This is a genomic window from Steroidobacter sp., from assembly GCF_036406195.1.
Classification (GTDB): Bacteria; Pseudomonadota; Gammaproteobacteria; order Steroidobacterales; family Steroidobacteraceae; genus Steroidobacter.
Window position 1 is genome coordinate 56,257 of record NZ_DASWVW010000060.1, and the last position, 41,922, is coordinate 98,178.

General features: G+C 62.9%; 35 protein-coding genes and 1 pseudogene (1 of these 36 only partly in view). 9 read left to right on the forward strand and 27 right to left on the reverse strand.

From position 1 onward, the window contains the following. From VGE08_RS23530 to rpsB, 10 genes and pseudogenes are all read right to left on the reverse strand, one after another. Nucleotides 1–522 carry the 5' portion of an OmpH family outer membrane protein gene (locus VGE08_RS23530; RefSeq protein WP_331070373.1) on the reverse strand. It extends 57 nt beyond the left edge of the window, so 522 of the gene's 579 nt are visible here — the first part of the coding sequence; it begins with the start codon at nucleotides 520–522; the stop codon falls past the left edge of the window. 102 nt (nucleotides 523–624) lie between these two features. After that, nucleotides 625–3,105: an outer membrane protein assembly factor BamA gene (bamA, locus tag VGE08_RS23535; RefSeq protein ID WP_331070374.1), complete on the reverse strand. Its 2,481-nt coding sequence runs from the start codon at nucleotides 3,103–3,105 to the stop codon at nucleotides 625–627. Nucleotides 3,106–3,208: 103 nt separating this feature from the next. Beyond that, nucleotides 3,209–4,609 carry an RIP metalloprotease RseP gene (rseP, locus tag VGE08_RS23540; protein WP_331070375.1) on the reverse strand — a complete coding sequence of 467 codons (1,401 nt, stop codon included), beginning with the start codon at nucleotides 4,607–4,609 and terminating at the stop codon, nucleotides 3,209–3,211. Further along, complete coding sequence (gene ispC / locus VGE08_RS23545) at nucleotides 4,606–5,817, reverse strand: 1-deoxy-D-xylulose-5-phosphate reductoisomerase (RefSeq protein ID WP_331070376.1); 1,212 nt, start codon at nucleotides 5,815–5,817, stop codon at nucleotides 4,606–4,608. Before ispC ends, rseP begins: the two co-directional genes overlap by 4 nt. Then, nucleotides 5,814–6,617: a phosphatidate cytidylyltransferase gene (locus VGE08_RS23550; protein ID WP_331070377.1), complete on the reverse strand. Its 804-nt coding sequence runs from the start codon at nucleotides 6,615–6,617 to the stop codon at nucleotides 5,814–5,816. Before VGE08_RS23550 ends, ispC begins: the two co-directional genes overlap by 4 nt. Next, complete coding sequence (uppS, locus tag VGE08_RS23555; protein ID WP_331070378.1) at nucleotides 6,617–7,354, reverse strand: polyprenyl diphosphate synthase; 738 nt, start codon at nucleotides 7,352–7,354, stop codon at nucleotides 6,617–6,619. Before uppS ends, VGE08_RS23550 begins: the two co-directional genes overlap by 1 nt. A gap of 124 nt (nucleotides 7,355–7,478) precedes the next feature. Beyond that, the gene (gene frr, locus VGE08_RS23560) at nucleotides 7,479–8,036 is read right to left on the reverse strand and encodes a ribosome recycling factor (RefSeq protein ID WP_331070379.1); all 558 of its coding nucleotides are present in this window, start codon (nucleotides 8,034–8,036) and stop codon (nucleotides 7,479–7,481) included. A gap of 118 nt (nucleotides 8,037–8,154) precedes the next feature. Next, nucleotides 8,155–8,892 (reverse strand): UMP kinase, encoded by a 738-nt coding sequence (gene pyrH / locus VGE08_RS23565; protein ID WP_331070380.1) that lies wholly within the window; start codon nucleotides 8,890–8,892, stop codon nucleotides 8,155–8,157. Nucleotides 8,893–9,092: 200 nt separating this feature from the next. Beyond that, nucleotides 9,093–9,992 (reverse strand): translation elongation factor Ts, encoded by a 900-nt coding sequence (gene tsf, locus VGE08_RS23570; RefSeq protein ID WP_331070381.1) that lies wholly within the window; start codon nucleotides 9,990–9,992, stop codon nucleotides 9,093–9,095. Nucleotides 9,993–10,269: 277 nt separating this feature from the next. After that, nucleotides 10,270–11,004: pseudogene (rpsB, locus tag VGE08_RS23575) on the reverse strand (30S ribosomal protein S2); the annotation flags it as partial. Between the two features lie 344 nt (nucleotides 11,005–11,348). Here rpsB and map point away from each other — a divergent pair. From map to dapD, 4 genes are all read left to right on the forward strand, one after another. Further along, entirely contained in the window at nucleotides 11,349–12,116 is a 768-nt protein-coding gene (gene map / locus VGE08_RS23580) for a type I methionyl aminopeptidase (RefSeq protein ID WP_349258791.1), read from the forward strand. Nucleotides 12,117–12,273: 157 nt separating this feature from the next. Next, a complete protein-coding gene (gene glnD / locus VGE08_RS23585) occupies nucleotides 12,274–14,970 on the forward strand; it encodes a [protein-PII] uridylyltransferase (RefSeq protein WP_331070383.1) in 2,697 nt (898 codons plus the stop codon). Continuing rightward, nucleotides 14,967–16,166 (forward strand): succinyldiaminopimelate transaminase, encoded by a 1,200-nt coding sequence (gene dapC, locus VGE08_RS23590; RefSeq protein ID WP_331070384.1) that lies wholly within the window; start codon nucleotides 14,967–14,969, stop codon nucleotides 16,164–16,166. Before glnD ends, dapC begins: the two co-directional genes overlap by 4 nt. A gap of 83 nt (nucleotides 16,167–16,249) precedes the next feature. Then, the gene (gene dapD / locus VGE08_RS23595; protein WP_331070385.1) at nucleotides 16,250–17,068 is read left to right on the forward strand and encodes a 2,3,4,5-tetrahydropyridine-2,6-dicarboxylate N-succinyltransferase; all 819 of its coding nucleotides are present in this window, start codon (nucleotides 16,250–16,252) and stop codon (nucleotides 17,066–17,068) included. 91 nt (nucleotides 17,069–17,159) lie between these two features. On the opposite strand, the gene phoU (VGE08_RS23600) is transcribed toward dapD, so the two are convergent. From phoU (VGE08_RS23600) to VGE08_RS23620, 5 genes are all read right to left on the reverse strand, one after another. Then, on the reverse strand, nucleotides 17,160–17,894 hold the full coding sequence (phoU, locus tag VGE08_RS23600) for a phosphate signaling complex protein PhoU (protein ID WP_331070386.1): 735 nt from the start codon (nucleotides 17,892–17,894) through the stop codon (nucleotides 17,160–17,162). 18 nt (nucleotides 17,895–17,912) lie between these two features. After that, nucleotides 17,913–18,710 carry a phosphate ABC transporter ATP-binding protein PstB gene (gene pstB, locus VGE08_RS23605; RefSeq protein WP_414717531.1) on the reverse strand — a complete coding sequence of 266 codons (798 nt, stop codon included), beginning with the start codon at nucleotides 18,708–18,710 and terminating at the stop codon, nucleotides 17,913–17,915. A 158-nt stretch (nucleotides 18,711–18,868) separates the two neighbouring features. Then, nucleotides 18,869–19,819 carry a phosphate ABC transporter permease PstA gene (gene pstA / locus VGE08_RS23610; RefSeq protein WP_331070388.1) on the reverse strand — a complete coding sequence of 317 codons (951 nt, stop codon included), beginning with the start codon at nucleotides 19,817–19,819 and terminating at the stop codon, nucleotides 18,869–18,871. A gap of 123 nt (nucleotides 19,820–19,942) precedes the next feature. Further along, nucleotides 19,943–20,875, reverse strand: coding sequence for a phosphate ABC transporter permease subunit PstC (pstC, locus tag VGE08_RS23615; protein ID WP_331070389.1), 933 nt, complete (start codon nucleotides 20,873–20,875; stop codon nucleotides 19,943–19,945). Between the two features lie 116 nt (nucleotides 20,876–20,991). Next, a complete protein-coding gene (locus tag VGE08_RS23620) occupies nucleotides 20,992–21,996 on the reverse strand; it encodes a PstS family phosphate ABC transporter substrate-binding protein (protein WP_331070390.1) in 1,005 nt (334 codons plus the stop codon). Nucleotides 21,997–22,253: 257 nt separating this feature from the next. Here VGE08_RS23620 and dapE point away from each other — a divergent pair, with 257 nt between their 5' ends. Further along, on the forward strand, nucleotides 22,254–23,399 hold the full coding sequence (gene dapE / locus VGE08_RS23625) for a succinyl-diaminopimelate desuccinylase (RefSeq protein WP_331070391.1): 1,146 nt from the start codon (nucleotides 22,254–22,256) through the stop codon (nucleotides 23,397–23,399). 99 nt (nucleotides 23,400–23,498) lie between these two features. On the opposite strand, the gene VGE08_RS23630 is transcribed toward dapE, so the two are convergent. The 8 genes from VGE08_RS23630 to VGE08_RS23665 form a co-directional block, all read right to left on the reverse strand. Beyond that, a complete protein-coding gene (locus VGE08_RS23630; RefSeq protein ID WP_331070392.1) occupies nucleotides 23,499–24,005 on the reverse strand; it encodes a disulfide bond formation protein B in 507 nt (168 codons plus the stop codon). Between the two features lie 3 nt (nucleotides 24,006–24,008). Beyond that, nucleotides 24,009–24,758: a phosphate signaling complex protein PhoU gene (gene phoU, locus VGE08_RS23635; protein ID WP_331070393.1), complete on the reverse strand. Its 750-nt coding sequence runs from the start codon at nucleotides 24,756–24,758 to the stop codon at nucleotides 24,009–24,011. 100 nt (nucleotides 24,759–24,858) lie between these two features. Beyond that, nucleotides 24,859–26,220, reverse strand: a complete 1,362-nt coding sequence (locus tag VGE08_RS23640) for a putative porin (RefSeq protein ID WP_331070394.1) — start codon at nucleotides 26,218–26,220, stop codon at nucleotides 24,859–24,861. Between the two features lie 162 nt (nucleotides 26,221–26,382). Then, complete coding sequence (phoR, locus tag VGE08_RS23645) at nucleotides 26,383–27,717, reverse strand: phosphate regulon sensor histidine kinase PhoR (RefSeq protein ID WP_331070395.1); 1,335 nt, start codon at nucleotides 27,715–27,717, stop codon at nucleotides 26,383–26,385. 3 nt (nucleotides 27,718–27,720) lie between these two features. Beyond that, nucleotides 27,721–28,410, reverse strand: a complete 690-nt coding sequence (phoB, locus tag VGE08_RS23650; RefSeq protein WP_331070396.1) for a phosphate regulon transcriptional regulator PhoB — start codon at nucleotides 28,408–28,410, stop codon at nucleotides 27,721–27,723. Nucleotides 28,411–28,876: 466 nt separating this feature from the next. After that, nucleotides 28,877–29,548: a tRNA (adenosine(37)-N6)-threonylcarbamoyltransferase complex dimerization subunit type 1 TsaB gene (gene tsaB / locus VGE08_RS23655; protein WP_331070397.1), complete on the reverse strand. Its 672-nt coding sequence runs from the start codon at nucleotides 29,546–29,548 to the stop codon at nucleotides 28,877–28,879. Between the two features lie 59 nt (nucleotides 29,549–29,607). Then, nucleotides 29,608–31,602 carry an ATP-dependent DNA helicase gene (locus VGE08_RS23660; protein WP_331070398.1) on the reverse strand — a complete coding sequence of 665 codons (1,995 nt, stop codon included), beginning with the start codon at nucleotides 31,600–31,602 and terminating at the stop codon, nucleotides 29,608–29,610. Further along, entirely contained in the window at nucleotides 31,602–32,042 is a 441-nt protein-coding gene (locus tag VGE08_RS23665) for a hypothetical protein (RefSeq protein WP_331070399.1), read from the reverse strand. Before VGE08_RS23665 ends, VGE08_RS23660 begins: the two co-directional genes overlap by 1 nt. A gap of 173 nt (nucleotides 32,043–32,215) precedes the next feature. On the opposite strand from VGE08_RS23665, the gene VGE08_RS23670 reads away from it, so the two are divergent. Both VGE08_RS23670 and VGE08_RS23675 read left to right on the forward strand, forming a co-directional pair. Beyond that, a complete protein-coding gene (locus VGE08_RS23670; RefSeq protein ID WP_331070400.1) occupies nucleotides 32,216–33,979 on the forward strand; it encodes a phosphoenolpyruvate carboxykinase (GTP) in 1,764 nt (587 codons plus the stop codon). Between the two features lie 139 nt (nucleotides 33,980–34,118). Further along, nucleotides 34,119–34,664: a hypothetical protein gene (locus VGE08_RS23675; protein ID WP_331070401.1), complete on the forward strand. Its 546-nt coding sequence runs from the start codon at nucleotides 34,119–34,121 to the stop codon at nucleotides 34,662–34,664. A 163-nt stretch (nucleotides 34,665–34,827) separates the two neighbouring features. Here VGE08_RS23675 and VGE08_RS23680 read toward each other — a convergent pair whose 3' ends face one another. Further along, nucleotides 34,828–35,742, reverse strand: coding sequence for an adenylate/guanylate cyclase domain-containing protein (locus VGE08_RS23680; RefSeq protein WP_331070402.1), 915 nt, complete (start codon nucleotides 35,740–35,742; stop codon nucleotides 34,828–34,830). A 265-nt stretch (nucleotides 35,743–36,007) separates the two neighbouring features. Here VGE08_RS23680 and VGE08_RS23685 point away from each other — a divergent pair, with 265 nt between their 5' ends. Next, nucleotides 36,008–37,414 carry a M20/M25/M40 family metallo-hydrolase gene (locus VGE08_RS23685; protein ID WP_331070403.1) on the forward strand — a complete coding sequence of 469 codons (1,407 nt, stop codon included), beginning with the start codon at nucleotides 36,008–36,010 and terminating at the stop codon, nucleotides 37,412–37,414. A 36-nt stretch (nucleotides 37,415–37,450) separates the two neighbouring features. Here VGE08_RS23685 and dusA read toward each other — a convergent pair whose 3' ends face one another. Next, the gene (dusA, locus tag VGE08_RS23690; RefSeq protein WP_414717530.1) at nucleotides 37,451–38,509 is read right to left on the reverse strand and encodes a tRNA dihydrouridine(20/20a) synthase DusA; all 1,059 of its coding nucleotides are present in this window, start codon (nucleotides 38,507–38,509) and stop codon (nucleotides 37,451–37,453) included. A gap of 72 nt (nucleotides 38,510–38,581) precedes the next feature. On the opposite strand from dusA, the gene VGE08_RS23695 reads away from it, so the two are divergent. Beyond that, complete coding sequence (locus tag VGE08_RS23695; protein WP_331070405.1) at nucleotides 38,582–39,793, forward strand: tyrosine-type recombinase/integrase; 1,212 nt, start codon at nucleotides 38,582–38,584, stop codon at nucleotides 39,791–39,793. Nucleotides 39,794–39,806: 13 nt separating this feature from the next. Here VGE08_RS23695 and VGE08_RS23700 read toward each other — a convergent pair whose 3' ends face one another. Next, complete coding sequence (locus tag VGE08_RS23700) at nucleotides 39,807–40,040, reverse strand: pyocin activator PrtN family protein (RefSeq protein ID WP_331070406.1); 234 nt, start codon at nucleotides 40,038–40,040, stop codon at nucleotides 39,807–39,809. A gap of 978 nt (nucleotides 40,041–41,018) precedes the next feature. After that, the gene (locus VGE08_RS23705) at nucleotides 41,019–41,564 is read right to left on the reverse strand and encodes a hypothetical protein (RefSeq protein WP_331070407.1); all 546 of its coding nucleotides are present in this window, start codon (nucleotides 41,562–41,564) and stop codon (nucleotides 41,019–41,021) included. Nucleotides 41,565–41,922 lie beyond the last annotated feature (358 nt).

A 41,922-nucleotide genomic window follows, 5' to 3' on the forward strand; every position in this document is an offset into this window, starting at 1 on the left:
CAATGCGCTCAGCACCTGCGGCGTAATGTCGAGTTGCTCGTTCACGAACAGCACGCCGTCGCCGACCACCAGGTCATAACCGGACGAGCGCGCATACGCCTGCACTTCCTGCAGCAAGGAACGTTGCAGCTTGCCCAGCTCCTCGTTACGGCGCACGTTCAGATCTTCGACGTACTCGTTCTGTTTGCGCGCCAGGTCGCGCTGACCCTCGCGCAGCTCCTTCTCGGCGTTGCGACGCTCGTTCTCGGCCATCACCGCGCCGTCACGCTGCAGCTTCTCTTCCTTGGCCTTCAGGTCTTTCTGCTGGGCGGCCATCTCGCGCTGCCGGGGCGAGAACTCGTCCTGGAGCGCCTGCATCGCCGTCTTGGCCTGCGGGGCCTCTTCCAGCAAGCGAGGCACGTTGACGACGGCGATCTTCAATTGCGACTGGGCGCTCGCGAGCGGCGCAGCCAGCATGCCGCCCAGAGCCACCGACATCGCCAGCGGAGCCAGCAGGTAAGCAGGAATACTCAAACGTGCCATGTATCCAACCTCGGAATAGGTCCCATTATCGTAGGATCGAATCTCGCCGCAGCAGGCTTTCGCGAAACCGGCGTACCGTTCGCGACGCCCGTCAAACACCCGTCAAAACGCTTGTCCGATCGAGAACTGGAAGCCCTCGGTCTCATCCCCGTAGCGATCGGGCGTGTCGCCACTGAATTTCTTGAGCGGCACCGCGTAGCTGAACCGGAACACGCCCAGCGGCGCCAGCCACTGCACGGCAATGCCGGCGGACTGCCGAAGCTCATCATAACTGAACCCGTAGTCGACTTCCCGCGGCGCCTGGTTCTCGGCGAGCTGCGGGCCGAAGAACTTGATGTTCTGGTCCGAGAATACGTTGCCGATGTCGTAGAACAGGCTGAAACGGGCGCTGTTGCGCCACTTTTCCGGCATGGGCAGCAGCAGCTCGGTCTGCGCAATGGTCTTGATATTGCCGCCGTAGGGCCGGCCGAAGTTGTCCTTGGGACCGAGCCGGCTCTCGCGGAAGCCGCGCACCGAGTCCGGGCCGCCGCCGAAATATTGGCGGTACGGCGGCAGCGCCGTGGTGTCGCCCAGGGCTTCGCCGTAGGCCAGCTCGAGGTTGAACATCAGCGTAAAGCTGCGCCAGATGGGCACGAACTGCAGGTAATCGTACGACGCGGTCCAGAACTCCACGTCGCTGCCCGGGATCGTGTAACCGACGTTGAAACGATGGCGCGCACCGCGATCCGCGAAGATGGCGCGATTGCGCGAATCGTAGCGCCAGCCCAGATTCAATTCGAGCGTATCGAAGTCGCTGCTGTACAGGAAGTAATCGCCGTAGCTGAGGCCGGGGGCGCAGATACCGTCACTGAGCAGGTCCACGCAGCGGGTCCGGGAATCGCCGTTCGAGCGCACCCAGTCGGTGGCCTGCTGGGCGCTGCCGGTCTGACTGGTCACCAGCTCGGCGCGCTGCGCCGAGAGACCGACGCCCAGATACTGGTACTCGGTGATCGGCCAGTCGTAGTTGATGCCGAGCGTGATGGTCGTGGTATCGAAATCCGAGGTCGCCGAGGTGAACTGCGTGACATCGCGATAGCCGGCCGAGATGGTTCGCTGCACTTCGTCGATGGTGGTGTACCGGTCGGTGTGCGAGAAGCTGAACGCCTTGGCGTAACGGCCGGAGTTGATCTCCATGGCGATGCGGTTGCCGGTGCCCATGAAGTTCGAGTGCACGAAGCTGCCGTTCAAGATGATGGACTGCGACTCGGAGTAGCCGATGCCGCCGCCGAACTGGCCGGGCAGGCCCTCCTCGATCTCGAAATCCACGTCCACCAGGTCGGCCGCGCCCGGCACCTGGTTGGTCTCGACCGCCACCTTCTGGATGAACGGCAGGCGCTGGATGCGCTGCTTGGAACGCTCCACCGCCGAGTTCGACAGATACGCGCCTTCGAACTGGCGCATTTCGCGGCGGAACACCTCGTCGTTCACGCCCGAGGTGCCGTTGAAGTTCACCCGGCGCACGTACACGCGGTTCTTCGGATCGACCACGAACGTCAGCGAGATTTCCTTGGTCTCGTTGTTCGGCGTCGGCACCGGATCGACGGTCGCGAACGCGTAGCCGTCCACGCCCAGGCGCAGCTTCATCGCCTCCTGCGTGGCGGTGATCTTGCGCAGCGAATAAGTCTCGCCGGGCTTGAAGAAGATCAGCCGGCGCAGCTCCGACTCCGGCACCACCATGTTGCCGGCCATCTTGATCTCGGAGATCTTGTACACGTCGCCTTCATCGACGTTCACCGTGACGAAAATGTCGTCCTTCTCGGGCGCGATCGCCACTTGCGTCGACGTCACGTGGAAGTTCGCATAGCCGCGGTCCATGTAGTACGAGCGCAGCTTTTCCAGGTCGCCCGACAGCGACTCGCGCGAATAGCGGTCGTCCTGCTTGTACCAGGACAGCCAGTTGGGCGTGTTGAGCTCGAACTCCTCGCGCAGTTCCTCGTCGGTGAACGCAGTGTTGCCGGCGATGTTGATCTGGCGAATGCGCGCGCGCTTGCCTTCGTTCACGTCGATGGTCAGCTTGACCTTGTTGCCCGGCACTTCCTCGACCTTGGTCTCGACGCGCACCGCGTACTTGCCGCGCGAGAAATACTGGTCGGTGAGATATTGCTTGACCTCGTCCAGCACCGACTGATCGAAGGTCTTGCCGGTGGCGAGGCCGACGTTGCGCAGCGACTTCTGCAGGTCCTCGGTCTTGATGTCCTTGTTGCCCTTGATCTCGAAGCTCTCGATCGAAGGACGTTCCAGCACCGCCACCACCAGCGTGCCGCCGTCGCGGCGAATCTCGACATCGCGGAAGAAGCCGGTGTTGTACATCGCGCGCAGGGCTTCCTGGACGCGGCGCTGGTCGATCCGGTCGCCGATGTTCACCGGCAGGTAGTTGTACACCGTGCCTTCGGAGATGCGCTGCAGGCCCTCGATACGAATATCGCCGACCGTGAAACTCTCGTCCGCCGCCTGGCCGACCTGGGCCGCGGCCTCGCCCTGCCAGACACCCGGCAACGCGCCCGCCGCTGCGACCGCGAGCGTCGCGTGGATGATGGACTTCAACCGCATCAGCCCTGTGCCCCTATTTTATCGTTCGCCATATTTGTCTTGTGCGGGTTCATCTCGAGCGGGCCGCTGCCCGCCGCCTGTCTGTTCAGCATCAGGGTCAATTCAAATGCCGCGCGATGTCGTTGTAGAAGGCCAGTGTCATCATCAGGATCAACATCGCGATACCGATCTGCTGCCCGAGCAGCTGTGCACGTTCTGAGACCGGCCGGCCCTTCACCAGTTCCGCCAGCTGATAAACGATCTGGCCGCCATCCAGGATGGGAATGGGCATCAGGTTGAGCACGCCCAGGCTGATGCTGATCAGCGCCAGGGTGCTCAGGAAGATGCGCCAGCCCTGTCGCGCGGCGAAACCCGTGGTCTCGGCGATACTGATGGGACCGGAAATCGCCTTCAATGACACATTGCCGGTGACGATCCGGCCGACGATGCGCAAGGTGAACAGCGAGGTGTCCCAGGTCTTGGCCGCCGCCTGGCTGATCGAGCCGAGCACGCCGTACTTCTGCAGCGTAAACAGGTCCTGCGGGGTGCGGCCGGTCTCGATGGGCTGGTTCACCGGCGTCACGCCGATCAGGCCGACGGTGCGTCCGCCCGAAGTGGTCTCGCCAATGGTGATGGGCACGCTCATCGCCTGGCCATCGCGCTCGATTTCGAGCGTGACGCTGCGGCCGGGGTTGGGCTTCACCTGGCGCACCAGTTGATTGAAATCCGCGACCGGCTGCTGGTCGACCGCGAGAATCTTGTCGCCGGGCTGCAGGCCGGCTTTGGCCGCCGCGCTGTCCGGCATCACGGTCGCGACCACGGCCGGCACCTTCGGTTGCCAGATATCGAAGCCCAGTCCCGGCAACAGCGCTTCGGGCTGTGTCAGCTCGCGGCTGCGATCGCCAGCGATCAGCGCCAGATCGCGCTCGCTGCCATCGACGCCGCGCACCCGCATTTCAATCGTGCCGTCGTCGGTGAGGTCTTCGATGATGCCGAGCGTGGCAGCTTCCAGCGTTTCGGTGGGCTTGCCGGCGACCGCGATGATCTGATCCTCGTAACGCAGGCCAGCGCGTGCGGCGATGGAATCCGGAGTCACCTCGCCGATGATCGGGCGCAGCGCGGGCACGCCGGCCGTGAACAGGATCCAATACAGAAACACCGCGAAAATCAGGTTGAACATCGGCCCGGCAAGCAGCACGGCGATGCGTTTCCACACCGGCTGGCGAGTGAACGCCCGCGGCAGCTCCGCGTCGGGTACGTTGCCTTCGCGCTCATCGAGCAATTTCACATAGCCGCCGAGCGGAATGGCCGCGATCACATATTCGACCCGATCCGGGTCCTTGCCGGTGCGTCGCCACAGCGGCTTGCCGAAGCCGATGGAGAAACGCAGCACCTTGATGCCGAGCCGGCGCGCGACCCAGTAGTGCCCGAACTCATGCACCGCGACCAGCACGCCGATGGCGACGATGAACGCGGCGATGGCGATCAACACTTCCAAGGGACTGTTGGTGGAAATCATGCACACACTCCCGCGGCTGCCCGAAGCGCCGCATGCGCCTCGCGGCGCGCCCAATCATCCGCGCTCAACACGTCGTCGAGCGAATCGGCCGCTGTCGCCGGGTGACGCGCCAGCACGCGCTCGATCACTTCCGGAATCTCCAGGAATGACAACCGGCCCTGCAAAAATGCTTCGACAGCGACTTCGTTGGCTGCGTTCAACACCGCGGGCGCCGTTCCGCCCGCCTCCGCCGCCGCGCGCGCCAGCCCCAGGCACGGGAACCGGGTCGCGTCGGGCGCTTCGAAATCCAGCCGCGCGGCCCGCAGGATATCCAGCGATTCTACACCGGAGGCAATCCGCTCCGGCCAGCCGAGCGCATGGGCGATCGGTGTGCGCATGTCTGGATTGCCCAGTTGCGCCAGCATCGAGCCGTCGATGTATTCGACCAGCGAGTGCACGATGCTCTGCGGATGGACCACCACCTCCACCTGCGCCGGCGGCAAAGCGAACAGCAGGCAGGCTTCGATCTGTTCCAGCCCCTTGTTCATCAGCGTGGCCGAATCCACCGAGATCTTGCGACCCATCACCCAACGCGGGTGGGCGCAGGCTTGTTCGGGCGTGACGGCGCGCAGCGCGCTGGCCGGTGTGCGCAGGAAAGGTCCGCCGGAGGCGGTCAGCAGCACGCGGCGCACATCGGTGCGGGTGATGCCGGCTCGAGTCGAGCCTGGCCCGCTCATGCATTGGAACACCGCGTTGTGCTCGCTGTCGACGGGCAGCAGCGTGGCGCCGCCCTCGCGCACTGCCTGCATGAACAAGGGCCCTGACATGACCAGCGCTTCCTTGTTTGCAAGCATGATCCGTTTGCCCGCCCGGGCGGCTGCCAGGCTGGAGCGCAGTCCGGCCGCCCCGACGATGGCGGCCATGACGGCATCGGCCTGATCATGCGCGGCGACTTCAGCGAGCGCCGCTTCGCCAGCCAGCACCTTTGTTTTGGAGCCTGCGGACTGCAGTTCGGCAGCGAGTCTGGCCGCGGCCGCGGCGTCGACCACAACGGCAAATTGCGGACGATGTGCAAGACATTGCTCACGTAAGCGAGCGACGTTCTGGTGCGCACTGAGCGCGAAGACCTCGAAGCGCTCGGGGTGGCGAGCCAGCACGTCCAGCGTGCTCAAGCCGATGCTGCCGGTGGACCCGAGCACCGCGACGCGCATGCGGGCCTGGCCCGTCATCGCAGCAACCCCAGGCACTCCAGGCCGATCACGAAGACCGGCGCGGCGGCGGTGAGGCTGTCGACTCTATCGAGCACGCCGCCATGCCCCGGCAGCAGGCTGCCACTGTCCTTGAGGCCCGCGTGACGCTTGAAAAGACTCTCGGTCAGGTCGCCCACCACCGACGCGATGGCGACCACGATGCACAACGCCATGAACGGCACGGTATCCATGCTGAACCACCATACGCCCACCGCGGCCATCAGCGCCGCCGCCAGCAGGCCTCCGCCCACCCCTTCCCAGGTCTTGCCCGGGCTGACCCGCGGGGCGAGCTTGTGTCTACCGAATGCCCGGCCGGAGAAATATGCGCCAATGTCGGCGGCCACCACCAGCAGCAAAAGAAACAACATCAGCTGCGGTCCCCGGGCGGACTCGCCGTGCAGGCGCACCAGGGCCACCCAGACCGGCACGAGTGCGAACAGGCCGGCGATGGCCGCGGTGGCGCGATTCACATTGGCCGGAGCGATGGCGATCCACAGCAGCGCCAGCACCCACCAGAGGAGCGCCGCATACAGCAGCAGGTTCGACTCGCGACCGTCGACACCGGCATACCAGAGCGCCGCCACGCAAGCGGCGATGAAGACCACGTAGGCCAACCGGGCCGAAGCGTGCGTGAAGCCGGGAAAGGCCGACCATTCCCAGGCGCCCGCCGCCGCCAGCACCGCCAGCACCGCGGCAGTGACTGGATGGGGAACCCAGAGAATGACCAGCAGAACGAAGGGAGCCAGCACCAGCGCCGTGATCACCCGCTGGCGGAGCATCAGCGTGCCCCCGCCTGGCCCGGTGTCAGGCCGAAGCGCCGTTGCCGGCGCGAGAAGAACTCGATGGCCAGGTCCAGGTCTTTCACGCCGAAGTCCGGCCACAGCGTGTCGCAGAAGTAGAGCTCGGTATAGGCGAGATTCCACAACAGGAAGTTGCTGATGCGCTGTTCGCCGCCGGTGCGAATGAGCAGATCGGGATCGGGCAGTTGCGCCAGCTGCAGATGCGCGGCCACCGCCGATTCGTCGATTGCATCGCTGCGTATCTCACCGGCGGCCGCGCGCCGGGCCAGCTCGCGCGCGGCCGTAGCGATGTCCCAGCGTCCGCCATACGCGACCGCGATCACCAGCGTCATGCCCGTGTTATCGGCGGTCAATCGCATGGCTGCTTCCATGCGCTCGCGCAACGCCGCCGACAGCTGCGACAGGTTGCCGATGAAGCGTATCTTCAGGCCGTTGCGATGCAGGCCTTCGACTTCTTCGTCGAGCGCTTCGAGGAAACGATTCATGAGCATGGACACTTCTTCGCGCGGCCGCTGCCAGTTCTCGCTGGAGAACGCGAACAAGGTGAGCGCTTCGATGCCGCGCTGGGCGCAGCTCTCGACGATCTGCTTCACCGAGCGCACGCCCATCCCGTGGCCCGCGGTGCGCGGCAACGCGCGAGCCGCGGCCCAACGGCCGTTGCCATCCATGATCACCGCGATGTGCCGCGGGATGCCGCCGGAGCTTGGATTCTTCACTCTTCAATCCCAGGCACAGGGATGTGCCCGCCGCCACAGGTGGCGAGCGCTGGGGAAAGGTCACGCCTTTTCTCCAGCGCAACAGCGCGAGTGGCAGGATGCCCGAGTCGCTGTTCCATGATGATCAGATCTGCATCAGCTCTTTTTCTTTTTCCTGCAGCACCTGCTCGATCTCGGCAACGTGCTTGTCGGTGAGCTTCTGGATTTCGTCCTGCGCGCGCCGCTCGTCGTCCTGCGACAGCAGCTTCTCCTTGAGCATGTCCTTGATCTCGTTGTTCACGTCGCGACGCACGTTGCGAACCGCGACGCGCGCGTTCTCCGCTTCGTGGCGCACGACCTTGGTGAGATCCTTGCGGCGCTCTTCGGTGAGCGGCGGCATCGGCACTCGGATCACCGTGCCGGCGGTGTTGGGATTCAGGCCCAGGTCGGATTTCATGATGGCCTTTTCGATCGCCTGCACCATGGTCTTCTCCCACGGCGTCACGGTGATGGTGCGCGCATCTTCCAGCGCGATGTTGGCTACCTGGTTCAGCGGCACTTCGTTGCCGTAGTACTCGACGCGAATGTGCTCGAGCAGGCTCGGATGCGCCCGTCCGGTGCGCAGCCGCTTCAACTCGTTACGGAATGCGACGACGCATTTCTGCATGCGCTCGACGGCATCTTTCTTTACGTCTTCCAGCATGGTCGTTCTCCTAACCAGCGGTTGGTGGTTAGCGGTTGGTGGTTAGTTCAGAAGACCATCCCGGTAACCCGGCTCTGTATATCTGACTAACCACCAACCGCCAACCGCTAACCGCCTCTTAGCCGTTGGTTACCAGCGTGCCCACGTCTTCGCCGCGCACGATGCGCAGCAGCTCGCCGGGGGTGTTCAAGTCGAATACGCGCAGCGGCAGATTATTGTCGCGGCACATGACGATGGCAGTCGCGTCCATCACGTTGAGGCGGTCCGTCAGCACCTTCTCGAAGGTCAGGCGCGAGTAGCGCGTGGCGTGTGGATTCTTCATCGGATCGTCCGAGTAGATGCCGTTCACCTTGGTGGCCTTGAGCAGCAGGTCGGCCTCGATTTCGATGGCGCGCAACGAAGCGGCCGTGTCGGTGGTGAAGAACGGATTGCCGGTGCCCGCCGCCAGGATGCAGACCCGCCCTTTTTCCAAGTGCCGGACCGCGCGGCGGCGAATGTACTCCTCGCAGACTTCGTTGATCCGGATCGCCGACATCACGCGTGCGTACATGCCCAGCGCTTCGACCGCATCCTGCATGGCCAGAGAGTTCATCACCGTCGCCAGCATGCCCATGTGATCGCCGGTGACGCGGTCCATGCCGGCTCGTGCCAGGCCCGCGCCACGGAAGATGTTGCCGCCACCGATCACCACCGCCACCTGCATGCCGAGGCTCATCACCTCGCGGATCTCCATGGCCACGCGCTTGAGCATCTTCGGATCGATGCCGTAGTCCTCCTCGCCCATCAGCGCTTCGCCCGAGAGCTTGAGCAGGATGCGGCGCAGGCCATTGCCGGGCGGGGAACTGGTAGCTGCCATAAAACCCTTCGTTCAGATAAAGCTGCCGGCCATTATAAAGAACCCCGCACAAGGCGGGGTTCTAACTCGGGATCGGGCATCCTGCCACGACTTTCGTGCGAGTTGGCAAAAGCCGTGACTCTTGCCGCCTCGCCGCCGCCTGCGGCGGCGGGGTACATCCATGTACCCGGGATGGCTCGATATGCCACCAGGGTCAGAGTTCAGGCCTTCTTGGAGCTCTCGACCTGCTTGCGCACTTCCTCGGCGAAATCTTCCTGCTTCTTCTCGATGCCGGCGCCGACCTCGTAACGCACGATGGACAGCACTTCGCCGCCCGCCTTTTTCAGGTACTGCTCCACCGTCTGCTTGTCGTCCTTGACGAACGGCTGGCCCAGCAGCGTGATCTCGTTCAGCCACTTGCGGACCTTGCCCTCGACGATCTTTTCCAGCAGCTCGCGCGGCTTGCCGGCGTTCTTCGGGTCCTGCGCGGCCTGCTCGATGAACACGCTCCTTTCCTTGGCGACTTCATCGGCCGGCACTTCGGCGGCCGAGACGCGGGCCGGATTGATCGCGGCGACATGCATCGCGAGGTCCTTGGCCACGGCATCGTCGCCGGACTTCATCGCAACCACGGCACCGATGCGGGTGCCGTGCAGGTAGGTGCCGACCACGGCCGGGGCCTCGATCACCTGGAAACGACGCACGGTGATGTTCTCGCCGATCTTGGCGATCAGCTCGCGGCGAGTGTCTTCGATGGACTTGCCGCCGTCGATCGGCAGCGAGCCCAGCGCATCCACGTTGGCCGGATTCTTTTCCAGCACCGCCAGCGCGACCGCGTTGGCGAAGTTCTGGAAATCCTTCTCACGCGCGACGAAGTCCGTCTCGCAGTTCACTTCGGCGATGGCGGCACGCTTGCCGTCGGCCGAGCGCTCCAGAACGATCACGCCCTCGGCGGCAATGCGCGAAGCCTTCTTGTCGGCCTTGGCCAGGCCGGCCTTGCGCATCGCTTCGGCGGCGGCGTCCAGGTCGCCATTGGCTTCGACCAGCGCCTTCTTGCACTCCATCATGCCCGCGCCGGTTCTCTCGCGCAGGGTCTTTACTGCTTCAGCTGTAACGGCCATGAATCAATTACTCCGTCGGCGTGTCGCTGGCAGCCGGGGTCGCGGCAGCACCGGTCGGCTTACGCTTGGCGAGCGCGGCCTGACGGCGCGCCATGAACTCTTCGGGAGACACGTCGCCTTCGACGTCGTCGACCTCGGCAGCCACCACTTCCTCGACCTGCCCTTCAGGCAGCTTCTCCGGCGCGCGCCGGCGGGTCGGGGTCTTCTTCTTGACCGACGCGGAAGGCCGGCGATCGCGACGCGCGGCAGGCGCGCCCGCAGCCTTCGGCTTCGGCTTGCCTTCCTCGTCCAGCTCGACGAACTCGTCTTCGCCAGCCGGCACTTCGGGCTGCGCCGAACGGCCTTCCAGCACCGCGTCCGCGATGCCTTCGGCGTACAGCTGGATGGCGCGCATGGCATCGTCATTACCCGGCACGACGTAATCGACGTCGTCCGGCGTGCAATTGGTATCGACGATGGCGACCACCGGGATGCCCAGCTTCTTCGCCTCGTGAATGGCGATCTTTTCGTGACCCACGTCGATCACGAACAGCACGTCCGGCAGCGACTCCATCTCCTTGATGCCGCCGAGGCTGCGCTCGAGCTTCTCGCGCTCGCGGCGCAGGCCCTGGGCCTCGCGCTTGCTGTGCTGCTCGAGCTGGCCGTTGGTGGCCATCTCATCGAGCGTCATCAGCCGCTTGATGGAACCGCGCACGGTCTTGAAATTGGTGAGCATGCCACCCAACCAACGGTGGCTGACATAAGGCATGCCGGCGCGCAGCGCGGCCTGCTTCACAGCCTCGCGGGCGGAACGCTTGGTGCCGACGAACAGCACCCGGCCGCCGTCCGCCACGACCTGGCGGATGAAAGCCGCCGCTTCCTGATACAGGGGCAGCGTCTTTTCGAGATTGATGATGTGGATTCGGTTACGTTCGCCGAAGATGTAGGGAGCCATCTTCGGGTTCCAGAAGCGGGTTTGGTGTCCGAAATGAACGCCCGCTTCCAGCATCTGTCGCATGGACACGCTGGTCATCGCAAAACTCCTAAGGGGTTGAGCCTCCACCTGCCCCATGTGACGACCCGTACATTTTGAGTACAGGCACCCCGTCGCATGTGTCGGTCAGGTGTGAGAAATCAGGTTGAAAACAGTTAAAACCAGAGAGATTCGTTGCCAAAAAAACGCGCGCTTTATACCATAAACTCCATGATCATTCACAAATTTTTCCGTGGCCCCGGTTCGCGCCCCTGCCGGGCTGAGCTGACCGGCACGCGCGCTGGCGCAACCCCATGATGCGCGGGCTGTTGCAATCGCTGAACCGGCGCGTCTCGGGTACCGAGGAAAGCGCGGCCGCCTCCCTGCCTTCCGCCCCACACTCCATGCAGGTGACGATCAAATCCCCTTCCGAGCAGGAGGCCATGCGTGTCGCCGGCCGCCTGGCGGCGGACGTGCTGGACATGATCGGGCCGTTCGTGGTTCCTGGGGTCACCACCGAGGAGCTCAATGCCCGCTGCCACGACTACATCGTCAATGTGCAGAAGGCGATCCCGGCACCCTTGAATTATCGAGGCTTCCCGAAGTCGGTCTGCACCTCGGTGAACCATGTCGTCTGCCACGGCATCCCGAGCACGGACAAGCGTCTCAAGCAGGGCGACATCATCAATATCGACGTGACCGTCATCAAGGACGGCTGGCACGGCGACACCAGCCGGATGTACACGGTCGGCAAGATCGCGCCGTCCGCGCAGCGGCTCATCGACATTACCCATGAGGCCATGTGGACCGGCATCCGGATGATCCGTCCTGGTGCACGCCTGGGCGACCTGGGCGCCGCCATCCAGGCGTTCGTCGAGCCGCAACACCTGTCGATCGTGCGCGAGTATTGCGGACACGGCATCGGCCGAATCTTCCACGAAGATCCTCAAGTGCTGCATTATGGCGAGCGAGGCCGCGGCATCGAGCTGGTCCCGGGCATGACCTTCACGGTCGAGCCCATGGTGAATGCCGGCAAGCGTCACGTGCGGCTGCTGCCCGACGGCTGGACCGTCATCACCAAGGATCATTCCTTGTCCGCGCAATGGGAACACACAGTCCTCGTGACTGACACCGGCTACGAAGTGCTCACGCTCGGCGCGGCCCAGCGCTGAGTACAATAGTGAGGATTACAGCGGTACTTACCGGGCGCTGCCCGGGTACAGGGAAGTATCCCGCCGCCGCAGGCGGCGAGCAGCAAAAAGTCACGCCTTTTTGCTCGCTCGCACGAGGGTCGTGGCAGGATGCCCGATCCCGAGTATTTAATGGGTTATGCCGGTAATTACTCCCGATGACTTGGACGATCTCGCCGCCACGCAGGCGAGCGATCCCTCCTGGGACTATCTCTCCTCGTTGCAGTCGACGCTCGCGGCGCATCCGCGCGAGGTCAACACTTTTCGCAATGCCCTGACCGAAGGCGACAACCGCCTCAAGCAACGTTTCCTGGATGACGAGCCGGTCGAGCGCCTGGTGCGCGACCGCGCCCGCCTGGTCGACGCATTGTTGAAAACCGCGTGGTCGATGCACGTCGGCGAGCATGTGCGCGACGTGGCGTTGATCGCCGTCGGCGGTTACGGCCGCGGCGAGCTCAACCTGTGCTCCGACATAGACATCATGATCCTGCTGCCCAAGAGCGAAGCCGCTCCGTGGCAGGGCTCGCTGGAAAAGTTTCTCACCTTCATGTGGGACATCGGTCTGGAAGTGGGCCACAGCGTGCGCACCATCGACGACTGCCAGCGCGAGAGCGCGGCCGACGTGAGTGTCGCGACCACGATGATCGAAGCACGCCTGCTGCAAGGCCCGGAGCAGCTCTTCGAAGCCATGCGCCGCGCGCTCGCGCCCGAGCGCGTCTGGCCGACTCGCGATTTCTTCGAAGCCAAGGTCAACGAACAGACCGCGCGCCATCACCGCTATTACGACACCGCCTACAACCTCGAACCCAATGTGAAGTCGAGCCCCGGCGGCCTGCGCGACATCCAGACCATCGGCTGGGTCGCCAAGCGGCATTTCGGCGCCGAATCGCTGGACGAGCTGGTCGAGCACGGCTTCCTCACCCGCAGCGAGCTGCGCAAGCTGAAAACGGCGCAGGCCTTCCTATGGAAGATCCGCTTCGCGCTGCACGTGCTGACCGCGCGCCGCGAGGATCGTTTGCTGTTCGATCATCAGATCCGGCTCGCCAAGATGTTCGGCTACGAGGACGCGACCTACACGCTCGCGGTCGAACAGTTCATGCAACGGTATTACCGCACGGCCATGGACGTGAGCCTGCTGAACGAAATGCTGCTGCAGCTGTTTCGCGAAGCCATCACCGATTCGAACGAACCGCCGGTGCCGGTGAACGCGCGCTTCCAGATCAGGAACGATTTCCTCGAAGTCACCAGCGAGGACGTGTTCGACCGCTATCCCTCCGCCATGCTGGAGCTGTTCGTCATCATCGAGCAGAACTCGGAGAAGATCCGCGGCGTGCGCGCCTCGACCATCCGGCAGCTGACGCGGCACCTGTGGTTGATCGACGAAGAGTTTCGTCAGCACCCGCGCAATCATCGCTTGTTCTTCGAGATCCTGAGCGCGCCCGTGGGAGTGACCCACGAGTTGCGCCGCATGAACCTGTACGGCGTGCTCGGCCGCTATATTCCCGCGTTCGGCCGCATCGTCGGCCGCATGCAATACGATTTGTTTCATGCGTACACCGTCGACGCGCACACGCTGTTCGTAGTCAGCAACCTGCGTCGGCTGGCGATGCCGAAGTACGATCACGAGTTCCCGGCGTTGTCGCGCATCATGCAGTCGCTGCCCAAGCCGGAGCTGGCTTACCTGGCGGCCATCTTCCACGACATCGCCAAGGGCCGTGGCGGCGATCACTCCGAGCTGGGCTCGGTGGACGCCGAAGCGTTCTGTCTCGAACAAGGCTTATCGCGTTACGACGCGCGCCTGGTCGCATGGCTGGTGCGCAATCACCTGGTGTTCTCGGTTACCGCGCAGAAAAAAGACATCTCGGATCCAAAGGTCATCAACGAGTTCGCCAAGCACGTCGGCGACCAGACGCACTTGGATTACTTGTATGTGCTGACGGTGGCGGATGTTCGTGGCACCAATCCAAAGCTCTGGAACAACTGGAAGGCATCGCTGTTCGCAGAGTTCTATGAGCGCACGCGGCAAGCCCTGCGCCGCGGCCTCGAAAGCCCGCTCGACAAGGACGAGCTGATCGCCGAAACGCAGGCGCGCGCGAAAGATCTGACCGCCCTCGCCGGCGTCGGCGACCTCCTGCGCCAATCGGTCTGGCAGCGTTTCACGGTCGATTATTTCCTCCGGCACACGCCGGAAGAAATCGCCTGGCATACGCAGATGCTTTCGGAACGTGACAGCAATGATCAGGTGTCACTCGTGTCCGTGCAGCAGCTCTCGGGGCGCGGCGGCACGGGTATCTCGACGTACACGCCGCAGACCCAACACAGCTTCGCGCGCACCACTGCCGTGCTCGACCAACTCGGCCTGAACATTGTCGATGCGCGCATCACGCCGACCGCCGATGGCTTCAGCCTAGACGTGTATCACGTGCTGGAAGACACCGGCGCCGAAATCACCGATCCCGCGCGCATTCGCGATATCGAGCAGCAGCTCTCGCATGCACTGGCAAAGCCGGATAACGTCGCGGTGACAGTCACCCGGCGCGCGCCACGCCAGGTGCGCATGTTCACGACCGCAACCCAGGTCACGTTCAGTGAAGACCCGGTGAATGGTCGTACCATCGTCGAAATCATTGCCGGCGACCGTCCGGGTCTGCTCTCGCAAGTGGCCCAGGTGTTCATGAACGAGCACGTGAGGATCTATACCTCCAAGATCATGACGGTCGGCGAGCGCGCCGAAGACGTGTTCTATGTCACCGACGACGCCGGCGGGCCGCTGAACGAGCAGGCCAAGCAACAGCTGGCGCAAAAAATCACCGAAACACTCGACCGCCGCGTATGAATCCCGCTCTGAACAAGCTGCAGCCGTATCCCTTCGAACGGCTGCGAGCGCTGCTGGCTGGTGCACAGCCGCCCGCCGGCCTGTCACACATCGCCATGTATATCGGCGAGCCGCGTCACCCTGCTCCACCGCTGGTGGTCGAGGCCCTGACCGCGAACATGACGGGCCTTGGCAGCTATCCGGCCACTGCAGGCATTCCGCAGTTGCGTGAGGCGATCGCGAACTGGCTGACTCGTCGGTTCAAGTTGCCGAACGGCTCGCTCTCGGCCGAGAGCATGGTGTTGCCGGTCAACGGCACTCGCGAAGCGTTGTTCGCCTTCGTGCAAGCGGTCACCGATCCCGGCCGGCGCCCGCTGATGGTCATGCCGAATCCGTTCTATCAGATCTATGAAGGCGCGGCGTTGCTGGCCGGGGCCGAACCGTACTTCATGCGCAACGACGCGCAGCACGAGGCATTGCCGGATCTGGACAGCGTGCCCGCCGAGGTCTGGGATCGTTGCCAGATCCTGTTCCTATGCTCGCCCAGCAATCCGACCGGCGCGGTGGCCAGCATCGAGTATCTGCAACACGCGCTGCGGCTCGCCGAGCGTCACGACTTCGTCATTGCCTCCGACGAGTGCTACAGCGAGATCTACTTCGACGAAGCAAAGCCGCCGGCAGGACTGCTGCAAGCAGCTGCGGCCGCGGGCCACACCTCGTATGAACGTTGCGTCGTATTCCACAGCTTGTCGAAGCGCTCCAGCGTGCCCGGATTGCGCTCGGGATTCGTGGCCGGCGACGCGAAAGTACTCAAGTCGTTTCTGCTCTATCGCACCTATCACGGGTCGGCCATGCCGCCGCCGGCGCAGTTCGCGAGCATCGCTGCTTGGAACGACGAGGCTCACGTCCTCGAGAACCGCAACTTGTATCGACAGAAGTTTGCAGCGGTGCTGCCCATCCTGCGCGAAGTCATGCCGGTCGAGATGCCCGAGGCATCGTTCTACCTGTGGCCGCAAGTCGACAACGACGAGCGCTTCACACGCGCATTATTTGAACAGCAGCACATCACGCTGTTGCCGGGTAGCTACATCGCGAGACCGACACCGGAAGGCAGCAATCCGGGCCGCGGACGCGTGCGCATTTCGCTGGTCGCAACGGTGCCCGAATGCGTCGAGGCGGCCTCACGCATTCGCGAGTTCGTGAAGAACGGCCGCTGACCGCGAGTCGACGAGCAAAACGATCACAAACCGACCACTGACTTTAGTCATAGTCGGCCGCCCATTTAAGCTACAATGTATACATGACCGAGCTAGCCAAGATCATTGACGCCGCCTTCGAGCGTCGCGCCGAATTCAATCCCAAGAACGCGCCCACCGAAATCCGCGGAGCCGTGGAGCAGGCCCTGACCATGCTGGACACGGGCAAAGCCCGCGTTGCCGAAAAGCGCGACGGCCAATGGCATGTGAATCAGTGGCTGAAGAAGGCCGTGCTGCTGTCGTTCCGGCTCTACGACAACCGGCCCATGGAAGCGGGCTTCACGCAGTTCTTCGACAAGGTGCCGTTGAAGTACTCGGATTACGACGAGGCACGCTTCCGTGCCGAAGGCGTGCGCGTCGTACCGCATGCCGTCGTTCGCCGCGGCGCCTTCGTGTCGCCGAATTCCGTCCTGATGCCCTCCTACGTCAACGTCGGCGCTTTCGTCGGCGAAGGCACGATGGTGGACACCTGGGCCACGGTCGGCTCGTGCGCCCAGGTCGGCAAGAACGTCCACCTCTCCGGCGGCGCCGGCATCGGCGGCGTGCTCGAGCCGTTGCAGGCCAATCCGACCATCATCGAAGACAACTGCTTCATCGGCGCGCGCTCTGAAATCGTCGAGGGCGTGATCGTCGAGGAAGGCGCGGTGATTTCGATGGGCGTGTTCATCGGCGCCAGCACCAAGATCTACGATCGCGAGCGCGATGAAGTGACTTACGGCCGCGTGCCCGCCGGCGCTGTGGTCGTCGCCGGCTCGCTACCTTCCGCCAACGGCAAGTGCGCGCTCTATTGCGCTGTCATCGTAAAGCGAGTCGATGCGCAGACCCGTGCCAAAGTCAGCCTGAACGAGCTGCTGCGCGACTGAAGGAAAGTGGTTGGCGGTTAGTGGCTAGTGGTTAGTCAGAAGCTGCGATAGCAACCGTTATTCTGTCTAGCTACTAACCGCTAGCCACTGATCACTTCTCTGGCGTGCCGGCCTCGGCATGCTTCTTCTGGTGCCGGACATCCTCGCCACTGGACACGAACACGACCTGCTCGGCAATGTTCTTGGCGTGATCGCCAATGCGTTCCAGCCCCTTGAGGGCGAAGACCGTGTCAATGGTCGCGCCGAGAAAGCGCGCGTCCTGCATGACCAGGGACATGATCTGCCGCAGGGCCGCCGCGAATTCATCATCGAGCTCTGAATCGCGGGCGCTGACCTGGCGCGCCATGTCCGCGTTGTTTTCATCCAGAGAGCGCACGGCATCGCGAAGCATGCCCGTCGTGAGCTCCGCCATGTGGCGAAGGAAGCGCGCCACCGCGAGTACCGGGCCTTGCGGCTCGCCGGTTGCGACCCGGGCGGCAAACTTTGCGATCTTCTTCGCTTCATCCCCGGCCCGCTCCAATTCCACCGTGATGCGTGAGACCGCCTTGGCCATGCGCAGGTCGCCGGCCATGGGCTGATGTAGCGCGATCAGACGAAATGCTTCGCGGTCGACGAAACGCTCCAGCTCGTTGACCTTCTCTTCGCGGGACAGCACCAGCTCCGCGAGCGACGCATCGCCATCGAGCAGCGCGCGCACCGCCGAGGACACCTGATCGATCACCAGCCCGCCCATCCCCACGATCTGCAGCCGCAGATCGGACAGCGCCGCATCGAAGGCTCTGGCCGTGTGACCTTCGACGGGATCGGGCAGCTCCGTGGGAGTCATGGCCGCACCCCCGGATCTCTAGCCGTAACGGCCGGTAATGTAATCTTCGGTCGCCTTCTTGCGGGGATTGGTGAAGATCTTGGCGGCCTCGTCGAACTCGATGAGCTCGCCGAGATACATGAAGGCGGTGTAGTCGGACACGCGCGCTGCCTGCTGCATGTTGTGAGTCACGATCAGCACCGTGACCTGGTCGCGCAACGTGGAAATCAATTCCTCGATCTTGGCCGTGGCGATCGGATCGAGTGCCGAGGTCGGCTCGTCGAACAACAGGATCTCCGGCGTGGTCGCCAGCGCGCGAGCGATACACAAACGCTGCATCTGACCGCCGGACAGCGCCAGCGCCGAATCCTGCATGCGATCCTTCACTTCATCCCACAAGGCCGCGCCGCGCAGCGCCTTCTCCACTTCTTCGGCGAGCATCGCGCGATTGCGCACGCCACGCAGACGCAGACCATACGCGACGTTCTCGAAAATGGTCTTGGGAAACGGATTGGGCTTCTGGAACACCATGCCGATGCGCATGCGCACTTCGATGGGATCGATGCCCGAGCCGACCAGATTGATGTTGTCGGGGTGCAGAGTGATGCTGCCCTCGTAGCGCGTGTCCGGCTGCAGATCGTGCATGCGGTTGAAGCAACGCAGGAACGTGCTCTTGCCGCAGCCCGACGGACCGATCAGCGCCGTGACCTGTTTGTCCGCGATGGGAATGGAAAGGTTCTTCAGCGCGCGATTCTGGCCGTAATAGAAGTTCAGGTTCTCGACCTGCGCCTTGACGCTGGTGATGGCGCGCGCCTGGCGAGTGTCGTTCACCGCGATCGCCACCCGAGGCGGCGCCGCCCCCACCGCTGGTTGGCTGGAGCGGGCGGGTTCTTCGTTACGCAAGACAGTCTCCTGGCCGTTGGCGCCTTGCTGGCCCGCGGCTGATTTTACAACGCGCGGCGCCGGGCCCGGTTGGGTAGTGGTTTCCATGGGGCTCACCAGTTGATCTTTTTACGGAAGCGGTAGCGGATCCAGATGGCTACCGCATTCATGATCAGGGTCATGCCGAGCAGGATGGCGCCGGCCGCCGCGGCGTTGGCCTGGAACGCCTGGTCCGGGCGCGACACCCAGTTGAACATCTGGATGGGCATCGCGGTGAACGGATCCTTCAACCATTGAAACGAAATGAACGGGAATTCGCTGGTAATGGGCGAAGACGGCAGGAAGGCGATGAAGCTCAGCGCACCAATGGTGATGATGGGCGCCGTTTCGCCGATGGCGCGCGACAGGCCGAGGATCATGCCGGTGAGAATGCCGCCCGTGGAATACGGCAGCACGTGATCCTTGGTCACTTCCCAGCGCGTCGCGCCCAATCCATAGGCCGCCTCGCGAATCGACTTCGGCACGGCACGGATCGATTCACGCGTGGCGACGATGACGATGGGCAGAATCAACAGCGCTAGCGTAAGGCCCGCGGCGGCGATGCTCTGCCCCAGCCCGAACTGATACACGAACAAGCCCAGCGCCAGCAGGCCGTAAACGATCGACGGCACACCGGCGAGATTGGTGACGTTGATCTCGATGATGGCGGTGAACCAGTTCTTTGGCGCGTACTCTTCGAGATAGATCGCCGCGGCCACGCCCACGGGCACCGCGCAAAACGCCGTGACCAGCATGATCAGCGATGTGCCGACCCAGGCTCCGAGAATGCCCGCCCGCTCGGCACGGCGTGACGGGAAATTGGTAAAGAAGTCCCAGCCGAAGCGTGAGGCGCCGTCGCTCACCAGGTCCAGGAACAGCACGGCGAGAATACCGAGACAGGCCAGCATCAGGATCAGGCCGACCAGCACGAACACCTGATCGAGCAGCTTGCGCCGCGACAGCCCGGTGCGAATCGAATCCGGGTTCAGGTACGCGGGCAACTGCGAATTGGGAACGGTAGCCATATTAGTTAACCCCAGGCACAGGGATGTGCCCGCCGCCGCAGGCGGCGAGCGCAGCGGAAAAAGTCGCGCCTTTTTCCGTCTGCGCAACAGCGCCAGTGGCAGGATGCCCGAGTCGCTGTTCCATCAATACGCCTCGCGGAACTTGCGGGTCAGCGAGAAGCCGATCACGTTGAAGAACAGCGTGATCAGCATCAGCACCAGGCCGGCGGCAAAGATGCTTTGATAACCGATGCTGCCATGGGGCAGATCGCCGAGGCTGACCTGCACGATGTAAGCCGTGATGGTCGCGGCCTGCTCGCGCGGATCGAAAGTGAAGTTCGGCTGCATGCCGGCGGCGATGGCGACCACCATGGTCTCGCCCACCGCTCTCGAAATGCCGAGAATGAAAGCCGCCGCGAGACCGGAGAACGCGCCCGGCACGACCACGCGCAATGCCGTTTGCAAACGAGTGGCCCCCATCGCGTAGGAACCTTCACGCATGTAGCGCGGCACGGCCCGCATCGCGTCCTCGCTCACCGACGCGACGTAAGGAACGATCATCAGGCCGATCACCAGGCCGGCGCTCAACATGTTGAAGCCGGGCAGCTCGGGGAAGATCTTCTGCAACAACGGCGTGACCATCAGCAGGGCGAAGTAGCCGTACACGACCGTCGGCACCGCGCCCAGCAATTCCAGAATCGGTTTGACCGTTTCGCGCAGCCGGTACGATGCGAATTCGCTCAAATAGATCGCGATGATGGTGCCGACCGGAACGGCCACGAGCAGCGCCACGATGGTAGTGGTGAGCGTGCCGGCGACCAGCGGCAGGATGCCGTAGTGCGCGTCGGCGAACAGCGGCGTCCACATCGTGTCGGTGAGGAATTCCTTGAGTGAGACGTGCTCGAAGAACGCCGCCGATTCGATCAACAGAATGGCGACGATGGCCAGCGTGGTGAACACCGCCACCAGGCCAGCCGCGAGCAGCAGGGTTTCGATGATGCGGTCGCGGATCTTGCGGTAGCGCAAGCCGCTACGCGAGATCAGCTGTTCGGATTTTGTCGCCGCAGTGGAAGCCATAAATACCCGGCCCGCGAAAAGGGCGCATTGTAGTGGCATGGCGCCCCCGATCCCAGAGTTTGACCCACTCCCGCAGCCGTACCCGGTCCCGTCGTGGGCCCCTACCCGCTTGATTTTCAGAGCTTGCCCTCGCGAGCCAGCAGGCTCTCGATGGTGACGCCCACCTCCGGCACGCCGCCGAACACCGTGCCCAGCTTGCCGTCGGCGAAGTGCTTCAACGCCACTCTGTAAGCCTCGGCCGGCAGCGGGACATAACCCACTTCCTTGGCCAGCTCGGCACCTTCGGTGAGGTAGCACTGGATGAACTCCTTTACATCGGCACGCGCGGCGGCGCTCTCGCGCACATAGATGAAGAGCGGGCGCGACAGCGGCTCGTACAAGCCGTCGTTCACGGCCTGGATGCTCGGCAGCACTTCCTTGCCATTGGCATTGACGATGGGTACCGCGCGCATCTTGTCCTTGTGCGCGATGTAGTACGCGTAACCGAAATAGCCGATGGCGTTCTTGTTGCTCTCCACGCCCTGCACCAGCACGTTGTCGTCCTCGCTGGCGGTGTAGTCGCCGCGGCTGGCTTTCGCCTTGCCGTTCACGGCCTCGGTGAAGTAATCGAATGTGCCTGAGTCGGCGCCCGGACCGAACAGCACCAGCGGCTGCGCGGGCCACTCGGGCCGCACCTGGTTCCACTTGGTGATGCGGCCCTGCGCCGAGGGCTCCCACATCTTCTTCAGGTCAGCGGCGGTCAGCGACTTCACCCAGTTGTTCTGAGGATTGACCACGACGGTCAGCGCGTCGAACGCCACAGGCAGTTCAATGTACTTGATGCCCGCGGCCGCGCACGCCTGCATTTCTTCCTTCAGGATGGGGCGCGAAGCGTTGGAGATGTCGGTTTCGCCGCGGCAGAAGCGCTTGAAGCCGCCACCCGTGCCGGCGATGCCGACGGTGACGCGCACCTTGCCCTTCTTGGAAATCTGGAATTCTTCCGCGACTGCCTCGGCGATCGGGAACACAGTGCTGGAGCCATCGATCTTGATGACGTTCTGCGCATGTGCGAACTGCGGCGCGCCGAGCGCCACGAAGCTGGTCAGGACCACCGACACGCCCAACTGGTGCCACAACTTCATTGCTTCGAACCTCGTTCATCCAAGAGGAACCGTTTGCCTACGGGGCGGCAGTGTGACGAGCTTCGATGACAGTGGTGTTACAGCCGGCAACGTTGCCGCGCCGAGTCGTTTTGAAGGCGTAACGCGAGTTGGCGAGGCCGCGCGAAATCGCTGGCGGTGTAACCACTTACAGAACACACTTGCGAGCAGGGGCCTGGGTGGCTATAAGACCGCGCCGATTCCCATCCCTCCCGCGTCGCATTCCTGGAGCTCCTGCCTTGCCGACTCACGCCGACGACCCGACTCTGCTCCTGACCCAGGACCTCATTCGTCGTCCCTCGGTCAGCCCCGAGGATCAGGGTTGCCTGCAGCTGATCGGGCAGCGCCTGGAAGCGGCTGGCTTCCGGCTGGAGCGCATGCCGTTCGGCCCAGTGGAAAATCTCTGGGCCTTGCACGGCACCGAGCGTCCACTGCTCTGCTTCGCCGGTCACACCGACGTGGTGCCCACCGGGCCGCGCGAGGAATGGGTGACCGATCCGTTCGAGCCGGTAATCAAGGACGGCATCCTGTACGGCCGCGGCGCCGCGGATATGAAGAGCGGCCTGGCCGCCATGGTCACCGCGACCGAGCGCTTCGTCGCGAAGTATCCCGATCACAAGGGCACCCTCGCCTTCCTGCTGACCAGTGACGAAGAAGGCCCGTCCGTCGACGGCACTCGCCGCGTCATGGAGGTGCTCGAGGCGCGCAACGAGAAGATCGATTACTGCGTGGTCGGCGAGCCCAGCAGCACCAACGTGCTCGGCGACGTGATCAAGATCGGCCGCCGCGGCTCGCTGTCCGGCAAGCTGACGGTTCACGGCGTCCAAGGGCACGTTGCCTATCCGCACCTGGCGGACAATCCGGTGCACGCCTTTGCCCCGGCGCTTGCGGAGCTGGCGTCTCGCACCTGGGACAAAGGCAACGAGTTCTTTCAGCCCACGACCTTCCAGATCTCGAACATCAGCGCCGGCACCGGCGCGCCCAACGTGATTCCCGGCGAGCTGAAGGCGCGCTTCAACATCCGCTTCTCCACCGAGCAGACCGTCGAAAAGCTGCAGTCAACCATCACCGAGATCCTGAACCGGCACAAGGTGAACTACACGCTGGAGTGGTTCGTGTCGGGCTTGCCGTTCTTCACGGCACCAGGCGCGCTGTCGCAGGCCGTGGTGCAGGCGATTCAGGAACAGGTGAATCGCACGCCGGAGCTGTCCACCACCGGCGGCACGTCAGACGGCCGCTTCATCGCGCCCACCGGCGCGCAAGTCGTCGAGCTCGGCGTGATCAATGCGACCATTCACAAAGTGAACGAGAATGCGCGCGTCGAAGACATCGTGAAACTGTCGGCAATGTACGAGCGCATCATGGAGCTGATGCTGACAAGATGAGGCACGAGAAGTGACTAATGACTGGTGACTAGTGAATGGTCAGAAAGCCGGAGGGTGCACCTTCCGATCTCTGACTATTCATTAGTCATTGGTCACCGTTCACTTCCAGGGCTTGGCTCGGGCCACTACGTTCACCAGCACGGCCCACACGCCTAGTACCACCAAGGAGATCAGCACCCACCACGGCATGGACAAGCCGAGCAAGGTCCAGTCGACCTTGCCGCATTCGCCCGAACCGGTGAGCACTTTGTTGATGACTTCGGTGACCGGCAGGATTTCCAGCAGATAATTCAGGTCCGCGCCGCAGGCGGCGACGCTGCCCGGCGGTTGCGCCTGGATCCAAATGTGCCGCGCCGAAATGCCTATGCCAACCAGCGCGGCCAGATCGATGAGCGCACCGTAAGCAATCGCGCCCTTCCGCGACGGGTTGTGAAGCGCGGCGATCAGAAACAGCACGCCCACCACGATCACGGCGACGCGCTGAAAGATACATAGCGGGCACGGCGCCAGTCCGAGCACGTGCTCCGCGTACAGCGCGTACGCCATCAGCGCCACACAGGCGAGAAAGCCCAGCGCGTTACCCGCGCGACGGTTGATTGTCAGCATGGATTAGTGCGCGGGAGGTTCGCCCTGTTCACGCTGCGAACGCGATTGCAAATGCCTTTCGACGTCCTCCATCGACAGATGGCGGATGTCCTTGCCGTGAACCATGTAGACCACGTACTCGCAAACGTTCTTGGCGTGATCGCCGATGCGTTCGAGCGCGCGCGCCACCCACAACACGTCCAGGGCACGGCGGATGGTGCGGGGATCTTCCATCATGAACGTGATGCATTGACGCTGGATGGCCTCGTATTCCTCGTCCACCAGCCGATCCTTCTTCGCGATGGCTACCGCCCCCTCGGGGTCCAGGCGCGCAAATGCGTCAAGCGCCTCGTGCAGCATGTCGCCGACGAGCCGGCCGAGGTGCTTGATCTCGCGATAGCGATCCGCCGGTCGTTCCACCGCCGCGAGACGCGAGCCGATGTAGCCGATTTTTTCGGCCTCGTCGCCGATGCGCTCCAGGTCGGTGATGGTCTTGATGACCGCCACGATCAAGCGCAGGTCCGACGCCGCCGGGCTACGCGTTGCCAGGATGCGGCTGCAGTCGTCGTCGATGGCCACCTCCATGGCGTTCACCTTCTGATCGCCGCGCGCCACCTGCTCGCCCAGCCGGCTGTCGCCCTGAACCAGGGCCGCGACCGCCTGCTTGAGCTGCTCCTCCACGAACCCGCCCATCTGCAGGACGTTGGAACGCACGCGCTCCAGGTCGTCGTTGTAGCGACTCAGGATGTGGTGCGACAGATCGGACTTTTCCATAAAAATTCACCTGTTAGAGGCTCAGGCTGTATACCCGTCACAGCCATCGGCCGCAAGATGCGTCCTGCCTTGGACCGCACCCGGCGCCGAAAATTGCACCTTAGAATTTCACATTGAAGTCGACCTGCAGACGATCGTAGTCGACCCCGGTCTGGCCGGCGCCGTTCGGCACGTCGACATTGCGCTTGCTGAGAATGTAAGTCGCATTGAGCGCCCAATTGCGAACCGGCGCATAGCCGGCGCGCAGCATCCAGCCCTCGGTATCGGTCACGCCGCCGCCAAGATCCGAATCGATCAGCTGGCCGAACAGCGAGTCCTTCTCGATGAGGTGGTAGGAGGCCCCGAATTCCCAGGTGCGATAGTTGGATGCCTTGCCGAACAGCACGCCCGCGGCCCAGGCGGTGTCCAGATCGTTCGGGTCCTGGTTCTGCGCCACGTCCGCCCACAGCTGCAACGGCAGCTCACCGAGCAGAGCGTTGAATTCGGCGCTGAGATTGATCACCTGGAAATCGTAACGAAGCACCGAGGTGCTGGTGGTGCCGCTGACGAGAGTGTCCGTCGAATTGCCGTTCGAGTTGCCGTTGTAGAACGGCGCACGCCCCTGGCCCGCGCTCAGATCATAGTAATGCGCGGCCAGCATCAGAGTGTTGGCACCGATCGGCAACCGCGTGCCGATCTGCAAGCCGTGCAGCATCGTGTCGGCGGTGCGGCTGGTCTCCGGGCCGGACACTTCGTTGATCCAGTAGTTATAGGCGGTGCCGAACAGCATGCCGCTCTGGAATCCGACCGCCAGGCCTTCGGGATTGACGTCATTGTCCCAGAACAAAGTCTGCCCCGGCTTCACGAACGGCTGCTTCATCTTGCCGCCGACCAGGTTGCCCCAGCTGGCGAATTTCCAGCCGAAGTAGGCGGTGTCGAGATCGATGCTCTTGCGCGAGAACGAACCGGTCAGCGACTGATTCGAGGAGCGTGGATCGCCGTTCTCGGTGGTAGCGAAGCCGATGCCGACGGTGATGTTGTCGGTGGCCTTCACCGTTGCATTCAAACGTGCACGCACTCGATCGCGATAGCGATCGGCGGTCTGCACGCCGCCGTTCAATGTTTCATCGCTGATCATTTCGTAGCGATAGCGCAGGTCGCCGCTGATGGCGACCTTGCTCGCCCAGTCGGCACCTTTCACTTTGCCGACCTCCATCGCTTGTTGCGCGGTTTCCTTGCGCAGGCCGCGAGCCTCGCTCTTGAGGTATTCAGCGTTCGCTTGCAGCTTCTCGTCCGCGGCCTTGAGGCTCTCGTTCTCCGCCTCGAGCGCGACGTTCTCCTGCTCGAGCTTGTCGACTCGCTGCATCAGCGCTTCGAGTTGCTCGCGAATCTGCGCCAGTTCATTGGAGCTGGCGGCATGTGCGCCCATAGACGTCGTGGACAGTGCAGCCGTCACAGTGGCCGCAAGGACTAGGTTCTTCACGTGCGCTCTCCATTGGATTGTTGCGGATTCGCCGGGGAGCGTTATACGGAGCGCGTATTACAGGAACGTTTCAAGAGGCGATCATCGGACGGCACTCATGTCAGTCGGATGACAGCAGGCCGCGCCGAGCCAGGCTCGGAAAGGGTCAATGTTACAAACGTGCTAAGCGGTGGCGAGCGCGCCCGTGCTGCGCTGGACCACTCGATCGCTGGGGAAGTGACACGTAAAGGTGCTGCCCGCGCCTTCCTTGCTCTTGATCTCCAGAGTGGCGTCGTGGCGCTGCAGGGCATGCTTGACGATGGCCAGCCCCAGCCCCGAGCCACCCATGCTGCGAGCACGGCCGGGGTCGACGCGATAGAAACGTTCGGTCAAGCGAGGAATATGTTCTTCCGCGATGCCGATGCCGGTATCACGCACCGACAGATGCGCGCCCGACTCGTCGGTCCACCAACGCAGCTCGATCTCGCCATCCGGCGGCGTGTATTTGACCGCGTTGGAAATCAAGTTGGAGGCAACCGAATGCAATTCGGACTCCACGCCTTTGAGCAGTGCATTGCTCTCCAACTGCAAGCGCACGTCGCGCGGATGCTGTTCGAGTGCCATGACCTCCTTACGCAACAGCGTTAGCATGCCGGCCATGTCGACGGGCTGATCATCCTGCGTGTGCTCGCCGGACTCGAGCTTCGACAGCTCCAGCAGATCCTTGATGATGGTCCGCATGCGCTCGGCCTGGCGGCGCATTTCCTGCACGGGCGTGTTCCAGGCCGGATCCATGTTGCCGTCCTCAGCAAGCGCATCGAGGTAACCGCTGATCACGGTTAATGGCGAACGCAGCTCGTGCGATGCATTGGCGACGAAGTCCTTGCGCATGGACTGCAGCTGCTGCTCCTGGCTCACATCGCGAATCATCAGCAGCTGACGTTCGGTGGTGCCGGTGCGCACCAAGTTGAAGGCGAGCCAGCGATCGGTTTCCAGGTCCTGCACGATCGCGCCCTCGCTCGGATGGCCGCTGCGCAGGTACTCGACGAACGTCGGATGACGCACCAGGTTCTCGATGCGAATGCCGACATCGCGCTTGCGGCGCAGCCCCAGCCATTCGCCCGCGTGTGCGTTGAACCAGAGAATCTCGTGCTCGGGTCCCAGCAGCACCGCGCCTTCGGGCATCGCCGCGGTGAGGCGGCGAAACTCGCGCAGTAGCTCTCTGACGCGGGCGCGGTGAAACTGCTTGCGTCGGTAGATGCGGCTGATGATCGTCACCACTTCTCCCCATACGCCACTGATGTCCGGCGGGGCCTCGACCCGGCGATAGCGCAGCCAGTACTCCACGCGCAGCACGTTCCACAGCTGCACGAGCGAATAGATGCCGAAGGTGATCGCCAGCGCCAGCGCGACGCGGCCGAACATGAGGCCGAGCAGAAAGGCCACAGCCAGCGCGATACCCAACCGGGAGATGGATTGCCAGCCCGAGGGCGAAATGGCGCCGAGTATCTTCTTCAACGGCTACTCCGAGCGCGTTGAGAACCTGTACCCCGAGCCCCGCACGGTCTGGATGAAACGGTCATAGCTGAAGGCTTCGAGCGCCCTGCGCAAGCGACGGATGTGCACATCGACCGTTCGTTCTTCCACATAGACATTGCCGCCCCACACGCGATCGAGGAGCTGAGCGCGACTGTACACCCGTTCTGCGTGGGTCATGAAGAAGGACAGCAACCTATATTCTGTCGGGCCGAGCTGCACAGTGCGATCACCCACCGTAACGCGGTGGCCGGCGGCGTCGAGCACCAGGCCCTCGGCCTCGATCAGCTGGTCGCCGTTGGTCGAGCGGCGCAGAACCGCGTTGATACGCGCCAGCAGTTCGCGCGGCGAAAACGGCTTGGTGATGTAGTCGTCGGCGCCGCTGTCGAGGCCCATGACCTTGTCCTGCTCCTCGGCACGCGCTGTGAGCATGATCACTGGGACTTCCTGCGTGTCCTTGTCGCGCTTCAAGGCTCGCGTCAGCTCCAGGCCGCTCATGTCCGGGAGCATCCAGTCGATGAGCACCAGGTCGGGGCGCTGGTCCGCGATGCTGGCACGCGCAGCGCTCACATCCGCGGCCTCGCGCACCTCGAAACCACTGCGTCGCAATCCGAACGCAATCATTTCGCGGATGGGTTGCTCGTCCTCGACGATCAGAATTTGCTTGGTTGCCATCGAACTAGTAAGTGACGCCGCCGTATCGATCGTGACTTGGGGCCACAAATTCAAGCACATGGATCACGAGGCACATTACAGCAATGAAGTATTACAGTCCCATGACGAGCGGCGGGGAAATTACTCTGGAATGACAGGGGCGCGAACCAGGTCCGGTGCGCACGCTCCCGACGGCTGTGAGGGCTCCCCCTCACCCCGGCCCTCTCCCCGGAGGGGAGAGGGAGATGGGAGATGAGTCTTGGCCCCTCTCTCCGGAGGGGAGAGGGAGATGGGAGATCTTGGCCCCTCTCTCCGGAGGGGAGAGGGAGATAGGAGATGAGTCTTGGCCCCTCTCCCCGGAGGGGAGAGGGAGATGGGAGAGAGTCTTGGCCCCTCTCCCTTCGGGAGAGGGGTTGGGGTGAGGGTCTGCGCTTGGAGCCGTGCTGTTGACGTGCCATCCGCGCAAGGTCTGTGAACTGTGCCCGGCTCACGTGCTTTTGACGTGAGCCACCTGATCGCGAACGTATACAGGCTCGGCCTCGACCGCCGGCTTAGCGCGTCCTGCGCGGAATTCAGCCTCCGCCAAAAGCGCGATGTCGCTCGCACGAGGCAACGTCGAGTCATGAACGATGCGCCCGCTCGTGGCCAATCGCGAGCGCAACTGGGCATAAGCCTTGAAGCCTGTGCCGGCCAAGACGCTGTAGTCGCTATCGGCGACTGCATCGGGCGGATCGACGCGTTCCGGCCCGAGCGAGCTCACCAGTTCACTGCCCTGCTCGCGCGCAAAGCTCGACCAGTACACCTGATCCATGCGTGCATCCATGCACACCAGAATGCGATCACCGGGCCGCGCCACTTGCTGCGCGACCGCCGCGAGGTTCGACACACCGACCGTCATCAGCTGTGCACCAAACGCCAGTCCCTGAACGACACCGACCGCGATCCGTACTCCAGTGAACGCGCCCGGCCCTCGCCCGTAGGCAATGCCGTCGAGGTCCGCCAGTTTCAGCCCGGCTTCCTGCAACACCGATTCCACCATCGGCAAGACCAGATCCGCGTGGCCGCGTGGCTGCTCGCTCGCGCGCTCGATGACTCGTCCGTCGATGCGCAGGGCGACGGAGCAGCGTTCGGTGGCGGTGTCGATGGCGAGCAGGCGCATGGATTTAAAAGTGACTAATGAATGGTGACTAATGACTGGTCAGAAGAAGAAGAAAAGCGTTACCAGTCGACGGCGGCGGAAGGATTCATCGCATCGGGATCGGGCGCGAGTCCGATCTCGCTCAGCCTTTCGAACAGGAACTGCTGAACGTCGACGAGATTTTCGGTGCGCGGCATCGAGGGCAGGCTGTCGAGGAAGATCCGGCCATAGCCCTTGGTCCGCACCCGTTCGTCACACAGCATGATCACGCCAAAGTCGTTCGGATCGCGCATCAAGCGCCCGACCCCTTGCTTCAACGTGATCACCGCCTGCGGAATCTGCTCCTCGAAGAAGGCATTGCCACCGCGACGTTCGATCGCATCCAGTCGTGCTTTGAGTACGGGATCATCGGGAGCGGCGAACGGCAGCTTGTCGATGATCACCACCGACAGCGCAGCGCCCTTCACATCGACGCCTTCCCAGAAGCTGCTCGTGCCCAGCAGTACCGCGTTGCCGCGCTCTCTAAACTTCGTCAGCAAGACTTCGCGAGGAGCATCGCCCTGAACCAGCACGGGGAACGGCAAGGCAGGTCCCAGACGCGCCAGCAACGAATCGGCGGCTTCACGCAAGGCACGATGGCTGGTGAACAGCATGAACGCGCGACCACCGCTCGCACGCAATACTGGCAGCGCGGCGTCCACGACACTCCCGGTATGCCGAGGCGATGACGGCGGCGGCAGTCCCTTCGGCAGATACAGCATCGTCTGCGACTCATAATCGAACGGACTGCCGAACCGCGCAGTGCGCGCGTCGCGCATGCCAATGCGCTGCATGAAATGTTCGAAGCTCTCGCCGATGGCCAGTGTCGCCGACGTGCACACCCACGCAGCCGCGTGCTCCTGCACCAGGTCGCCCAGTTGTTCGGCGATGTCCAGCGGCACCAGATGGAATGACACGCCCTGCCCCGAACTCTGCGCCCAACGCACACTCGCGGTGGCGGCCTGCGACTCTTCCTCGATCATCGAGCCCAACCGGCTCGACAACTCGATACTGCGCCGTTGCAGATTCGCGAGCCCCGCACTGTCCTTCGCGGCTTCGTTCAGCGAAGCCGACAAGTCGTCCAGCGAGCTGCGCAGATTGGCGAGCGCTTCGACAACCGAAGCTGGCCAGTCCTTGAACTCGCAGCGCTCGCGCCGGGTTCTGAGCGCGTCCTGCACGTCGACCAGCTGTCGCTCGATGGTCTGAGAGAAGGCGGCGGAAACTGACTGCTGCGGCCCGCTCAACATCAACTCGCTGCCGAGATCGCGAGCTAGCGATTGCAGCTGGCGACTGGAAACGGTGAAGCCGAGAAAGTTTGCGGCGACATCCGGCAACTGATGCGCCTCGTCGATGACGATCGCGTCCGCGCCCGGCAGCAAGTCGCCGAAGCCCTCTTCCTTGAGCACCAAGTCAGCCATCAGCAAGTGATGATTGACGACGACGACGTCGGCAGCCTGCGCGTTGCGGCGCGCGTTGACGACATGACAGCCATCGAACGATGGACAGTCGGGGCCAAGGCAGTTGTCGCGAGTCGAGGTGACCCAAGGCCACACCGGGTCCGAGTCGCTGAGTTGAGCCAGCTCCGCGATATCGCCACCTTTGGTGGCGTTCGCCCAGGTCCTGACGCGGCCCAATGCGGTGGCGACTTCACGTCGCAAGCCACGAGAGATTGCTTGTTGTTCCGCCAGCTCGAGGCGATGCAGGCAAAGGTAGTTCGCGCGCCCCTTCAATAACGCGACGCGCGCAGGTCGCCCGATCGCCGCGGCGACGGTCGGCAAATCTCGATGGAACAACTGATCCTGCAGATTGCGCGTGCCGGTGGAAATGATCACGCGCCGGCCCGACAACAACGCAGGCACGAGATACGCGAACGTCTTGCCGGTGCCCGTGCCTGCTTCAACGATCAGCCGGCCATGCGAGCGCAGCGCCTGCCACACCTGCTCGGCCATGGCGATCTGTTCATCGCGCGTGGCGAAGCCCGGGATCGCCGCGGCCAACGGTCCTTCGGCCCCGAAGATGTCTTCGAAATCCTGCATCAGTTGAAAGTAGCGCGAAACCGCGCCAGTGCGGTCGCTCCAGGCGCGAGCGGATTGCGCAGCCGCCAGCGGATGTGGGTGTAGCGTTCCGGCGGCGCCTTGGCGCCGTCGGGCAGCTTCAGATCCGTGGCCGGCGCAAACGTCTGCCCGCCATCGATCGAAAACTCGATCTCGGTGCCCGGCCCCGACGCCGATCCGGCAACGTAGGTGGTGTTGGCGGGGATCATCTGATTAACCTGGACGTTATTGGCAAATACCGGCGTCGGGTTGGTGATTCGCAGCGTGTAGTAGACCACCTGGCCCTGTGCCAGCCGTTTCGCCGGGACCATGCGGAAGCTGGGATGCTCGGACGTGCCGCTGGTTTCGCGGACCTCGGCGATCAGCTGAGTGCGCAACTCGACCGCCTCGGTGGCCCTCACCACGGTGGCGAACGTTGTCATCGCCACGAGCACTAAAGCAAGGAATTTCATTCGGTTACGACGATTTCCAGCATTCCTTCGACAACCCTCGTGTCACAACTGCCGACAAGCCATGCAGCGCCAAAGGCGCCGGGTATAATCACTGGCACTAATACATCTATGAGTTTTCATGAAACCCGGAGGTTGCGTCTCTAATGTCCACGTCTAATGCATCGCTCAAACGCTGGGTGGAGGAAGTCGCCCGCCTGACCCAGCCGGCAGCCATCCATTGGTGCAACGGATCGGACGCCGAGAACAGCGCGCTGATCGATGCGATGCTCCAGAGCGGGGATCTTATCAAGCTCAACCAGGACACCCATCCCAATTGCTATCTGCACCGCTCCAACCCTTCGGATGTGGCCCGCGTCGAGCACCTGACCTTCGTCTGCACGCGCAATAAAGAAGACGCCGGCCCGAACAACAACTGGATGGATCCGGCCGAAGCTCATCGCAAGGTCGACGACCTGTTTGCCGGGGCCATGAAGGGCCGGACCATGTACGTGGTCCCGTATTGCATGGGCCCGATCGATTCGCCGTTTGCCCGCTGCGGCATCGAGATCACCGACAGTCCCTACGTCGTCGCGAACATGCGCCTCATGACGCGCATGGGCGATGCCGCCCTCAAGCGCATCGAGCGCGAAGACAAATACGTGAAGGGCCTGCACTCCATCGGCGACCTGAATCCCGACCGCCGCTTCATCATGCACTTCCCCGAGGAGCTGACCATCAAGAGCGTGGGCTCCGGTTACGGCGGCAACGCGTTGCTCGGCAAGAAGTGCCACGCCTTGCGCATCGCCAGCTGGCAGGCGCGCGAAGAAGGCTGGCTCGCCGAGCACATGCTGCTCATGGGCCTGCAGAGCCCCGAAGGCAAGACGCATTACATCGCCGCGGCCTTCCCGTCCGCATGCGGCAAGACCAACCTGGCGATGCTGGTGCCGCCCAAATCGATGCCGGGCTGGAAAATCTGGACGCTGGGCGACGACATCAGCTGGTTGCATGTCGATGCCCAGGGTCAGCTGCGCGCCATCAATCCCGAGTCGGGCTACTTCGGCGTGGTGCCGGGCACCAACCGCAAGACCAACAGCAATGCCTACGACATGATCCAGCGTGACACCATTTTCACGAATGTCGCGATGACGGCGGACAATCAGCCGTGGTGGGAAGGACTGGAGAGCGGCACGCCGGCCGTCGACTGGCAAGGCAAGCCGTACCAATCCGGCAATGGTCCGGCCGCGCATCCGAACTCGCGCTTCACCGTTTCGGCGAAGCAGAATCCGATCTACTCCACTCTGGCGGATGCGCCCGAGGGCGTGCCGATTTCGGCGATCCTGTTCGGTGGCCGTCGTCGTGAAGTCGCCCCGCTCGTCTATGAAGCGCGCAACTGGGCACACGGCGTGCTGGTCGGCGCGGGCATGGCTTCGGAAACCACCGCGGCCGCAACCGGTCAGACCGGTGTCGTGCGTCGCGACTCCATGGCGATGAAGCCGTTCGCCGGCTACAACTTTGGCGACTACTGGAGCCATTGGCTCAAGTTCGGCAACGCCAAGAACGCGAGCAACCTGCCGAAGATTTTCCACGTGAACTGGTTCCGCCAGGATCGCAATGGCAAATTCATGTGGCCCGGCTTCGGCGAGAACCTGCGCGTGCTGCGCTGGATCGCCGATCGCTGCGAGGGCAAGGCCCAGGCCGTCGAGACGCCGATCGGTTTCGTGCCACGCAAGCAGGATCTGGACACTCGCGGTCTGGACATGGACCCCGCGACGCTGGAAACACTGCTGTCCATCGACAGTGCCGCCTGGCGCCAGGAAGTCGATGCCATCGGCAAATACCTCGACGAGTTCGGCAGCCGCGTGCCGCGTGAGCTGCGCGACGAGTTGAACGGCGTGGCCAAGCGACTGGAAAGCGCGAACGCAGCCTGAAACAATGTCCCTGGCGGGCGGCGACGCATGCATGGCGTCGCCGCCCGCACATCTGCTAGAAATCACATCCGTGTCGAACCAAGGAAGATCGCACGCCGGTCGCCCTCCGCAATGAAGACCGCGTGTCCAGAGGAAGGATATGCCGCGAAGATTCACGATCCTGGTCAGCCTGCTCGGCTTGCTGCTCGCCGCCTGTGGCCATTCCGGGCATGACCCCAACCCGCACGAGCCCGGGCCGAATGGCGAGCCAGGCAAGTTGCCCAACGTACACGCCAGGCAGTTCCGCGTCGCCAAGCGCGACTACTTCACCGCCATGAACGAGTTCTATTCGTTCGTGCGCGCGCAGGGCTTCGACAAGGTCGGTTTCGGCTCCTGCTTCGGCGACATCCTGGACGACAGTGCCGACGACGAGAACAAACATCTGCCCTGTCTCGGCGTGTACGCCGTCAAGGGCTCGCCGGCCAGGGCGCACATGACCTTCACCGTGCTGAACAAGGATTTCGATCGGCTCGACTACAACGACTTTCTCACCTGCCGCATCGATATCCATATCCACGAGGCCTATCAGCGGGTGCTCGACCTGCGCTCCGATTTTCATGCCGAGGTCGATGCCAGGCTGGAAGCGCTGGATCGCAAGGTCGAGATGGGTTTCGGCGGGCCGTCGTATGGCATGCGTGGCCGCTGAAGGACACAGCGGCGACCAGTGGCGACGTGGTGCAAGTTGCGGGTAAGCCGACGGCCCGCGATGGCGGACTGTTACGGAAATGACTCGTGACAGTCAGACGATGAGCATGTGGCCGCCCTGCTCCGTTCGGCCGAGCCGCTCGGCGCAGCGCGCAAAAAACGTCTTATTCTTCGCAGACGAATCGGACCGTCAGGGACGAATTGTTCTCCGGCACGCGGCCGAAGCCGATCAGACCCTCGCCCTTCAATTGCATCGTGTCACGACGCACGAACGCTTCCTCGCCATCACGCGTGGTGACGAAGGTACCATTGGTGCTCTGATCGACCAGTTGAAACTTGTTGCGCACCAGCTCGATCTTGGCGTGCAGGCGCGAGATCAGATTGCCCTTCACGACGATGTCGTTCTCTTCGGCACGGCCGATCGCAATATTGGAACGACTCTCGTCGACCACGATCTCCTGCCCCTGGAATCGCAAGCGCAGCCGGCGCGCACGTTGTTTCTCACGATTGGCGGCCGACGCGCCGAGCGCGATCGCCGGCAACATGCTGGTGGCGTCTTCTTTCTGCCAGAGCACCTCGAACAGCTCGTCCTCGCTGGTCTTGCCCTTGAGGGTGGCCACGTCGATCTGCCGCACGGCCGACTGCCACTCTGGCGCCAGGCGCTCGACCATGGCGCTGGTGATCATGATCTGCCCCGCCTTGGCCTGGCTGGTCATACGGTTGGCGGTGTGCACCGCGGCGCCGAAGATGTCCCGGTTCTCGAGCACCACCGGCCCGAAGTGGCCGCCGATACGGATGGCGATGGGCTGGCCTTCCACCTTGAGCTCGGCATGGATGCGGATGTCGTGCTGCATGCGGCTGCCGGCATTGATGGCATCGTTCGCGGTGGGAAACGTGGCCATGATCTCGTCGCCGATGGTCTTGATGACGGTGCCGTGATTCTGCTCGGTGGCCGCCCGCATGATCTCCACGCAGGTCAGCACCATGTCCCGGGCGCGCAAATCGCCCATGACCTCGTAGATTCGCGTGCTGCCGACCACATCGGCAAACAGGATGGCTAGTTCTATGTCCTTTCCCATGACCTCTTGGCGCTCATCATCGTTCCCCGTCGGGTCGCTGGCCCATTGGTATCCTTGCTGCTGACGCGCGAGGTACCGGCCGCAACGGACGGCTGTGCACGGGCGGCAGTATATACGACAACGCTACATAACCCTGCTCGATCCACCGACCGCGGTCGGTACCGGCCATCGGCAGGGCCAAAAAGGAGTTCGGATGCTCGAAATGGTCCCCCCCACCGGCCGACCGGCCCGGCCTTGCGCCCAGCTCCCCGCCCTGGGCGGCGTCATGTTTTTGGCGCTGTTACTGATTCTAGCGGTCTGGACCGGCCCGGCCGCGGCTCAATCCACCACCGTTGCCGATTGGGGCGAGGCCGATCTGGCCACGGCCGCCGCCCTCCGCGACCGCGCGCTGAAAGGCACTTCGGCCTATGACCATGTAAGCTCGCTGGTCACGGAAGTCGGGCCCCGCCTGGCCGGCTCCCCCGGCGACGAGGCCGCGGTGCGGTGGGCCATGAACCGGCTCGGAAAGCTCGGCTTCACCGGTGTGCGCAGTCAGGATGTGCTGGTACCCCGCTGGGTTCGCGGCACCACAGAGGTCAGCTTGCTGGGCGCCGCGCCTCAGGCATTGGTCGCGGCCACGCTGGGCGGCAGCATCGGCACCTCAGAGGAGGGCATCGAGGCCGCAGTGATCGAAGTCCCCTCCTTGGACGCCCTGATCGGCAATGAGGCCCCTGACGTAAAGAACAAGATCGTTTTTATCAACGAGCGCATGGAACGCACCAAGGACGGCGCCAGCTACGGCAAGACCGTGGGGAATCGCGTCCGAGGCGCGAGTGCAGCGGCCAATCTTGGCGCAGTTGCGGTGGTGATCCGTTCCGTGGGCACTTCGGATGAGCGCTTTGCTCACACCGGCCGCATGGTCTACGACATGGATGCGCCGCGCATTCCGGCGTTCTCGCTCTCGAATCCTGATGCAGATTCGTTGTCGCGGCACCTGAAAGCAAACAAGCAAACACGTCTTCGCCTGAAGTCCACGGCTCGCGAGTTACCGCCCGCCTGGTCCGCCAATGTCATTGGCGAAATCCCAGGCACCGATCGCGCCGACGAGATCGTGCTGCTCGGCGCTCATCTCGATTCCTGGGACCTGGGCCAGGGTGCTCTGGATGATGGCGCCGGCGTGGCCATCGTCGTCGAAGCCGCCCGCTTGATTTCACGGCTGGATCGCAAGCCCAAACGGACGATTCGCGTGGTGCTGTTCGCCAACGAAGAGTTCGGCCTGTCGGGCGCCAAAGAATATGCGCGCCTCATCGGCGACGAACACATGAAGCACGTTCTGGCAATGGAAGCGGACACCGGCATCGGCCCCGTCATCCGCCTCGAAACCCAGGTTGCACCCGAATCCCTCGGCGCGATCGAGACCATGCGCAAGGCACTGCAGCCGCTGGCTGTCGAAGCTGGCAACAACACCGCCAGCGGCGGCGCCGACCTCGGCCCTTTGCGCTCTCTCGGCGTGCCTGTGCTGGATCCAGTGCTCGATGCCAGCCTCTACTTCGACGTACACCACACGATGAACGACACCCTCGCCAAGGTCGACGCCAAGGTGCTGGACCAAACCGTCGCCGCGTATGCGGTGATGGCTTACCTGGCGGCGACCAAGCAGGACGACTTCGGCCGGCTGGCGCCTGATCGGTGAGCGCGTTCAGCACGTCTCGCGTCGAACGCGCGAGACTCAGGCGGCCTGCACGATCCGCAAGGCGTCGAGCAGCAGCTCTGCGCCTGCCGTGGGGCGTCCCGCCCCTTCGGACAAGTAGCGCCGCCACGAGCGAACTCTAGGCAGACCCGCATATAAGCCTTGCACGTGCTTGACCATGCTCCGCAACCGATGGCCTTCGGCCAGCCGGGTGCGCACATAGTCCGCATATTGCTCGATGACCTGCTCGCGCGCCGGCAAGTTCCAGCCCGGATTGAAGACCGCCTGCTCGAGCTGCGCCAACAGATACGGATTCGAGTACGCCTCGCGCCCGATCATCACGCCGTCGAATGTTTGCAAATGTGTCTGCACTTCTTCGACGGTACGAATGCCGCCGTTGAGCACGAACGTCAGCTTGGGAAACTCGGCACGCAAAGCGCTGACGACGTCGTACCTCAGCGGCGGGACCTCGCGGTTCTCTTTCGGGCTCAATCCTTTCAGGATGGCCTTGCGCGCATGCACGATGAACACCTCGCAACCCGCAGCGGCCACCGTCGCGATGAACTGGCGCAGAAACTCGAACTCATCGCCCGCCTGCGGCATGGGCTCGATACCGATTCTGCACTTCACCGTCACCGGCACCCTCACCGCCTCGCGCATCGCGCTCACGCACTCCGCCACCAACGGCGGCTCGCCCATCAAGCACGCCCCAAAGCTACCACTCTGCACGCGCTCGCTCGGGCATCCGCAGTTCAGATTGATTTCGTCATACCCCGCCTGCTCTCCCATGCGGGCCGCGATCGCCAGTTCCTTCGGATCACTTCCGCCCAACTGCAGAGCGACCGGATGCTCGGCTTCGTCGTAAGTAAGCAGACGCGCACCGTCCCCCCGCACCAGGGCGGCCGAGGTCAGCATCTCTGTATATAAGAGCGTGCTCGGGCTCAGCAGGCGCAGGAAATACCGACAGTGGCGGTCGGTGTAGTCCATCATAGGAGCTACACTGATGCGATTATGCCGCCTGACCCCTGAAGAATCGGGTTTTCGCCCGCCGTTTCTGCTGCTTTCCGACTCCGTCATTTCAGCGCTATTTCCGGGCATTTGTGGGCATTTATTGCTGGCAATTGTCCCAAATTTGTCCCCAAATGGGCTTGGGACAATTGGGAGGTCGCCATGGCCACAATCGTAACAAGAAAGGGGGTTGCGGGCCCTAGCTTTCAAGCACGGTTGCGGCTCACGCGGGATGGGGAGCTCATCCATAAGGAGTCCAAGACTTTTTCCACGAAGGCGGCTGCAAAGAGCTGGGCGCAAGGGCGAGAGGTCGAACTCACGGACCCGAAGGCCCTTGCTGTCGCCATATCTGGCGGCACTTGCACCCTCGCAACCCTCATTCGCTGGTACATCGAAACCTTCGAGACGATCTCCCCTTGGCAACGCTCGAAGCAATCTGCCCTTGAGTACCTGGAAAAGCATGTGATCGGCCAGCTAGATCCCCTGACCGTCACAGCCGACGTCCTTATCAACCACATCAGGCAGCGGCGCCTGGGTGGCGCCGGTCCCTCCACCGCCGCGAATGACCTAATTTGGATCCGGATCGTTCTAGATGCCGCGCGGGCGGGAAAGAAACTCCCGATTCCCATCGAAGTAGTAGATGAGGCCCGCGAATTCTGTCTCAAGCACCGCTTAATCGCCAAAAGTAAGCGGCGGGAACGACGACCGACAAACCAGGAGTTGGAGAAGCTCGACGGACACTTCCAGATTCGGGACCGCCACAAGGCCACGGTCGTCCCCATGAGGCCAATGACGTGGTTCGGTATCACATCGACTCGCAGACAATCGGAGAGCTGCCGATTGGAGCATGCCGACAACGACCCTGTCGCGCAGACAGGCCTCGTTAGAGATGCCAAACATCCGCGGGAGAAGCTCGGCAATCACCTAAGGTTCAAATACACACCAGAGGCGTGGGGCATCATCCAAGTGCAACCGGTATTGGGGCCGTACATCTTTCCGTACGAGCCGCGCACCGTCAGTGACGCGTTCACGACCGCGTGTCGGATACTGGGTATCGAGGACCTGCACTATCACGATCTCCGGCATGAGGCGATCAGTCGGTTGTTCGAACTTGGGTACGACATTCACGAAGTGGCTCAGTTTTCCTTGCATTCCTCGTGGGAAGACTTGAAACGCTATACGCACCTGAGACCCGAGAATCTGAGACAAATCATCCGAAAGCCGTCGGGAGAAATTGAAGTGATCAGCTCACCGATCAAGATCACGACGTTGTCATGCCCACCGGCTATAGAGCTGATACCGCCGACCACACGTGCTTCAAGAGCACAGATATTTCGCCGACTGGAGGCAATGGAAACGCAGATGCAAGCATAAACGTTGGAGCGAACTACCGGGCCGCACGATTACGTTGCTTATCGATCAGCTCCGCCAAGTCAGCGGCACTGACGAGCCAAGGCGCCTTCTGCGATCCAAGGCGAAAGACTCGACACGGAAGCAAGCCCGTCGGCGCACGTCGACGGGCCTCGTCCTCACTCAATCCGAAATACTTGGGAGCAACCTTCTGGAGGGGGATGTTGGCTTCGCCGAACTCCGCGAGAAGACCAAAGTATGTGTTGTTCATACGAGCAGTCTCCGGACTGGTGCGATGACCCCAAGGTGTACGCCGGCACCGAAGAACGCAATGCGAGTTTCTTTCGACTTCTTGTTCAAACTCTTGTCGCATCCGGTCGCAAGAGCCGCCCAAACCGCGACACTTCAAAACCTGTCGCCTTCTGTCGCACGCGAGCAGATCTTTGTGCAGCTTCCTCAGCGGGAAGGGGGAAGCAACCTTAGCAAAGGAGCGCTCACACTCCATGCGGAAATAGCAGAATAGTCAGCGCATTGCCTGGATCGGAGCATTCGGGATCAAAACCCGGACAAGGATTCGCGTAATCAGTAACTTACTGATTAAGCCCTGTCTTTCAGTCCCCTCGAGTCCCACTGATTCCCCGTAGCTGGCACCAGCGATACAGGTGAACGAGTTACAGCACACGCTCGAAAGCGGGAGGCGCAATCTGGCTCGGCCGCCATGCTTCTAGGCTTATAGGCTGACCGGGCCTCGGTCGGAACGCTGCCGCAGATTCGGCGCTTCAGCATCCTCGCCACCGTTGGCCAAGCCCGCGCGGCTAGCTGCCCCTCAGCTCTTAGAAGTCGATTCACCAGACATCATCTAAGAAATACCCCCCGCCTCCCACGCAGGCAGGTGACAAGACCAGAAGCAACCCGGACGGTGGCGCCGGCAACAGGGAGTCGCAGCCTGTCGCAACCCGTCGCTCGATTTGGCTGTAGTCGCATCCATGTACATCCCGAACACTCGTTTGAATATGATCCCATGGGCGCTGGTACTCATCGGCGTCTCGGAGGGCTGCTCGGCTCGAAATGGCGCTGCCAAGCTAAATTCGAGGCCACCTTAGACAAACTCTGCGCGTCTGGTCTAGCTCCCCCCGGCCGGAGTCCAGCCGATCAAGTCTTCGCTTTACTCAGCCGGACCAGCCACGAGGACCTCGACCAATCTCGCATCAACGATGCGACGGCGCTCGCGAAAGTTACAAGGGGGAACTCACAGAGGGAAGGTCGGAATCGAGTTCCAGTCGGGAAAGTAGACGCCGCCGAAGACAACGGTTTCGCGCAGGGGTTGCGTTGTCATCTCTCCTTGCCAGTACCGATGCGCATTCCCCTCCCAGTCCGCGGCCTGTGCGTTCAACAGCACCGAGTCCGCCGTGTGGCGGACCGCGCTCGAAAACAAGCGACACTCGAAGACATTGGTTGGAACTCCCGTAAACCATATCTGCTGAGCGCGGATCGCGTGCGCGCGATCGTCGAAAACAAATAAGGCGCCTAGGCGAGAGGGCAGCGCTGCGTACGATTCAGTACGCACCCGTTCAAATAATTGCTCCTTCTCCCGGTCCTGGTGTGTCGCGGAATACGGCGTCACCGCACCCAGTAGGCCACTGGCCACCATCGCTGAGGCAGAAAGCAAATAGCCTTGGCTTACGCGAACGTTGTTTTGAAACATAAAGGCGCCGGGGCCTCGCTGGGCGACCACATGCCAGTGCGACACATCGTCGATCGGAGTCGGTCCAAGATAAGTCGTCACAATGGGCATTGGCTAATTGGCGGGGAGTCGCGCGCGTGGTTTCGTGTTGAGATTCTGACCGCCAAGCTGGCATAGAACAAGAACTGCCGGTGCTCCACAATTTTCGCAGTGAGCAGATCAAGCTCGCCAGCTGCCGCTCCTGCAGCAAGGTGACGAACCTGCAACCTGTCGCACGATATTTCGCTCTGTTTCAATATTCATCGATTGAGCGCCGTGACAGGTTAAATACGACCGTTCAAAACGGTCTCGAAGTAGCTGGGATAGTCCAGGAGCTTCTCGCGAACAGTGTCGACCTTCGCCGCAACCAGATCGCCGATATTCGTTGTGAACTCATCGACCTCCAGCACGTCCCGCAGATCCTGGGCCA

Excerpts from the sequence above, each read along its gene's own strand:
- rseP (WP_331070375.1), bottom strand. The coding sequence starts at position 4,609 with ATGATTTCCACCAACAGTCCCTTGGAAGTGTTGATCGCCATCGCCGCG.
- ispC (WP_331070376.1), bottom strand. The coding sequence starts at position 5,817 with ATGACGGGCCAGGCCCGCATGCGCGTCGCGGTGCTCGGGTCCACCGGC.
- VGE08_RS23550 (WP_331070377.1), bottom strand. The coding sequence starts at position 6,617 with ATGCTCCGCCAGCGGGTGATCACGGCGCTGGTGCTGGCTCCCTTCGTT.
- frr (WP_331070379.1), bottom strand. The coding sequence starts at position 8,036 with ATGCTGGAAGACGTAAAGAAAGATGCCGTCGAGCGCATGCAGAAATGC.
- pyrH (WP_331070380.1), bottom strand. The coding sequence starts at position 8,892 with ATGGCAGCTACCAGTTCCCCGCCCGGCAATGGCCTGCGCCGCATCCTG.
- tsf (WP_331070381.1), bottom strand. The coding sequence starts at position 9,992 with ATGGCCGTTACAGCTGAAGCAGTAAAGACCCTGCGCGAGAGAACCGGC.
- map (WP_349258791.1), top strand. The coding sequence starts at position 11,349 with ATGCAGGTGACGATCAAATCCCCTTCCGAGCAGGAGGCCATGCGTGTC.
- glnD (WP_331070383.1), top strand. The coding sequence starts at position 12,274 with ATGCCGGTAATTACTCCCGATGACTTGGACGATCTCGCCGCCACGCAG.
- dapC (WP_331070384.1), top strand. The coding sequence starts at position 14,967 with ATGAATCCCGCTCTGAACAAGCTGCAGCCGTATCCCTTCGAACGGCTG.
- dapD (WP_331070385.1), top strand. The coding sequence starts at position 16,250 with ATGACCGAGCTAGCCAAGATCATTGACGCCGCCTTCGAGCGTCGCGCC.
- phoU (WP_331070386.1), bottom strand. The coding sequence starts at position 17,894 with ATGACTCCCACGGAGCTGCCCGATCCCGTCGAAGGTCACACGGCCAGA.
- pstA (WP_331070388.1), bottom strand. The coding sequence starts at position 19,819 with ATGGCTACCGTTCCCAATTCGCAGTTGCCCGCGTACCTGAACCCGGAT.
- pstC (WP_331070389.1), bottom strand. The coding sequence starts at position 20,875 with ATGGCTTCCACTGCGGCGACAAAATCCGAACAGCTGATCTCGCGTAGC.
- VGE08_RS23620 (WP_331070390.1), bottom strand. The coding sequence starts at position 21,996 with ATGAAGTTGTGGCACCAGTTGGGCGTGTCGGTGGTCCTGACCAGCTTC.
- VGE08_RS23630 (WP_331070392.1), bottom strand. The coding sequence starts at position 24,005 with ATGCTGACAATCAACCGTCGCGCGGGTAACGCGCTGGGCTTTCTCGCC.
- phoU (WP_331070393.1), bottom strand. The coding sequence starts at position 24,758 with ATGGAAAAGTCCGATCTGTCGCACCACATCCTGAGTCGCTACAACGAC.
- phoB (WP_331070396.1), bottom strand. The coding sequence starts at position 28,410 with ATGGCAACCAAGCAAATTCTGATCGTCGAGGACGAGCAACCCATCCGC.
- tsaB (WP_331070397.1), bottom strand. The coding sequence starts at position 29,548 with ATGCGCCTGCTCGCCATCGACACCGCCACCGAACGCTGCTCCGTCGCC.
- VGE08_RS23660 (WP_331070398.1), bottom strand. The coding sequence starts at position 31,602 with ATGCAGGATTTCGAAGACATCTTCGGGGCCGAAGGACCGTTGGCCGCG.
- VGE08_RS23665 (WP_331070399.1), bottom strand. The coding sequence starts at position 32,042 with ATGACAACGTTCGCCACCGTGGTGAGGGCCACCGAGGCGGTCGAGTTG.
- VGE08_RS23670 (WP_331070400.1), top strand. The coding sequence starts at position 32,216 with ATGTCCACGTCTAATGCATCGCTCAAACGCTGGGTGGAGGAAGTCGCC.
- VGE08_RS23675 (WP_331070401.1), top strand. The coding sequence starts at position 34,119 with ATGCCGCGAAGATTCACGATCCTGGTCAGCCTGCTCGGCTTGCTGCTC.
- VGE08_RS23680 (WP_331070402.1), bottom strand. The coding sequence starts at position 35,742 with ATGGGAAAGGACATAGAACTAGCCATCCTGTTTGCCGATGTGGTCGGC.
- VGE08_RS23685 (WP_331070403.1), top strand. The coding sequence starts at position 36,008 with ATGTTTTTGGCGCTGTTACTGATTCTAGCGGTCTGGACCGGCCCGGCC.
- dusA (WP_414717530.1), bottom strand. The coding sequence starts at position 38,509 with ATGCCCGGAAATAGCGCTGAAATGACGGAGTCGGAAAGCAGCAGAAAC.
- VGE08_RS23695 (WP_331070405.1), top strand. The coding sequence starts at position 38,582 with ATGGCCACAATCGTAACAAGAAAGGGGGTTGCGGGCCCTAGCTTTCAA.
- VGE08_RS23700 (WP_331070406.1), bottom strand. The coding sequence starts at position 40,040 with ATGAACAACACATACTTTGGTCTTCTCGCGGAGTTCGGCGAAGCCAAC.
- VGE08_RS23705 (WP_331070407.1), bottom strand. The coding sequence starts at position 41,564 with ATGCCCATTGTGACGACTTATCTTGGACCGACTCCGATCGACGATGTG.